Raw genomic sequence first — 57,671 nt, 5'->3', positions numbered from 1 at the left:
GCAGGTGGAGCTGCCAGTCCACGGGGACGTCACCCCGCTCGCCGGAGAGCACGGCGGCGATGGCCAGCTGGCAGTTGACGGTGCGTCCGAGGGCGGGCACGAAGCGCCGGTGCACACCGACCGACAGCCTGCCGCGCTTGGGGACGACGACGGGTGACAGCGTCCAGGCGCGCACCGGGGAGCGCTCGGCGACCCAGCGGGCCAACTCTTCGCGGACCGGCTGCCACCGCCAGGGGCTGACGTTGATGAACTGCTGGAGCGACTGGGAAGCGGTGGGGGAGTGGGTGACGGAGGCGGCCATGCGCCGGACCGACTTCTTGCCCGGGGTGCACAGCAGCCCCTTGAGGTAGACGGTCGCCCACCGTCGCTGGTCCACGCGGGGCAGATGCGCGAACAGCCTGCTGGTGAGCGGCGGCGACGCGTCCGCGCACATGGCCCCTGTGGTGTCCCAGGACCCGTTCATGGGTGGTTCTCCCCTCCCTGGCCTTCCTCCTCAACATAGCGAACGTTCTCTTTGTTTCCAAAAGAGCGATCGGAAAACCCGAACACCTGCACGGGCGGGGAAGGGTGGCGGGCGCCTGCCATGCCGGCCGGGGGCGCGCGGGGCCCGCGGGGCCTGACCAGGGAAGACCGTGGGCTGCCGGGCTACCGGGCGACCAGGGCGCCGAGCGCCCGGGTGAGGTGCCGCAGCGCGGCGCCCGGGTCGCACCCCGTCGCCGAGTCGAGGGCGGCCCTGCTGGCCGTGGTCGCCTCGATGCCGATCACCAGGCAGCTGAGCAGCGCCGTGACCGCCTCCGGCGTCAGATCGGACGTCAACCGCTCCTCGGGCCAGACCCGTTCGAGCTCGGCGCGGAGCCGCGGGACCCAGGAGGCGTACCAGGTGTGCTCGCCGGGATCGCCGTCACGGCCCTCGCGGGCGAAGCGGGCCGCGGCCCGCATGCTGGGGGTGGTCTCGACCACCTCGGCCAGCGCCAGCGTGTCACGGAGCACGTCCCCCACGGTGGTGGCGGTGCCCCGGCCGATCACCTTGGCGGTGGCGGCCTCGCCGGCCTCCTGGACGGCGTCCGCGAGCGCCGCCTTCGACGGGAAGTGGAAGGTCAGCGCCCCCATCGTGCACCCCGCCTGCCTGACGATCGACTGCAGGGCGGAACCGGCGTAGCCGCGCTCGGCGAACTCGCAGGCCGCGGCATCCAGGAGCCGCCCGCGGGTCTGCTCCGCCCTCTCCTGCCGTTTCACCCGGCCGTACCTCCTTCGCCGAACGCCCTGCGCGGCCGGCGGCCACGAGACGCAAGGGACAACGGGAAGCGAACGGCCGATGCGGCCGGCCGCCGTTCCACCGTAGATCGTGTTCTCGGCGGGAAGCCCAGGTCGCGGCCAACTCTGCGACGTTCTTGGCAGGTTGTGCGCATACTTCGGCCAACCCGGCCGATGTCCGCCGTGCACGACGGGTCCCGGCGGCGGTAATCGAATGCTTGACTGAACGTCATGACGACGAACTCCTTATGTGACATCGACGATCGGGTAGTGATGATCACCGGCGCTTCGTCGGGCATCGGCGCCGCGGCGGCCAGGCTCTTCGCCGAGCAGGGTGCGGCCGTGGTGCTGATGGCGCGGCGCAGGGCACGCCTCGACGCGCTGGTCGGGGAGATCACGGCGGCCGGCGGCCGGGCCGCGGCGGCGGTGGGCGACGTACGCAGCCCCGACGACGTCGGCCGGGCGGTGGCGAGCGCGGTGGAGCGCTTCGGACGCCTCGACGCCGCCTTCAACAACGCGGGCCACTCCACGGTGGGGCAGAGCCTGCACGAGATGCCGCAGGGCGACTTCGAGGCGGTGATGGACGTGAACGTGCGCGGGGTGTGGAACTGCCTGCGCCGGGAGATCCCCGCCATGCTGCCGGCCGGCGGCGGCGCCATCGTCAACACCGCGAGCACGGCCGGGCTGATCGCCACGGGGGTCGACGCGCCCTATGTCGCGGCCAAGCACGCGGTGATCGGACTGACGAAGGCGGCCGCGGCCGAGTACGGAGCCCGCGGCATACGGGTCAACGCGCTGGTGGTGGGCGCCACGCTGACCGAGATGATGGAGTCCGTGCTCGACGCGGCGCCGGCCGTGGAGGAGAAGTTCTACGCACGCGCCATCCAGCGCCGGATGGCGGCGCCGCGCGAGGTGGCACAGGCGGCGCTGTGGCTGCTCAGTGACGCGTCGTCGTTCGTGACGGGCGCGGCCGTGCCCGTGGACGGCGGGGTCACCGCCGTCTGAGCGTGGCCGCGCCCACCGGGGGCGCCGGTCAGGGTGCCGCGGTCACCGGGGCCGCGGCACCGGGCCCGTGCCCCAGGCCGTACCGGCGGCGGCCGCGCGGTCCACGGCGCGCAGCAGGGCCGTGTCGATCTCGTCCAGCTCGGAGACGACGTGCGGGACCCCGGCCTGCCGCATCAGCTCCGCCTGGTGGCAGTGCGGATAGCTGCTCGGCCGGCCGACGAAGGGCGCCCCGAGCCGCCTGGCCTCCTCGGCCACCCGGGCCACGTCGTCGATGACGAGCACCTGGGTCGGCCGCAGCCCGAAGAGCGCGGCGATCTCCCGGATCCCGGGGCGGATGTCGTCGGTGCACACGTATTCGGGGGCGTCGAAGAGGTCGGCGTACCGGCCCAGGTGCCGGTCGAAGTGGGGCCGGGCCAGACCGCCGTAGCAGACCGTGCGCAGGCCCGCGGCGCGCAGCCGGCGCAGCAGCTCTTCCGCGCCCTCGGTGATCTCCACCGGGTGGTCGGCGAGGTAGGCCTCGCGCTCGGCGAAGTAGGCCTGAAGCGCCTGCTGTCCGGTCATCGGCTCGGGCACCGCGTCCGCCATGGCCTGTCCCGCGACCGCCTGCGGCTGCGAGAAGACGCGGCGCTCGACCTCCGCGGAGTAGACGCCGCCGCGGCCGGTGATGAACCGGTGGATCAGTGGGCTGAAGGTGTCCGTGAGGAGCACCCCGTCGATGTTGACGGCGGCCAGCCTCAGGTGGCGCAGAGGTTCGGTCATCGGTCCTTCCCCGGTGTTCCCGCGCCGGCCCGCCCTGCCGCGTCACGTCCGGCGCCGTCGTGCCCGGCGCCGTCGTGCCCGGCACCGGGCTCCGCGCCGGCCCGCGCGCCGCCGGCGCCCGTGTCGCCCACCGCCTTCCACAGCGCGGTGGCGCGGTCCTGGCTGTACAGGATGCGCTCGAACGCCTCCTCGGTCGCGATCCCGGGCAGCAGCAGGTGCCACATGTTGACCGTGCGGCGCGGCAGGTCGGTGCGTCCGGTGGCCACCTGCGCGTACTCCTGCATGCCCGTGCAGGCGCCGACCACGAACTCGGCGAGCACGTCGGGCGCCACGTGCCCGCGGAGCTCGCCGCGGTCCCGGGCGTCCTCCAGGCACTCCTGGAAGCCGGCGGTCCACACCGCGTACGGGCCGGCGTCGCGCAGGCCGATGCCCGCCTGCTCGGCCGTCAGGCGGACGCCCGCCCGCAGCAGCGCGTCGGCCTGAAGGGCGTGCGACCAGATGAGGGTGATGTCCACCAGGCGCTGCAGTCCGAGGGAGGGCACGTGCGGCTCTATCGTCCCGCGCTGGGCGTGCATGACCGTCAGCGCGAGGTCCTGCTTGTTCTTGAAGTGGAAGTAGAGCGCGCCCGCGGTCACCCCGGCGCGCTTGAGGATCTTGTTGATCCCCGCGCCCGCGTATCCGTACTCGTCGAAGACCTCCGCCGCCGCCTGAAGGATCTGCTCGCGGGTGTGCACCGCGCGTTCCTGTCTGGGATGTGACATATGCGCTATCCCCGAAGCTCGACAAAAAAAGAGAACATCCTCTATGTTACTGACTGTGGCGCCGCCCCGCCAGGCCGGGGCACCAACCGAGCCAAGGGCGCGTTTTTCCCACAGGGGGTACCTGCCATGAACCACATGACGTCCGCGAGACCGGCCGGCGGGGGCCGGCTGGACAAGAGCCTCGTGCACAAGCACGACCCCTCGCAGGTCCTGCTCTCCCAGGTGGAGCGCACCGGAGAGGACGAGTTCCTGATCTGTGTGGACTGGCGTGAGGCCGACCTGTTGATGGACACTCAGCGTAGCCCCCACAACGGCGCGGTGCTGCTCACCGAAACGATCCGCCAGACGTTCCCGCTGATCTCGCACACCGGTTACGGCGTGCCGTTCGACGACCGTCTGGTGTGGGACCAGTACCGCTATGTGCTGGCGCCGGGGACGCTCGGGGCCGAAGGCGGGCCGGCGCCCACCCATCTGCGCGTGCGGTGCCACGACATCGTGCGGCGCCGCGAGAGGGTGTCGGGCCTCGCGATGGACATCACCGTCGAGCGGGACGGACAGTGGCTGGCGAGCGCGTACTCCCGCTTCAGCGTCCAGTCCCCGGCCGTCTACCAGCGGCTGCGCGGCACCCGGGGCGACGCGCCGCACCTGATGGAGCTCGCCCGGCGCCGGCCGCTGCCGCCGCCCATCTCCGGGGGCAGCGAGTACTTCCGGGACGCGGTGCTCTCCGCCACCGACGTCAGCACCACCTGGCAGCTGCGGGTCGACCTCAACCACCCGCTGTACTTCGACCACCCGACCGACCACGTCCCGGGCATCCTGCTGCTGGAGGCGGCGCAGCAGGCCGCGCGCCGGCTGCGCCACCCGCGCCCGGTGGTCACCGAGGCGGTGGAGGCGCTCTTCCTCCGCTACGTCGAGCTGGACCGGCCCTGCCGGGTGTCGGGCCAGCCCCTGCCCGACGACCAGCAGGGCCGCACGCGCCTGCTGGTGTCGATGCACCAGGACGACGCTCTCGTCTTCACCGCGCTGGTGTCCGTGGCCGGCACGTCGTCCCGCTGAGGACCGTCGTCCCGCCGAGGACGACCGTCCTGTTGAGGACCGTCGTTCCCCGAAAACCGCCGTCCCCCCGAGGACCGCCGTCCCCCCGAGGACGACCGTTCCGCCGAGGACCGCCGCCGGGCACCGCCCGGCCGTCCGGACCGGCCTCACCGCGCCCGCTGCGCGCCGTTCCGTATGCCGGGCAGCGTGCCGCCTCCGGTCCGCGCGACATGCGCGCCCAGCACCGAGTCGTCACCGACCAGCACCCCGTGCCCCACCGCGCGCAGCAGCGGCAGGTCCGAGCTGTGGTCGGCGTAGGCGACGGCCCGGGCCGGGGGCACACCGTGCCGCCGCAGCGCGTCGGCGGCCAGCCGGCCCTTCTCGACGCCGATGACGGGGTGCTCCAGGTGCCCCGTGTAGGAGCCGTCGACGACCTCCGGCTCGCTGCACAGGACCTCGTCGGCACCGAGCAGTTCGGCGAGGGGTTCCAGGCAGGGCCGGAACGACCCCGACACCAGCACGATCACCGCACCGGCACGCTGGTGGTGCCGCAGCGCGGCCACCGCGGGCCGGTGCAGCAGCGCCCCGCCGGCGAGTTCGGCGTGGAACCACGCGCGGCCGTGCTCGTGCGTCTCGTCGACCGGGCGGCCCGCGAAGAGCCGGTAGTACTCGCGGTTGGTCTGCTGCCGGGAGACCCCCGCGGCGGACCGCCGGCGCAGCGTCCCGGCCGCCTGCCCGTAGGCGCTCGGCGGCAGCCCCCGGGCCCGGAAGTCCCAGGCCAGGAAGCGGAACATGCTCTTGACGGTGATCAGCGTCTCGTCGACGTCGAACAGCGCCATGCCGGCCGGGCCGAAGGACGGCTCGGCCTCGTCGGCGGGGGCGGCCCCGGGTGCGTCCGACGGCAGGGGGAACGGGCTGGGGGCGGTGGGGCCGGCGACAGCGCGGGACATGGCTGCCTCTCCTTCTCTTCAGGGGGATCTGTGCGGGGGGTTACGGGGTGCGGGACGGCACCACGCGGTGCGGACGGGACCACGCGGGGGCGTCCGCCTGGACGGCCGCGGGCCGTGGGGCCGGCACGGGGGCGGGCACCGGGGCTGGCACCGGGGCGGCGCTGGGCCCGGTGGCCTTGGCGCGGTCGGTGAGGAAGGCGCGGACGCCCTTGCCGCCGGCCTTGCGGCCGAGGTACCGGCCCGCCACGAGCTGCTGGAGCAGCGGCACGGGCGCCGGGGCACGCCCGGGCAGCTCCCGGTGGAGCCGCCGCTGCACCTCCAGGGCCACGTCCGAGCCCACCACGTCCAGCAGCCGTACCGGCCCCAGCGGCAGCCCGCCCACCGACCTGACCACCTGGTCGAGTGACGCCGTGGTGGCCTCGCCCTCGTCCAGCAGCCGCAGGGCCTGGTTCAGGTACGGGAAGAGCAGGGAGTTGACGATGAATCCGCAGCGGTCGCCGCACTCCACCACCTGCTTGCCGAGCCGCTCCACCACGGCACGGGCCCGTGCCAGCGTGTGCCGGCTGGTGCCCGGGGCGGGGACCAGCTCCACCAGTGGCATGACCGGCGCCGGGTTGAAGAAGTGCAGGCCCAGCACCTGCGCCGGGCGGCCGGCGGTCTCGGTGCAGGCGGCCACGGGCAGGCTGGACGTGGACGTGGCGAGCAGCGTCTGCGGCGCGCAGACCCGGCCGAACTCGGCGAAGATCTCCCGCTTGACCGCCAGGTCCTCCACGACCGCCTCGACCACGATGTCGGCGGTGGCGAGGACGGCCCGGTCGGTGGTGGCCCGCCAGCGGCCCAGGCTCTCCCGCACCTCGTCGTCGCCGGCGCCGCCGCGCTCCAGCGCGAAGGCCACGGTCTCGGAGGCGGACCTCGCCTTGTCCTCGGTCCTGGCCAGCAGCGAGGTGCCGAATCCGGCGCGCAGGAAGCTCTCGGCGATCCCGGTGGCCATGGTCCCGGAGCCGACCACCACCACGGTGCGGCCGGGCGGCACCGTCGGGGCGACCGCGTGCCGGGCGCGGCCGGCCGGATAGGCGTGGAAGCCGCGGCCCGTCTTGCGGCCCAGCGCGCCCTCGGCGACCAGCCGGTCCAGCACCGGCGCCGGCGCGCGGCCGGCGGTCTCGCGATCGGCGGTCTCGCGGTCGGCGGTCTCGCGGTCGGCGGTCTCGCGGTCGGCGGTCTCGCGGTCGGCGAGCCCGCCGAGGATGTCACGGGCGGTGTCCAGGCCGATGGCGTCGAGCATGGCCAGCGGTCCCTCGCGCCAGCCGCAGCCGAGGCGTACGGCCGTGTCGACGGTCTCCGCGCTCGCGTACCCCTCGCACACCAGCCACGCCGCCTGGTTCAGCAGCCCCAGCAGCAGGCCGGGGGCGAGCGAACCGGCGCGGTCCCGCACCCGGTGCACCCCGACGCCGGCCAGGGTGAGCACCCGCTCGGTCAGCTCGGCCGCGCGGTCGGTGACACCGGCCGGGCGGGCCAGTTCGACGGCGTCCAGCGCGTCGGCGCGCAGAAAGCGCAGGGCCAGCAGTTCGCCGCCCACCATGGGCGCGAGGTCGGCCGCGGGGATGGTGAGCGCGGTGGTGACCACCGGGGTGCCGGGCCGCAGGTGGCCGTGGAGCGCCGTCAGCACGGACCGCTTCAGCGCCGGCCGCTCCGGCACGGCCTCGATCACGAGATCGGCGCGGCCTGCGGGCACCAGCGTGGTGTGCACCTCGTGCGGCCGGTCGCCGGGGGCCCGCCGCAGGGCGCGGGCGGCGGCCGCCGGATCGGTGTCGATGCCGATCACGTGCGCTCCGGCGCCGGCCAGCCGGGCGGCCAGCGCGCCGCCGGTGGCCCCGAGGCCGACGACGGCGACGGTGGGCGTGCCCGCCGCGGCCGCCTCGGCGGTGGGCGCGGCGGAGGGATCGTGCTCGGACATGGGAGTCTCCGTAACGTGTGGCTGGGCAGCCGGTCAGTAGCGACTGCCGGTGGCGGTCGGCGCGGCGTCGAGGTCCCGCAGGTCCTGCTCGGTCAGCCGCAGGCCGGCCGCCGCCAGGTTGTCCTTCAGGTACCGCAGTTGCTTGGTGCCGGGGATCGGGACGATGTGGTCGCCCTGGGCGAGGGTCCAGGCGAGCGCCACCTGGGCGGCGGTGGCGCCGTGCCGCGCCGCGACCTCCTCGACCGCCCTGACGATGCGCAGGTTGGCGGCGAACGCCTCGCCCTGGAAGCGCGGGTTGGAGGCGCGGAAGTCACCCGCCTCGAAGTCGTCGGGCCGCGCGTAGCGGCCGGTGAGGAAGCCCCGGCCGAGCGGGGCGAACGGCACGAAGGCGGCGTCGTGCTCCGCACACCAGCCGACCAGCCCCGTCCCCGGGTCCAGCGGCTCACGGGTCCACAGGGAGAACTCGGACTGGACGGCCGCCACCGGGTGGATCCGGTGCGCCTGCGCGGCCTCCTCGCGGGTGACCTCGGAGAGTCCGAGATGGCGCACCTTGCCCTCCCGGACGAGATCGGCGAGGGCGCCCCAGGACTCGGCCAGTGGCACGGCGGGGTCGACGCGGTGCAGGTAGTAGAGGTCGATGGTCTCGACGCCGAGGCGGCGCAGCGACGCCTCCGCCGAGCGCCGGATGTACCCGGGCGAGCCGTTGCGGCTCAGGGTCCGGGTGGCCAGGTCGTCCACCACGATGCCGACCTTGGTCGCCAGCACCGCGTCGGACCTGCGCCCCGCCAGTGCCCGCCCGACCAGGGTCTCGTTGTGGCCGGCCCCGTAGGCGTCCGCAGTGTCCAGCAGGAGCGGGGCGGCGTCGTCCAGCGCCCGCCGGATCACCCCGACGGACCCCTCGTCGTCACGCTGCGACTCGGCATACCCCCAACTCATCCCCATACAGCCGAGACCGACCGGGAAGACCGAGGGAGCGACCTGACTCAGACGGCGGGTGTGCACACGAACTCCAATCGTCGGGGGAACACATCACCGGCGGGGAGCCGGCGACTGTGGCGGATCGTAGGGGCACGGCGGCGAAGAGCGAGGCTGCGCCCGAAGCGGACGGGGCGCAGCCCCGAAGGGGGCGCGGGGCTGTGCCGGTATGCGGCTCCGCCGCGTGGGCGCGCCCAGCCACGACGGGACGCGGGCGTCGCCACCGGCACAAGGCGGCGGCCCGCCCCGCCGGGGCCACCGGCCAGGCGGCCGGAGAACGGCCGAACCGGACCGGGGCCGGCCGCGGCTACGCCGCAGTGAGCACGAGCGCCGCATTGTGCCCGCCGAACCCCAGCGACGTACTGGCGGCCACACTCATCCGGCGCCGCCGCGCGGACCCGGTCACCACGTCGATGCCGACGTCGATCCCGGGATCCACCGTCTCCACGTTGGCGGTGGGAGGCACGGCACCGTAGTGCAGCGACAGCGCGGTGTACGCCGCCTCCACCGCTCCCGCCGCGGCCAGCGTGTGACCGGTGACGCCCTTGGTGGAGGTCACCGCGGGACGATCGCCGAGCACCGAGTACAGCGCACGCGCCTCGGTGAGGTCGTTCATCGGGGTGGACGTGCCGTGCGCGTTGACGTGCTCCACCTCGCTGGGGAGCACACCGGCGTCGGCCAGGGCGTCCCGCAGCGCGCGGGCCAGGCCCTCGCCCTGCGGATGCGGCGCGGTGGCGTGGTGCGCGTCCGACGTCGCCGAGAACCCGGCGACGTCCGCGTACCGCCTGGCGCCCCGGGCGGTGGCGTCCGCGCACCGCTCCAGGACGAGGATGCCGGCGCCCTCACCCGCGACGAAGCCGTCCCGGTCCGGCGCGAACGGCCGGGAGGCCGCCGCCGGATCGTGGGTACGGCCCGACAGCGCGCCCATGCGGGCCAGGCCGTTGAGCGTGCCCGGGCTGATCGCCGACTCGGTGCCGCCGGCCAGCACCACGTCGCACTGGCCGGACAGCAGCCACTCGCGTGCGGTGCCGATCGCCGAGGCCCCGGACGCGCAGGCGGTCGCGGTGACCAGGCTCGGCCCGTGGATCCGCAGGTCCATGGCCACGTACCCGGCGACCATGTTGACCATGCCCATGGGGATCATCAGGGCGGACACGTCCTCGGGTGCGCCCTGGAAATAGGTGCGGAGCTGCTTCTCCAGCGTGGCGGCGCCACCGAGCGAGTTGCCGATGACGACGCCGACCCGGGTGCAGTCCCAGGAGCTGGTGTCGAGTCCCGAGTCGGCGACCGCCTGACGGGCGCTCACCACGGCGAGCTGGGTGAAGCGGTCCAGCTTCCACGCGGTGCGCCGCCCGAGGGCGGCCACCGGGTCGAAGCCGGGCACCCGGCACGAGATGTCGACCTTCTCGCCGACCAGTTCGGGGTCGGTGGCGGCGGCGGACACCCCGGACAGCACGCGCTGCCAGTTCTCGTCCACCCCGATGCCGGCGGGGGTCACGAGACCGATGCCGGTGATGGCGACCCCCTGGCCCCTGGCCACCCCGCTCATGCCTGGTCGACCTTGCCGCGGATGACGGCCACGGCCTCATCGAGGGTGAAGGACGACTTCAGCTCGCCCTCGACGAGCACGATGCCCATCTCCTTGCGGAGTATCAGGCTCAGCTCGACGAGGATGAGGGAGTCGATCTCCAGCTCGTCGAAGGTGGCGCCGGACAGCAGCTCCAGCTCGTCGAGGCCGAACTTGTCGGCGATCAGGCCGGTGATCTGGTGCTTCAGGGACTCCTGGGCGAGGGGAGTGCTCATTTTTCCTGCTCCTTGGTTCTCTGCGTTGTTGGTGTCGGTGGTTGGTGGTCGATGGTTGATGGTTGGTGGTGCGTGGGGCCGCCCGGCCCCGGTCAGGCCCCGGGCACCGTGGGTTCCGGTGCCAGGTCCGGCCAGACGAGCGCGGCCGAGCCCCAGGTGAGACCGCCGCCGAAGGCGGTGAGGACCACGCGCTGTCCCGGGGTCAGCTCGCCGTCGGCGACGGCGTCCCGGAGCGCGAGGGGGATGGAGGCGGCCACGGTGTTGCCGACCCGGTCCAGGTTCACCGCAAACTGCTTCGCGTCCAGGCCGAGCTGCTCGGCCACGGCGTGCAGGATGCGGACGTTGGCCTGGTGGGCGACCACCTTGTCCACGGTGCCGGCCGGCCAGCCGGTCCTGCCGAGCAGCCGCTCGGTGGACGTGCTCATGTTGAGCACCGCCTGGGTGAACACGGGCCGGCCCTCCATCGCGAACCACTGGTCGCCCTCGGCCGCCGGGTGCTCCGCGGCGCGCTGCCGCGAGCCCCCGGCGCGTACGGTGATCAGATCGGCGCCGTCGCCGTCGCTGCCCAGGTCGAAGCCGAGCAGCGCACCCGGCTCCTCGGCCCGGCCGGCCCGCAGGACCACCGCGCCGGCGCCGTCGCCGAAGATGACCCCGGTGGTGCGGTCGGCCGGGTCGAGAATGGTGGAGAAGGTGTCCGCGCCGATCACCAGGGCGCGGCGCGTCGCACCCGCGGTGATCATGGATGCCGCGGTGGCCAGTGCGTAGACGAACCCGGTGCACACCGCGGCCACGTCGAAGGCCGCCACGGTGCCCAGGCCGAGCCGGTGCGCCACGGTCGGCGCGGTGGCCGGGCAGGGCCGGTCCGGGGTGCTGGTCGCCAGCACCACGAGGTCCACCTCGCCCGCCGTGTCGCCCTCCGTCCTCCGGGCGGACGCCAGGGCGCGCGCCCCGGCCGCCACGGCGAGGTCGGAGGTGGCCTCGCCCGGCCCGACCGCATACCGCGTGCGGATCCCGGTCCTGGTGCGTATCCACTGGTCGGAGGTGTCGAACCGGGCGGCCAGGTCGTCGTTGGTGACCGCGGTCCCGGGCAGTGCGCCGCCCAGGCCGCACACCACGGCTGCGGTGGTCATGAGACCAGCTCCTCGGGGGTGCGGGCGGCGGGCGCGGGGCCGGCCGGGGCGGTGTGCGCGGGCAGTGTGCGGTCGGGTCCCGCGGGCGTGAACGCGTGCCGGGCGGCGCCCAGCGCGGTCCGCACCGCGGTGGGTTCGGGTGCCGTCAGGGCGGCCACGTGCCCGTCGGGGCGCACCAGGACGGCCCTGGGCGCGGTGCCCAGCAGCGGGCCGAAGCCCGGCCACCCCGAGATGTCCCGGACGGTGACGCCCTCGGGAACCCCCGCCGTCACGGCGTCCCGCCGCGCGGCCCAGGCGGCGTCCTGCCGCTCACCCGCCCACAGCAGCAGCGTGAGCCGGGCCGGATCGACGGCGGGCCAGCGGTCCGCACCCGGCTGCGCCGTCCGGTACGCGGTGAACACCGGGAGCCGGTCGCCCTCCCGCACCCGACGGGTGAGGCCGGGCAGGGTGTCGCGCAGCGACTCGGCGGGCCGGTAGGCCACGTCGTGCTGGGCCATCAGCGGGGCCCCGAAGCGTTGCAGCAGGCCGCTCGCGTGGGCGAGCCGCACCGCGTTGTCGCGCAGTGCGATCTCGTGGCGGCGCCGGAACAGGCCCCAGCTGGTCTGCTTGGCGGTGGTCAGCACGATGCGCTCGGCGGCGATGTGCCGCTCGGTGTCGTAGGTGTCGAGGATCGCGGGATCGAAGACGCCCCTGATGACCCCGGCCAGCTTCCAGGACAGGTTGACCGCGTCCTGGATGCCGGTGTTCATGCCCTGGGCGCCCGCCGCGCTGAACACATGGGCGGCGTCACCGGCGAGGAACACCCGCCCGGAGCGCATCGTCGCGGCGACCCGGCGCCGGGCGCGGAAGATGGTGGACCAGTCGAGCGCGCCGACCAGGCCGGGCCGGGGCGAGCGCTCGTCCAGGAACCGCTGGAACAGCTCCGGCGGCGGGCCCTGCTCGTCCTGCCAGTCCGGGACGCTGATCGCGAGCCGGAACCGGCCCTGCCCGAAGGGCGCGATGCCGAGGGCGCCGGTGTGGGAGTAGCAGTACAGCAGCGCGTGCGGGTCCATCTCGCCCTCGACGGGGCCGTCCCCGATGGCGAAGAGGACGTCGTTGCCGCTGCCGACGAAGTCGATGCCGGCGAGCCGGCGCACCGCGCTGTGGGCGCCGTCCGCGCCGACCACCCAGTCGGCCTCCAGCTGCTCGGTGCGCCCGTCCTCCCGCTCGATGGTGGCGACGGGCCGCGGCCCGGAGGTGTCGAGCCCGGTGAGGGCGCCGAACTCGGCCTCGCCGCCCAGGGCGGCCAGCCGGCCGCGGATCACCTCTTCGGTGCTGTCCTGCGGGATGACCACGCCGAACGGGTACGGCGTGTTGGTCAGCCGGCTGATGTCCACGTCGCCGATGTGGCGCCTGCGGGAGTAGTAGCGGACCGAGTCCAGGCGGTTGCCGGACTCCACCAGGGGCGCCGCGGCGCCGATGCGGCCCAGCAGTTCCAGGCTCCGCGGCCAGACCACGCTGGCCCGGGAGTGCAGCGCGGGTCCTGCGGCCCGGTTGTCGATCAGCCGCACCGGCACGCCCTGGCTGAGCAGTTCGGTGGCGAGCACCAGACCCACCGGTCCCGCGCCCACGACGAGGACGGGGCGTCGTCCGCCGGGGTCCTTGCCCTCAGAGATGGTCATTGGTCTGCTCTTCCTCGTCTTTTCCTCGTCATGGATGTGTCGTGGCCGGTGCCGTCGGTTCAGGGGCGGTGCCGGTGCCGTCGGTTCAGGGGCGGTGGACGACGACGGCGGTCCAGGTGAACCCGGCGCCCGCGCTCAGCACGGCGGCGTACTCGCCGCGCGCCAGGCCCAGCGGGCCCCTCTCGTCGCCCAGCGCGGCCAGGTTGGCGAACAGGTCCCCGGCACCCAGGTGACCGGTGCTCTCGCCCAGGTCGTGCAGGGGCGCATGGGTCAGGCCGTCGGTGGCGGGGCCGTACACGTCGCGCGCCGTGGCCCGGCCGAGCCGGGGCAGCAGCACCGCGCGCAGCGCCCCGGGCTCCCGGTCGAGTCCCGCCTGGCGGAGCACACAGGCCAGCAGCTCGTGGGTCTCCGCGCGCAGCCGGTCCAGGAAGCGCGGCTTGCCGTACGCGGCCAGGAAGGCCTTCTTGGTACGCCGGACGTCGACGGCCGGGGTGCGGGTGTGCGGCGCCGGGTGGAAGCCGTCCGTGTCGCGGTGCGCGGACTCCAGGCCGGGCGCGGCCCGGGTGGCCAGCGCCCGCAGGGTCAGGGCGCCTTCGGGAACGTCCGCCGCGCTTCCCGCGCGGCCGACGACCGCCGCGGTGCCCGCGTCGCCGTACCAGACGCCGTAGTCCCCGCCCCACCGGTCGAAGCCGGGCGCGGCGAAGCGGTCCGCCGTGGTGAGAAGCACGGGCGCGGCGTCCCGCGCGGCGGGCCCCGCGGCGCGGAGCCGGTGGACCGCGGCCTCCAGCGCCGCCGCCCCGCCGTTGCACATCTGCTGGACGCCGACCGGAACGGCCTGCTCGGCACCGGTCTCGGCGGCCACGTAGTGCGCCGGTGACCAGAAGTCATGGCCCTGGTAGTAGGTCCAGGCGTGCAGGACGGCGGACAGGTCCGCGGCGGGCACCCGGGAGCGGGTCAGCACGTGGCGGGCGGCGCGCACGGCCATCTCCGGTGCGGAGGCCGTCAGGGACACGGGCAGTTGCCCGTAGCCCATCGCGTCGGCCTCCTCCGCGGTGACGCGGCCCGCGGCCAGGGCGTCGGCGGTCTTCTCGGTGGTGGCCGGCAGCCACTGTCCCGGCACCAGCCACAGCGGGCCGGGTGCCACGTGGCCCGGTGTCACGTGGTCGGGGGTCACTGGGCCGGGTGTCACGTGGCCGGGTGCCATGTGGTCGGGGGTCACGCGCACTCCTCCCCCTCGGGGAGGCGGTAGGCGGCCGCCCAGGTCGTGGTGTGCATCTGCCCCGACGCGATGGTGTCGCCCTCCTGCTCGAACTCGATGTGGAAGGTCCGCAGGTCGGGCAGCATCAGGCTGAGGTTGTCCTGCGCCGCGTAGGGCTCGGTCTTGCGGATGTGCACCGTGGTGGGCCGGTCCAGCTCGGCGTAGCGCATGAAGGAGAACTCGAACCCGGCCACGGTGGTCCGGTTGACGGAGGCGCCCCACAGGTCGGACACGCCCAGCATGCAGAGCTGACGGGCGGCCTCCATGAGCACCATGCCGGGCAGGTGGTCCTGGCCGTGGTCGAACATGCTCCGGTTGTCCAGCGGGATCCGTATGGTGGCGCGCGCGGCGTCGGACTCCACCCTCGCGCCGGACAGCACCACGTTCGCCGGCGAGTTGCGGCCCACCAGGTGCGGCGCGATGTGCGCCTCCTCGCGGGGCAGGTCCTTGAACGGCACCAGCGGGCGGCCCCGGCCCTGGACGCGGACGGTGTCGTACACGTCGGCCGGGATGTAGCCGACGTCCATGCTGACGAAGCCCAGGCAGCGCTTGGCGAGCTTCATGTCGACCCCGAAGGTCAGCCGCCGCACATCACCCGGCGCACCGCGCCGGTTGCTGGTGCGCACCGCGATCCGCAGCTCACCGGGCGTGTCCTGGTGGGGGACGGTGAGCAGCCCCGGCAGCGCCATCGACCAGGACCGCAGCAGGAACTTGCTGCTGCGCGAGACCCCGGCGAACTCGTGCCCGCCGTACGTCTCGGCCTGCCGGCAGCACTCCAGCAGCAGCATCGGGTCGGGGGCGCCGAGCCGCGAGGTGTGCTCGGTGTAGTAGGCGTGCGACGGCGGCAGCTGAGCGGCGGCCAGATATTCGCTGTCGCCCACTTTCCTGGCATCCGTCAGAAACACCTCGGACAACGCCCAGCGGTGCAGCAGCGAGCGGTCCACGGTCTTCATGAATTCAAGGCTCGACGCGCCTGGCAGGCAATTGTTCCCAGTGGTTTCTGCAGTCATTCTCGGGTCCTCCTGATGCGGCGTGAGTCCAGGTGATCCGATTCCGTTCGGATCCCCTTTCCCTCACGTGCTTCCAGTGTCTCGGGGGGTCGCCAATCGCTGGCCAAAAGCAGACTCAAGGCGCCCTCATGGCGGGGGCGGCGGGCTACCCGCCCCGGGCACCCGCGGGCGGCGGGCTATCCGCCCCGGGCCATGAGGCCGTCGGCGGCCCAGGACAGGGGGCTGTGGTACTCCGCGTCGGCGGGGTCCCACGCGCACGGGGCACGGCCGCCGGCAGCCGCTGCCCGGGCCCCGTCGTCGTCGGAACCCGTCCCGTCCCGCCGCAGGGTGAGGAGCAGGACGGCCGTCAGCGCGGCGAGCTCCTCGGCGGTCGGCTCGCCCCGCACCACCCGGAACGCGCTCACAGCGGGGTGATCCCGTGCTTGCGCCGCGGCAGGGCGCGGTGCTTCGTCCGCAGCATGGCCAGCGACCTGGCGAGCACCGCACGCGTCTCGGCGGGATCGATCACGTCGTCCACCAGGCCGCGCTCGGCCGCGTAGTACGGGTGCATCAGCTCGGCCCGGTACTCCTCGACCACCTGGGCGCGGACCGCGTCGGGGTCGTCGGCGGCCGCGATCCGCCGCCGGAAGATGACGTTGGCGGCGCCCTCGGCGCCCATCACGGCCACCTCGTTGGTCGGCCAGGCGAAGGACAGGTCCGCACCGACCGAACGGGAGTCCATGACGATGTAGGCGCCGCCGTACGCCTTGCGCAGGATCAGCTGGACGCGCGGCACGGTGGCGTTGCAGTACGCGTACAGCAGCTTGGCGCCGTGCCGGATGATGCCGTCGTGCTCCTGGTCCACACCGGGCAGGAAGCCCGGCACGTCGAGCATGGTCACCAGGGGGATGTTGAACGCGTCGCACAGCGACACGAAGCGGGCGGCCTTCTCGCTCGCGTGGATGTCCAGCACCCCGGCGCAGGACAGCGGCTGGTTGGCGACGATGCCGGTGACGTGCCCGTCGATCCGGGTCAGCGCGCACACCACGTTGGCCGCCCAGGCGGGCTGGATCTCGAAGTACTCGCCGTCGTCCACCACCTCCTCGATCACCGCGCGCACGTCGTAGCCCTGCGCGGGGTCGGCGGGCACCAGCTCGGCGAGCCGGTCGTTGCGGCGGTCCGGCGGGTCGCCGGTGGGCACCGCGGGCGGCGGCTGGCGGTTGTTGGAGGGCAGGAAGGACAGCAGGTAGCGGACGTCCTCCAGGCAGCTCTCCTCGTCGTCGTAGGCGAACGCGCAGACGCCGGAGACGGACGCGTGCACGTCGGCGCCGCCCAGCTCGTCCATGCTCACCTTCTCGCCGGTGACCGCCTGGACGACGTCGGGGCCCGTGATGAACATCTGCGCCACCCCGCGCACCATGAACGTGAAGTCGGTGAGCGCCGGTGAGTAGGCGGCTCCGCCCGCGCACGGCCCGAGCACCACACTGATCTGCGGGATCACCCCCGAGGAGCGGACGTTGCGGGTGAAGATGCCGCCGTATCCGGCCAGGGCCGTCACGCCCTCCTGGATACGGGCGCCCGCGCCGTCGCAGAGGCTGATCAGCGGGGCGCCGGAGGCCTCCGCGAGGTCCATCAGCTTGTGGATCTTCGTGGCGTGCGACTCGCCGAGTGCGCCGCCGAAGATCCGGAAGTCATGCGCGTAGACGAACACCTGCCGGCCGTCCACGGTGCCCCAGCCGGTGACCACGCCGTCCGTGTAGGGGCGGCGGTCCTCCAGGCCGAAGCCGGTGGCGCGGTGCCGGCGCAGCGGCTCGATCTCGGTGAACGAACCCGGGTCGAGCAGCAGGTCGACGCGCTCGCGCGCGGTCAGCTTGCCGCGGTCGTGCTGCGCCTGCGTGGCGCGCTCACCCGGCCCCGCCGCCACCCGGGCGCGCAGGGCGTGCAGCTCCTGGACCCTGGCGGCCAGGGTGTCCTGACGTGCCGGAGCGGACGTGCCGTGGGGCACGGGGTCCGCGGATTCGGCGGGGGGTGTGGGGGCTGTGGGATCTGCGGGGCCTGTGGGATCTGCGGGGCCTGCACCGGCAGGCGTTCCGGCAGGGACTCCGGCAGGCGTTCCGGTAGGGGTTCCGGCAGGCGTTCCGCCGGGTTTTCCAGCGGGTTTTCCAGCGGGCATTCCGGCAGGTTTCTCGACCACGGTGGTCATGCCTGGTCCTCCTCTCGGGCGACAGGTGTTCTGCGCCGTGCGAGAAAAGGGTTCGACATGTCCGGCAATGCCCCGCTCAAGCCGCGGAAAAGGGTGCCCGCCTTTTCCGGGGCTTGAGCGGACAGGACCGAGGATGTGGCCAACCGAGACGGAAGGAAGATCATGGCCACCCAGACCGATGGCTCCGCGACGGCAGCGCGCTACGCCGCCCTGTTCCCGGGCCAGGGAGTGCAGCGCCCGGCCATGGGCGCACCGTGGCGTGCCACGGAGTCCTGGCACCTCGTCGAGCAGATCTCGCAGGCGTCCGGCCACGATGTCGCCGACTTGCTGCTCACGGCCGACGAACAGGCCCTGGCCCGCACCGACCGCGCACAGATATCGGTGTTCGCCGCCTCCCTGCTGGCCTGGTCGGAGTTCCGTGCCGGCGAGCCGGAGACGGAGGTGGTGGCGGTGGCCGGGCACAGCCTCGGTGAGTACACCGCGCTGGTCGCCGCCGGGATCCTGACGGTGGCCGACGGGGCGTGGCTGGTGGGCGAGCGGGGCCGGGCCATGGCCGAGGCCGCGGCGCACCGTCCCGGAGCGATGGCCGCGGTGACGGGTGGCACCGCGGACGAGGTGGCGCGACTCGTCGCGGACGTCCAGGCGGACGGCGAGGATCTGTGGACCGCCAACCTCAACAGCCCCCAGCAGACGGTGGTGGCCGGCAGCCGCACCGCCGTCGCGGCGGCGGCCGCGCGTGCGGAGAAGTGGGGGCTCAGGTGCACGGTGCTGCCGGTGACCGCGGCGTGCCACACGCCCTACATGGAGCCGGCGGGCTCGGTGCTGCGCGATGCCCTCGCGCTCACGCGTTTCACGGCCGGCACGCTGCCGGTGGTCGCCAATGTGGACGCTCGCCGGCACGGGGGCGGGGGTGCGTGGCGCGACCTGAGCACCTGGCAGCTCACCAGTCCCGTTCGCTGGGCCGAGTCCCTGCTCACCCTGCACGGGGAGCTGGGCGCCACCGCGTTCCTGGACGTCGGCCCCGGCCGCGTCCTGGCGGGCCTGTCCCGCCGCACCCTCCCCACGTCCCCGACCCGCACCCTGACGGCCCCCGCACCGGCCAGGACCTAGTGCCGCACCGGGCAACACCCGCCCCGTTCACGCCCAGGCTGTGCCCGCCCCGGCGGCACCGTGCTGTCACAGTGCCCGGCGCATACAGACCCGCGGCCACCGGTTAAGGCCATGGGCCGCTTCACGCTCGCGGATCTCCCGCAGACCGGGAGTAAGCCTGGTGTCGTCCATGAGCTGAAAGCCACAGCGTGCGTAGTAGGGGGCGTTCCACGGGACCTGGGTGAACGTGGTGAGGGTGAGGGCAGGGGCGCCCTCGCTCGTGGCGTGGGCCGCCAGATGGTCCAGCAGCAACCGGCCGATACCGTGACGTGCGCTGTCCGGGTGCACCGAGACCTGCTCGACGTGGAGGTTGCCGTCGACGCGGTCGGCGATCAGGTAGGCGACCGGGGCATCGGAATCGTCGGCCACGACCCAGGCCAGCCCGGCGTTGTGGTAGCGGGCGAGCTCACCGAGCGGTATCGGCTCGTCCTCGGCGATCTCCGGCATGCCGATGTCCCGGAAGCACTGCCCGGCGGCCCTCTCGATGTCCTGGAGGACGGGCAGTTCGTCGAGGTGCACGGCTCGGACAGGCATGCACGCATTCTCCACAGTGCGCCGGATGGCGCCACCGATTAAAGGTCACGTCGCGGCGGCCTCCGCGGCACGGGTGGCTGCTGGGAGGGGTCCGTGCGACGACGCGACGTGCATCTTCAGGCCCGTCGGACGCTCGCGCAGTTCCCTGCGCGACAGCCCGCGCCGGTCCCCGCGCCCCTCCAGGGCGGGGCCGCGCCCCCCATTGGGGCGCGCCCCTGCCGCGGACCGGGCGGCAGCCCCTGGACGCGGGGGCGGACGACGAATTCGTTGACGTCCGCCTTCGCGGGCTGTGCGGCCGCGTTCGCTGGGGGCCGAGGTCCGGCGCGGTGATCTGGACGACCTCGACGGCCTGCGCGAGGCCGCCGGCTCCGCCGACGGCGTCATCCACCTCGCGTTCAAGCACGAGGCGTTGCTCAAGGGCGACTTCCCCGGTGCGGTCGCCGCCGACCTGCGCGCCGTCGAGGCGATCGGGGCGGCGCTGGTGGGCTCCGGCAAGCCCTTCGTGGCCACGGGCGGAACGCTGATGCTGGCGCTCGCGGGCGGCACGGGACGTCCGGGTACGGAGCAGGACGTGCTGGAGTCGGGGCCCCCGCGTCGATGCGGAGAACACGGTGGTCGGGCTGGCCGAGCGCGGCGTGCGCTCCTCGTTCGTCCGCCTCGCGCCGCTGGTGCACAGCTCGCTCGACCACCACGGCTTCGGCCCGACGCTGATCGCGACGGCCCGCGCGAAGGGCTTCGCGGGATACGTGGGTGACGGCACCAATGTCTGGCCGGCCGTCCACACCCTGGACGCGGCGCGGCTGTACCGGCTGGCGCTGGAGAAGGCCCCCGCCGGCGCACGGCTGCACGCGACCGCCGACGAGGGCGTCCCGTTCCGGGAGATCGCCGAGGCCATCGGCCGGAACCTGGACGTTCCGGTCAAGCCCGTCGCCCCCGGGGACGCGGACGAGCACTTCGCCTTCCTCGGCCGGCTCGTCCAGCTCGACAACCCCACCTCCAGCGCCCGCACCCGGGACCTGCTCGACTGGCACCCGGCCCACCCGGGCCTGATCGCCGACCTGGACGAGGGCCACTACTTCGCCACGCCGACGGCGTAACCGAACCGCCCGCCCGCCCGGCCGGCCGCCCGTAAGGCGCCGGGGGCCGGCGTCTGCGGGGCGCAGGCCGCTCCGGCGCCCCGTCAGTCCTTGATTTCGCAGATGGTGGCGCCGGAGGTGAGGGAGGCGCCGATTTCGGCGGTGAGGTTTTTGATGGTGCCGGAGCGGTGGGCGTTGAGGGGTTGTTCCATTTTCATGGCTTCGAGGACGACGATGAGGTCGCCTTCTTTGACTTCCTGGCCCTCTTCGACGGCGATTTTGACGATGGTGCCTTGCATGGGGGAGGTGAGGGTGTCGCCGGAGGTGGCGGGTCCGGATTTGCGGACTGCTCGTCGTTTGGGGCGGGCTCCGGCGGCGAGGCCGGTGCGGGCGAGGGACATGCCGAGGCTGGCGGGCAGGGATACTTCCAGGCGTTTTCCGCCGACTTCGACGACGACTGTTTCGCGTCCGGTGTCGTCTTCTGTTTCGGGGGTTTCGGTGGGGGTGGTGAAGGGGGTGATGGTGTTGTTGAAGCTGGCTTCGATCCAGCGGGTGTGGATGGTGAAGGGGTCTTTGGAGCCGGTGAGTTCGGGGGCGAAGGCGGGGTCGCGGACGACGGCGCGGTGGAAGGGGAGGGCGGTGGCCATGCCGTCGATGTGGAATTCGTCGAGGGCGCGGGCGGCGCGTTGGAGGGCTTGTTCGCGGGTGGCGCCGGTGATGATGAGTTTGGCGAGGAGGGAGTCCCAGGCGGGGCCGATCACGCTGCCGGTTTCCACGCCTGCGTCGAGGCGGACGCCGGGGCCGGTGGGTGGGGTGAAGGTGGTGACGGTGCCGGGGGCGGGGAGGAAGTTTCGGCCGGGGTCTTCGCCGTTGATGCGGAATTCGAGGGCGTGTCCGCGTGTGGGTGGGTCGTCGTAGCCGAGGACTTCGCCGTCGGCGATGCGGAACATTTCGCGGACGAGGTCGATGCCGGTGACTTCTTCGGTGACGGGGTGTTCGACCTGGAGGCGGGTGTTGACTTCGAGGAAGGAGATGGTGCCGTCGTTGCCGACGAGGAATTCGACGGTGCCGGCGCCGACGTAGCCGGCTTCTTTGAGGATGGCTTTGGAGGCGGTGTAGAGTTGTCGGTTCTGTTCGTCGGTGAGGAAGGGTGCGGGGGCTTCTTCGACGAGTTTTTGGTGGCGGCGTTGGAGGGAGCAGTCGCGGGTGGAGACGACGACGACGTTGCCGTGCTGGTCGGCGAGGCACTGGGTTTCGACGTGTCGGGGTTGGTCGAGGTAGCGCTCGACGAAGCATTCGCCGCGGCCGAAGGCGGCTACTGCTTCGCGGACGGCTGATTCGTAGAGGTGGGGGACTTCGTCGAGGGTGCGGGCGACTTTGAGGCCGCGGCCGCCGCCGCCGAAGGCGGCTTTGATGGCGATGGGCAGGCCGTGTTCTTCGGCGAAGGCGAGGACTTCGTCGGCGCCGGTGACGGGGTCGGGGGTGCCGGCGACGAGGGGGGCGCCGGCGCGTTGGGCGATGTGGCGGGCGGCGACTTTGTCGCCGAGGTCGCGGATGGCGGTGGGGGGTGGGCCGATCCAGATGAGGCCGGCGTCGAGGACGGCCTGGGCGAAGTCGGCGTTCTCGGAGAGGAAGCCGTAGCCGGGGTGGATGGCGTCGGCGTGGGAGTCTTTGGCGGCGCTGAGGACTTTGGTGATGTCCAGGTAGCTGGTGGCGGGGGTGTCGCCGCCCAGGGCGAAGGCTTCGTCGGCGGCGCGGACGTGGAGTGCGTCGCGGTCCGGATCGGCGTAGACGGCCACACTCGCGATACCCGCGTCCCGACACGCCCGGGCCACACGGACCGCGATCTCACCACGGTTGGCGATCAACACCTTACGCACGATGCTTCCCCTTCTCTTCCCGGAAGTCCTGTCCCTTGTCGCCCTGCTCATGCGCGCCGCGCCCCGCGCCCTGCGCGCCGCGCCCCGCGCCCTGCGCGCCGCGCCCCGCGCCCTGCGCGCCGCGCCCCGCGCCCTGCGCGCCGCGCCCCGCGCCCTGCGCCCCGCGCCGCCGCACGGCGGTCCGGCTCTCGCTCGTCCCGCGCCCGGCGGCCGCCCGGCTGACGGCTCTCCCGCGCCGTACGACGGCCCGGTTCACGGCTCTCCCGCGCCGCACGGCGCCCCCGCCAGTGAACCGTGCCGCGCCGTGCGGTGCCCCGCCCGTGGTCGTCCCGGGGCCCTCACGACCAGCCGCTCCGCCGCCAGGCGCCCGGACCGCGCACGGTGAGCGGCCGGCGCAGGGCGGCCAGCCGGCCGCCGCGCGCCCCGGAGGTTCCGGTGGTGCCGGTACCCTCCGGGCCGGGGCCGAACCCCGATCCCGTGGTCCGTGCCGCGGTGAGCGCCCGGATCACGACGAGGGCCGCGGCCAGCTCCTCCGGAGTCGGGCGCCCCCGCGTCACCCGCAGCTCGGCAGACGACTCCCCCGCGGACCCCGCGGACCCCGCGGCGCCGTCCGCCGCGCCTGCCGGCCCGCTCACAGTGGGATGTTCCCGTGCTTGCGCGGCAGCCGCGTCTTGCGCTTGTCCCGCAGGGCCCACAGCGCCCTCGCCACCTGGGCGCGGGTCTCGTGCGGCATGATCACCACGTCGACGTAGCCGCGCTCGGCGGCCACATACGGGTTGCAGAGCGTCCGTTCGTACTCCTCGCGGAGCCGGGCGCGTTCAGCGACCGGGTCCGCCGCCCGCTGGAGCGTGCGCCGGTGCAGCACGCTCACCGCGCCCTCGCCTCCCATGACGGCGATCTCGGCGGTGGGCCAGGCCAGGTTGACGTCCGTGCCCAGGTGCTTGGAGCCCATCACGCCGTAGCCGCCGCCGTACGCCTTGCGGGTGACCACCGTGACCATGGGGACCGTGGCCTCCGCGTACGCGTAGATCAGCTTCGCGCCGCGCCGGATGATGCCGCTCTGCTCCTGCTCGACGCTGGGCAGGAAGCCGGGGACGTCCACGAACGACAGGACGGGGATGTGGAAGGCGTCGCACATCCGGATGAAGCGCGCCGCCTTCTCGCTGGCGTCGATGTCGAGCGCGCCGGCCATGTGCATCGGCTGGTTGGCGACGACGCCGACACTGCGGCCCTCGACCCGGCCCAGGCCGCAGATCATGTTGCGGGCGAACAGCGGCTGGACCTCCAGCAGCTCGCCGTCGTCCAGGACGCCGTGCACGACGCGCAGCATGTCGTACGGCCGGTTCTGGTCGTCCGGGATCAGGGTGTCCAGCGCGAGGTCCGCCTCCGTGGGCGCGTCCTGCCGGCCGGGGCCGCCGTAGACCGGGGGGTCCTCCATGTTGTTGGCGGGCAGGTAGCCGAGCAGCAGCCGGACGTATTCGAAGGCGTCCTTCTCGTCCTGGGCGAGGTAGTGCGCGTTGCCCGAGACGGCGTTGTTGCTGTGCGCGCCGCCCAGCTCCGTCCGGTCCACGTGCTGGCCGGTGACGGCGCGCAGCACCTCGGGTCCCGTGACGAACATGTGCGAGATGCCCTCCACCATCACCACGAAGTCGGTGATGGCGGGCGCGTACACGGCACCGCCCGCGCAGGGCCCCGTCATCAGGGAGATCTGCGGGATGACCCCGGACGCCTCGACGTGCCGTCGCACCAGCTCGGCGTAGTAGGCGAGGGAGACGACGCCCTCCTGGATGCGGGCGCCGCCGGAGTCGTTGATGCCGATGATCGGGCAGCCCGCCCGCAGGGCGAAGTCCATCACCTTGATGATCTTCTCGCCGTAGACCTCGCCCAGGCTGCCGCCGAAGACGGTGAAGTCCTGGGCGAACAGCGCCACCTGGCGTCCCTCGACGGTCCCGTAGCCGGTGATCACGCCGTCGCCGTACGGCCGCTGCTCCGCCATGCCGAAGTTGTGGCAGCGGTGCCGGGCCAGGGCGTCCAGCTCGGTGAAGGAGCCCGGGTCGAGCAGCGCCTCGATGCGCTCACGGGCCGTCAGCTTGCCCTTGGCGTGCTGGCGCAGCACCGCCTGCTCGTCGAACGGGCGCTCCAGCTCGGCCCTGCGCCGGGCCAGCTCCGCGAGGCGCCCCGCCGTGGTGGCCGGGGCGGGCGCGCTCCCGTGCGTCGTGGCACCCTCCTGCCGTCCGGGCTCTTCGTCGCGTGTCCCGGCGGCACCCTCGTGCGTCATGGCAGCGTCACCACCTGGGCGGCGTGGGCCAGCCCCGCGCCGAAGCCGACCAGCAGCGCGGGGGCGCCGCTGGAGAGCGTGCCCTGGGCCAGCAACTGGTCCATTGCCAGCGGGATGGACGCGGCCGAGGTGTTGCCCGCGGTGACGACGTCCCTGGCCACCACGGTGTGCGGGGCGAGGCCCAGCGACTTCGCGGCGGTGTCGATGATGCGGACGTTGGCCTGGTGCGGGATGAAGGCCGCCAGGTCCGCCGTCTCAAGGCCCGCCCGGTCCAGCGCGTCCCGCGCGATCTCCGGCACGACCCGGGTCGCCCAGCGGAACACCTCGGGACCCGCCATGCGCATGTAGGGCCAGGGCCCGTCGCCGTCCCGGGTGTCGAGCCAGGAGCGGTCGTGGGCGATCACATGGTGCCGCGCGCCGTCCGAGCCCCACACCACGGGGCCGATGCCCGGCGTGTCGGACGGGCCGACCACCACCGCCCCGGCGCCGTCCCCGAACAGGAACGCGGTGCCGCGGTCGGTTGGATCGATGATGTCGCTCATCCGCTCCGAGCCGACGACCACCACGTTGCGGGCGTCGCCCGAGCGGACCAGGGAGTCGGCCAGGCCCAGCGCGTAGCAGAAGCCGGAGCAGGCGGCGCTGACGTCCAGGCTGCCGGCGGAGCGCGCGCCCAGCAGATGGGCGACGCGCGGCGCGGCGGCCGGCGCCTGCTCCAGGAACGACATGGTGGCGAGCAGCACCATGCCGACGTCGCCCGGGTCGGTGCCGGCCTGCGCCATCGCCTTGCGGGCCGCCTCCGCCGCCATGCTGATCACGGTCTCGTCGGGACCCGCGAAGCGGCGGGTGACGATGCCGGACCGGCGGCGGATCCACTCGTCGCTGGAGTCGATGCGGGCGCAGATCTCGTCGTTGCCCACCACCCGGGTGGGCCGGTACACGCCGACGCCGAGGATGCGGGACCCGGGGCGCCGCTCGGGCAGCCGGAGCCTGGCCATCACGCCTCCCCCACGGTGCCGGCCGGCGCGGGCGCGGCCACCGGGGCCAGCTCGCCGTCCTCGTAGCGCTTCTTGCACGCCCTGCGCTGCACCTTGCCGCTGGAGGTCTTCGGCAGCGTCCCGCGGCGCACGATCAGGATGTCGTCCGGTGTGATCCGGTGCTCCTCGCGGACGGCGTCGTGGATGCGGCCGCGCACGGCGTCCGCGTCGAAGGACTTCAGGACCCGGCCGTCCGCCTCGACGACCAGCACCAGGCGTTCCCGGGTGCCGTCGTCGGAAGAGAACGCCGCCGCGCAGTTCGGGTGCAGGCCGGGCACGGCGCGCTCGGCCGACAGCTCGATGTCCTGCGGGTAGTGGTTGCGGCCCTTGCGGATGATGACGTCCTTGATCCGGCCGGTGATGTACAGCTCGCCGTCGTGCAGGAAGCCGAGGTCGCCGGTGCGCAGGTGGGGCTCGCCCAAGCCGCCGGCGGTACCGGACCCGGCGGGCGTGCCGGAACCGCCGGGCGCACCGGGGCCGTCCGCCGCGCCGGACCCGTCGTCGTCCGCGAGGCGCGCGCGGAACGTCTCCTCGCTCTCCTCCGGCCGCCCCCAGTAGCCGCCCGCCACACACGGCCCGGAGATCCAGATCTCGCCGACCCGGTCCTCCTCAAGCACCCGCCGGGTGGCGGGGTCCACGATCAGCACCCGGGTGCGGGAGACCGTGGCACCGCTGCTGACCAGCGGCACGGCGCCGTCCGCCGACTCGTCGAGCGGCTTGGCGATGCCGTCCAGCAGCGCCTCGGCTGCCAGCCACAGCACCGCGGGCTCCCGGTCCTGCCGGGTGCCGGTGGCCTTGAGGGTGTTCTCGGCGAGGCCGTAGCCGGGGCACATCGCGCGCGGGTCGAAGCCGTACGGCGCGAACGCGGCCGTGAACGACCGGATCGCCGCCCAGCGCACCGGTTCGGCGCCGTTGGCCGCCACCCGCCAGCGGGACAGGTCGCCCACGTCCCCGGTCCTGCCCTCCGCGGCGGCGCGGGCGCACAGCTCATAGGCGAAGCTCGGCGCCGCGGCGTGCGTGCCGCCGAACCGGGCGATGGCCTCCAGCCAGCGGGCCGGCCTGCGGATGAACGCCTCGGGGGCCATCAGGTACGAGGGGATGCCCGCCCACAGCGGCAGGACCACGCCGAAGAGCATGCCCATGTCGTGGAAGAGCGGCAGCCAGTTCACCACCGTGCCGTTCGGCTCGCACGGCCACAGCTCGTCGGTCTCGACGACGTTGGCGAGGAAGTTGGCATGGCTGACCATGACCCCCTTGGGGCTCCCGGTCGAGCCGGACGTGTACTGGAGCAGGGCGATGTCCTCGGGCCCCGGGCCCGCGGGGAGCCCGCCCGGGCCGCCCGACAGTCCGGGGTCGTCGGTGGCCAGCAGGGTGAGCCCGCGGAGCGCGGGCAGGCCGCCGAAGCGCTCCCGGAGGTCCCGGGCGACGTCGGTCGTGGTGAGGACGGTCGTGATGCCCGCGTCGTCGGCGATCCGGCGCAGCCGCAGCACGTCGTCACGGCGACGGGGCACCTGCACCGGGGCGCCGGCCACCCGTCCGTACATGCACCCGAGGAGGGTCCGCACGAACTCCAGCCCCGACGGGTACAGCAGCACGGCGCTCCGGCCGGCGAGCCCCGCCGCGGCGAACGCCCCGGCCCGCAGGCAGGCGGCGTCGTGGAGTTCCCGGTAGGTCAGCGACTCCTGGGGCTCCTCGCCGCCCCGCAGGAACACATAGGCCGTCTCGTCGGGCTGCTTCGCGCTGCGCAGGCGCAAGGCGTCGGGAAGAGTGCGTACGTCCACGTGCGGATCGACTCCGGTAGTGGTCACGTTTCAGGTCTCCTTGTCGGCCCTGGCGCCTGCCGTGCCTGGATACGACGTCGCCGTGGGGGAGGTGGGCAGTGCGAACTGCGGAAGGAAAGCTGCCAGCAGCAACTCGCGGTGGCTCGGTATCAGGCTCACATCCGCTTCCGGCGCGAGCCGGGAGCCGGAATCGGCCGGCCATGGGAGGGGAGCGCCGTCGTTCCGGCCCTCGTCGTGGTGGTCGTGCCGGCCCTCCTGCCGGTCACCGGGTTCGGCATCCGATCCGCCTCCGCGCGTTGGGCCGGTCCCCGCCCGATGGTCCATAACCTGTTCCTCCGCGAGGTGTGTGGTGCCGCACAAACGCGGCACCGGACGCCGTATCGGCGGCCTGCATTCACCTTCCGGGTATGCGGTCATGTCGCAGTAACCGCATGCTCTGGCCTGCCGGTAAAGAATGACGGGCAGCTGGACATGGCGGAATCGGAAAAACGCAGAAGGGCAGGAAAGAGCCTCTGCGCTCGGGAAGGGGCTCGCCCCGGGCACAGAGGCAGTCGGCACGTTCAGGCGGCGTGCTCCTCGTCGGGAACGGGACGGTCGATGGCCAGTCGCCAATCGCCGTCCGCATTGCGGATCAGAACATCGGTGCAGGTGCCGTGCATGTGCACCGACTGGCCGTCGGGGCCCGGGATGTCGAGGGAGTAGTCCACGATCAGCAGGGAGGTGTCGCCGTTGGTGTACGACTGGACCACCCGCGAGTCGATCTTCGGCCCGGTGGCCAGGAATTCCTTGAAGAACGCGGTACGCTCCTGGCCCGACAAGGGCGCTCCGGAGATGTTCGAGATCGCGTCATCGGTGTACATGGCGTCGTACAGGGCGCCATCTCCCGAGTTGAAGATGCGGACGAACAGCTCGTTCTGCTTGTCCGGGTCATCGGGGATTTCGAAGTCGATGAGGCTGCTCATGTAATTGTGCTCCCACTCTCCGTGTGTGCGTGCTGGGTGGATGAAACCCGACTTTGGGAAGCCTTGCAGAATTCGACCTTCACGTGGTCACGGTAGGGTAACTTCGCTTAATCGGGCGTCCGGTGACTTGCCGATTACCCGGCAATGGGCAGGGGATTGTGTATCCGTTGCGGGGGCTTCGGCCGCGGGCCTCCCCCCGGTGGGAGCGGCCCCGCGTTCACACGTTGTCGCCGTCTTATTCATTACTGGTTGGTATTGCTTACCACAAGGTAAGTGGTTACCTGGAGGTCAGTACTTACCTTTGGGTCCGCGGCGGTTTAAGGTCGACCTTAGTCAGTGACGGGAAGGGTGTGCCGCAGCAATGCCTATCTGGTGCACGGTTCAACCGACGAGCCCTGATGGGGGGATGGGGGCGCCTCCCGGGTTTTGCTGGAATTTAACATTCCGCACTACTCGGTCCACCCGGCCCCCGACTGCGGAAGCCTTCATGTAGAGGACGGCCGTCATCGACTGAAAATTACCCGCGGTGGCCGAAAGTGGCCAGTTGAACGCGCCTGTCCGAGTCCTTGACCACGTGTCTCCGGCCCCTGTGCGGCCGAGGAGACTCGGTGCGGCGCCTTTCCCTTTCGATGACGGTACGGGTGGAGAGTGCGGCCGACGTAGCCCGCATGGATCAGCGACTAAAACAGGGTTTCTACCAGCCAACACGTCTTTTGCGAGCGACAAGGGGGAGCCGTGCAGTTTCGCGTCCTGGGACCTCTGGAGGCTTTGGACGATGGTCGTCCTCTCGGCTTGGGCGGCACAAAGCAGAGGGCGACCCTCGGATATCTACTTCTCCAGGTCAACCGGGTGGTTTCGACGAGCCAACTGCTTGATGCTCTGTGGTGGGTGGACGACGCGCCGACGTCCGCGCGGAAGATCCTGCAGAACGCCGTGTGGGGCCTGCGCAGGGCACTCAACTCGTCCTGCGGGAACGGCGTCCCGGGCCCGCTGGTCACCCAGCCGCCCGGGTACAAACTGATGGTCGACCCCGAGGACGTCGACCTCTACCGCTTCCAGGCCAAGGCGGAAAGAGGCCGGGAGGCACTGGCCGAGGGGAGACCCGAGGAGGCCGCCGCTCTGTTGCGGGAGGCGCTGGGCCTGTGGCGGGGGCCCGTCCTCGCGGACCTGGTGGAGGCCGGCATCGCCTGGCCCGAGTTGTCCACCGTCCAGAACGCCCGGCTGAACGCCATGGAGGACTACTTCGACGCGGAGCTGGCCCTCGGCCGACACCACGCGGTGCTGGGCGAACTGGAGGCGATGGTGGAGGACACCGCGCTGCGTGAGCGCTCCAGCAGACAGCTGATGATCGCCCTCTACCGCAGCGGCAGGCAGGCGGACGCGCTGAACGTATACAGCCGGATCCGTGCGATGCTCGTGGAGGAGCTGGGGCTGGAGCCGGGCCGTGAGCTGCAGAACCTCCAGCAAGCGATCCTCAACCACGACCCCCGGCTGAACGCCCCCGTGCAGCACGGGCACCGGCCGGCGCCCGTGCCGGGCGCCCCGGCGAACACCCCGCGGCCGATCGGACCGGTGGCGGCCGCCCACGTGACCAACGGACCCGTGGCCGCACCGGTGGCGATCGCCCCGGTGGCCGCCGAACCCGTGACCGCGTCCGCGGTGAGCGAGGTGGTGAGGGCAGGCGGGCGCGGTGCGCCCGCCCAGCTGCCCACCGCGGGGTCCGGCGCCCAGCAGGCCCTCGGCGTGCTGGCCCACCAGCTGGACGGCAGCACCGGCGGGGCACCCACGCGGCTGCCCGTCGTCCAGGCCCCCCTCGTTCAGGCCGTGGTACCCACGCCCGACCGGGTGGCCGTGGCGGTCGGCCAGGCGGTCCAGGCGCCGGACAGCAGACGGCCCGCGACGGTCCAGCGCGCGCCGAAGCCGCCGGCGAGCGGACGCCGTCGCGTCAGCGTGCTCCTGATGCGCACCCAGTTCGACACCAGCATCGTGGACGGGGACGGCGAGGCCGTCGACGAGTTACTCGAAAGCGCCTCCCGCTGGGTGCACGCGAACATCGAGTACTTCGGCGGCACGGTCACCGCGGCGATCGGATCCATCCTGATGGCCGTCTTCGACCCCGGCGACGAGAGCGGCGACGACGCCGAACGCGCGGTGCTCGCCGCCTTGGCGATCCGCGACGGGTTCAGGGCCGACGTCCTGCCGGGGGTACCGTCGGGCCTGGGCGTGGCCCTGTCCTTCCGGGCCGCCGTGACCTCCGGCAAGGCCGTGCTCCGCTACCGGCCCGACGACTCCGCACAGCCGCTGTCCATCACCGGCGAGCTACTGAACACCTGCGACTCCCTGCTGTCCTGCGCGGGTCCCGGCGAGATACGCACCTGCGACAGCACCCGCAGCGCGACCCAGGCCATGATCGCCTACCGCGTCCCGAGCGACGCCGACGGAGCGGGTCACTGGACGGTGCAGGGCATCAGGCGGGACTTCGTGGGCAACCTCAGGATGCCCACGGTGGAGCGGGAGTTCGAGCTGTCGCTGCTCACCGAGCTGCTGGAGCGGGCCCGCTACCGGGCGACCCCCCACCTCGTCACCGTCCTCGGCGACCCGGGCATCGGCAAGACCCGCTTCCTCGCCGAGTTCGGGCGCACCGTCACGGGGCGCTCCCATGTCGCCCGGCTCAGCCTGGGCCGCTCGCCGCGCTCCTCCGCCGACGGCGTCTTCGCGATACAGCGCCAGCTGGTGGCCGCGCTGTGCGACATCGAGCCGACGGACCCGTCGTCGGTCGCGCGCGAGAAGCTCGCCGACCGTCTGGCCGGCCTGGTGGACGACGAGGAGCGGGTGGCGAGGCTCCTCGCGTGCCTCGGCCAGTTCGTGGACGCCGAGCCCGGTTCGGTGCCGCCGGCCGACATCGAGGACGAGCTGAACGCCTGGCGCCGGTTCCTGGAACACACCACGTTGGACCGGCCGCTCGTGCTGCTTGTCGACGACCTGCACCGTGCCGACGACGGGGCGCTGAACTTCGTCGCGGGTCTTGCGGACTTCTCCGGCGTCCCGCTGCTGGTGGTGGCCACCGCCCGCTCCGAGCTGCTCCGGCTGCGCCCGGGGTGGGGCGGCGGCAAGCGGCACGTCACCACGCTCACGCTGGATCCGCTGTCGGACGCGGCCGTCGACCAACTGCTCGACTCTCTGCTGCCCGAAGATCCCAGGACGGAGGCGAAGGACCCGGCGAAGTGGTTCCGCCGGGCCCTGAGGGTCCGCCTCGGGGAGCGCCAGGATGACCGGAGGCAGTTCATCCGCTCCCTGCTGTCCATTCAGCCGCCGCGGCACTTCAGGGCGGGCCGGTCCTGCCAGGTGGCCGGCTGAGTCGGTCCCTCAGGGCCCACCGGCTGCGGGGTGGCGCCCCGGAAGGGGCGCTGCCCGGCGAGGGCTCCTGGCCGGCCGCGGGCCGGCGGGGTGTCGTCCGGTTCCCCGCGCCCCTTCCAGGCGCGGGGTCAGGCCTCCACGCCCTTGGCCCGGACGCGCTCCTGGCGCGGCGGCAGATGCTCGCGGCCCCACGCGCCGAGCGGCTCCAGGGCCTCGTTGAGCGCGAGGCCCCTGGGGGTCAGCGAGTACTCCACCCGCAGCGGCGCACCGTCGAATGTGGTGCGCAGGACGATGCCGTCCGCCTCCAGCTCACGCAACTGCTGGATCAGCACTTTCTCACTGACTCCCGGCACCAGCCGCTTCAGCGCACCGAACCGGTGTGACTGCTGGCGGAGGGCCCAGAGGATGAGGACCTTCCACTTGCCGCTGATGACTTCCATCGCGGCGTCCAGACCGCAGTAAACCGGCCGTGCTCGCACGCTCATTTTCCCACCCCTGCCTTCATACCAGGCGGCCCCGTCAAGTGCAGGTGAACCGGCGGCGTCAGAGTATCGCAGCACATTGCCGGGCCGAGCGCGAGATAGGTGTAACGAGCCGTTAAGTGGCTGAAAACCGGCGGCAATCGGCCGTGGGCTGCCGTACTGTCAGACGCTGAACAACGCCTGCTCGTTCCCTTCCCGGAGCACCGTGCAGAGCGTGCGCAGAGCGGCGGCCAGCCGGTCGATCTCCGCGTCGGCGAGGTACACGGACGGTTCGAAACGGAGCGTATTCACGGCGCTTGCGGTGGGAAACGTGCGAATGCGGTGTGCCCGGAAGAGATAGCCGGAGATGACGTAGCCGAGGATGTCGGCGCCGGCCGCCTCCCGGATTCCGGCCGCCTCCGAGCCTGACTGGTCGTGGAACTCCAGGCCCAGCATGAGCCCCTTGCCCCGCACGTCCCTGACCACGTCGGGGAACTCGTCGCGCACCGCCGTGAACAGGGCCATCAGCCGGTCGCCCCATTTCCCGGCCAGCCGGTACACCTCGCCGTCCCCGCCCTCGATGATCTCCAGAGTGCGCAGGGCCAGCGCGCTCGAGAACCCGTCCTTGGCGAAGGTGGAGCTGTGGACCAGCTCGAACTCCTTCCGGTACCTGCTGCCGTTCACCAGCGTCACGGCGGCCTTCGCGATCCCGCCGCCCAGGCCCTTTGCGAGGGTGTAGTAATCGGCCTTGAGCCCGATGAGGGAGCTGGCGAAGAAGGCTCCCGTGCGGCCCATGCCGCTCTGGATCTCGTCCACGATGACGGGGCAGTCCACCGCGTCGCAGGCACGCCGGATCGCCTGCGCCATCTCCTCGCCGACCACCTTGATCCCGCCCTCGCCCTGGATGACTTCCAGCACGAATGCGGCGAACACCGGGAAGGGCCGCTCGACCACCCGCACCTCCCCGGACTCGACGGTCAGGTCGAAGGCGGTCGCCCGCTCCTCCTCCGTCAGCTTCGCCACCGCCTGCGGCTGGTCGAACGGCAGGAACCGGGCCTGTGCGGCCATCGAGGAGAACGGCAGCCGGAACGAGGCGTTGTGCGTCAGCTGGACCGAGCCGACCAGCTTGCCGTGGAAGCCGCCCTCCAGCGTGAGGAACAGCGGGGGCCGCTCGGCCTGCCGGGCGTTGTGCCGCTGCACCGCGGCCGCCAGGTCCTCGAAGCTCTCCGGAGCCGGCGCGCCGGCGCCCGGACCGACCGCGCGGAACGCCCCGGCCGCTACCGTGGCGCTGCCGGCGGCCACCGCGGCACGGGCCTGTTCGACGTGGTCGGCGATCTCCGCCTGGAGTGCCTGCACCTTCAGCACCCGGTCGTATTCGGCGTGCTTCAGGGCCACCTCGACGGATTCGGCGCCGCTGTTCGAGAACACCGCGTAGTAGGGCTCTCCCGCGCCGAATTCGCGCTGGACGATTCGGTTGAGCGCCTCTGCGACGCGGCTTGCCGGCGTCTGCCGTGCGGCCTGCGCGAGTACGGGCGCACCGCCGTCCAGGAAGGCGCGGGCGGCCGAGACGATGTCCGGGTGGTTGTGGCCGAGTATCAGGGCACCATATCCGCCCGCGTAGTCGAGTACCGGTACCTCCTGACCGTTCTCGTCCCGGAACCAGAGCGTATTGCGCTCGCCGCGCACATACTCGACGTCGATTCCGAGGAATGACAGGAATTGGAGCATCTGCGGCTCCGCGAGTTCCACTCCGGACGACGGCGCGTTCATATCGGCCCCATTTCTTTGCGGCTGGCGGCGTGACAGAGCTGGAGGCGGGCCCGTGGACCTGACTTGCGGATGGGCCCGACATATCGATCCGACTTTACGGGAGGCGCGCCTTTCTGGTGCCAATGTGCGGTCACGCCGCGGTAAACGCGGGAACACGGCGCAGGTTAGTACGGGATGACCTGCGAATGGAGGCGGCCGGGCGCCGCGCCGATATGTTGGCGGGGACTCGGTTCAGTATGTCGGTGGGAGACCGGCCCGCCCCTGCCGATGGACGAGACCCGGCTCGACCGGGTGGCGCCGTGCCCCGGGGCCGTGTGCGGGCTGTCCGGGAACTCGCGAACGACGGGAGGACGACATGTCCGACGAGGAACTCGCCACGTCCATCGAGGCGCCCGCCGCCCTGCGCGCGGCCATGGCACGGTTCACGACCGGTGTCGTCACGCTCACGGTGGGCGGGGAGCACATGCACGGCATGACCGCCAACGCCTTCAGCTCGGTGTCGCTGGAGCCGCCGCAGGTGCTGTGCTGTGTGGCGCACAGTGCGGTCATGCACAAGGCGATCACGTCCGAACGGCGGTTCGCCGTGTCCATCATGGGGGCCGACCAGGAGGACCTGGCCCGGTACTTCGCCGACAAGTCGCGCCCGCTCGGCGCCACCCAGTTCGAGTCGGTCGACTGGCGGCCGGGACCGCACACCGGGGCGCCGCTGCTGGCGGGGGCGCTGGCATGGCTGGAGTGCGAGCTGGCCGACTCGCACGACTCCGGCGACCATTCGATATTCATCGGCTCGGTGCTGCGCTCGACCCGCGGCCCCGGTCGGCAGGGCCTGCTCTTCTTCGACGGCGACTTCCACGCGGGCGCCACCGGCATCCGCTGACACGTCGCATCCGCTGACTCGTCGTCACTCGTCGGTGAGTTCCCCCATCCGGCGCGCCGGATGCCCGGGCCACCGCCGCCCTGACGCGGTGGAGCCGGTTCCCCGCGGGGAGCCGGCTCCATGTGCGTGTCGAGAGGTGTCAGGCGGCGGTGCGGTGCACCCCGTTCAGCGCCGTCTTCAGTGCCTGCCCCGCGGCGCGCAGCCCGGACTCGATGGCACCCTCCACGAAGCCCACCCATCCGCTGGCGATGTCGCCGGTCGCGAACGACACCCGGCCGTTCGGCTGCTGGATGGCCGGCAGCTGCGTGGTGAGCTGTCCGGGGCGCCGCAGCGCCCAGCCGCCGAGCGCGTAGGGGTCCTTGCCCCAGTCGTGCGCGAGGACATCGACGACGGTCGCCCCGGGCAGGAACATCCGGACGGCGTCCTGCACCGCCGCCTTGTCGGAGCCGTCCACGACGGGCAGGCCGTTGAAGGCCACCAGGAGCTGATCACTGGAGACGGCGGCCTGCGAGAGCAGCGTGGTGAAGGGGCTGCCCTCCTTGCCGCGCGCCGCCACCCGGTCCGTGAGGCCGCTGACCCGTATCCACAGCTTGTTGCTGTACGGCACGCCGACGCCCTGCGTGGTGGCCTGGTTGTGCACCGAGGGCAGGCCGGGCGAGAAGCTGATGGTCTTCCAGACGTTCACCGGCACCGCGATCACGGCCGCACGCGCGCTGTACACCTGGCCGGACTTGACGGTGACCTTCACCGCGGTGCCGTCGTCGACCACCTTCGTCACCGGCGAGTTCAGCTTCAGCGTGGCCTGCGCGTCGTTCAGCATGGCCTGGAGCAGGGCGACCATGCCGCCGGATATGCGCAGCGACATGGCGGCGTCGTAGCCGGCGAGGTCGTATCCGGCCAGGGCCCACCACTGCGCCAGGGCCGTGTACCCGCCGGTGGCGCTGGATCCGCCGGAGTAGCCGGCGGTGGTGCCGCTGAGCCAGGCCTCGTCGTCGGTCGACAGGCGCAACTCGGTCAGCCGGTCCCGCAGCGACTTGCCGTCCACCGCCTTGACGAGGTCGAGCGCGCTGAGCGGGTCCGTCGGGTTCGGGAACAGGTCCCTGACGCCCTCGAAGAGCTGGTTCATCAGGGTGCCGAAGCGGGAGTCGACCTCGTCGGGCGGGAACGCCGCGAAGGCGGTGCCCGACGGCATGATCAGGCGGGACGGCGGGGTGCCGGTGAGGGTGCCGATGCCGTACCTCTTGAGCTCGGCGTTGACGAGGGGCTGGGTCGGCCCGACCCACTGGCCGCCCAGCTCGATCGACTGCCCCTGGAAGGTGCTGGTCCAGGTGCGGCCCCCGATCCGGTCGCGGGCCTCCAGGATCAGCGGGTTCAGGCCCTTTGCCCGCAGCTCGCGGGCCGCCGTGACACCGGCGTAGCCGGCGCCGACGACGATCACGTCGTAGCCGCCGTCCGCCGAGGCGGTCCCGTTCGACGAGGCGAAGGCGGGGGCCGTCGATGCCGCGGCCGACAGGGCGGTGAGCCCGCTCGCCTTGAGTACCGTCCGCCGGGACAACCCCCGCAGTCGCGGCGGGAACGGTACGTTCTTGACTATGTTCACAGTGTTTCCTTAGGTGTGCCGTCCCCCGGCCAGGGCGCCGGGGGACCGGTCGGACTAGAGCAGTGGGGTGTCGGGGTCGAGGCCGAGCAGGACGCGGCCGTGCACCTCGAGGCTGGAGGAGAGCAGGATCATTCCGTGCAGGGCGAGGCCCTGGATGTCGCGGTGGAACCGCTGGATGGGGACCCTGCGCTGGATGGCGGTGGCACCGCTGGCGTTGTAGAGGACGTCCACCGCCTCCTTGGCCAACTGCACCGCATAGGCGCTGTGGCCGCGGACCGCCGCCTTCTCCTCCAGGGTGGGCTGCTCGCCGGCGTCCGCCCGCCGCTGGAGGATCCCGTACGTGCGGTGCATCAGGGCCTCGGCGGCGGTGATCTTCGCCTCCGCCGTGGCGACCTGGATCTGGGTGAGCGGGTGCTGCTTCTGGTCGGTCCAGGAGGTGTAGGTGATGCCACGGCCCGGCAGCCGCTCCAGGAACGCGTCCAGGGCGCCGCGCGCGGCACCGATGAGCGTGGCCACGCCCTGGGAGATGATGTAGCTGTACAGGCCGTACTCACGGCCCGTGGGCTGCCAGTCGGCCGGCAGGTCGGCGAGGGCGGCCTCGAACGCCGCCGGGTCGGTCGGCACCACGCGGTGGGCCGGGACGAACACGTCGGTGGCGGTGGAGGTGGAGCTGCCGGTCGCGGCGACGGACGAGGTGTGCCAGTCGTCCTCGATGGTGAACTCGCCCATCGGCACCATCGCGATGGCCTCTTCCGCGGTGCCGTCCGGGTGCTGGACGATGGACGTGGCGACGTTCCACTGGGCGCCGCGGCAGCCCGAGTTGAACTTCCAGGAGCCGTTCAGGACGAAGCCGCCCTCGGCGGGGGTGAGCACGCCCGAGGGGGTGAAGCCTCCCGAGATGCGCACGTCCGGGGTGGCGAAGACCTCCTTCTGGATCTCCTCAGGGAAGAGCGTGATCATCCACGCGCTGGAGACCCAGACGCTGGCGATCCAGCTGGTGGAGACGTCACCGCGGGCGATCTCGGCGAGCACGGCGGCCTGGTCGGCGACCGAGAACTCCAGACCGCCGAAGGCCTTCGGGGTGGCCATGCGGAACACGCCCGCCTTTTCCAGGAGTTCCAGGTTCTCGTCCGGGAGCCAGCGCCGATTCTCCGCCTCAAGACCGTTTTCCTTGAGCTTCGGGACTATCCCACGAACGGCATCCAGCATGGATGCCACGTCAACTGCCTGCGCGGCCATTGCCGTCTCCTTGTCCATCAATGTGCCATGGGTGCGGGAGAAGCCCTTTCGCCGTCCCGCCGGTACCCGTCAGGGGCAACAGGGGAAGCTTTGCAGAGCGGCTCCCCGGTGCAGTCATGACGCGGTAACCGGTCGCTCTCGGGAGCCCGGCGACATCGGTGACCGGCGCCGCGCGGCAGACACGGAACGCACTCCTCCACCCCCGCGGAAGGATTTGTCGCGGGCACGGAAAAGCCGTGTGCCCGGGCGCACACCCGGGCACACGGCGAGAATCCGGCCGGTGGAGCAGTCTTTCCCTACTGGCCCTGCGGGCGGTTGATGCGCTGGCCGAGACCGCCGTCCACGCTCAATTCGGAACCGGTCGTGAAGGTCGCCTCGAAGGCGAGGAACAGCACGGCCTGGGCGATTTCGTCGGCCGAGCCGTGGCGGCGCATCGGGGTGATGGTGTCGCCCACCTTCTCGAATGCCTGGAGCATCTCGGGGGTGGCGCCCGTGATACCGGCGGTCGGGGTGTGGATGAAGCCGGGGCTGACGGCGTTGACCCGGATGTTCCTGGGCAGCAGCTCGGCCGCGATGACCTTGGTGAACGCCCGCACCGCGGCCTTGGCGCCGGCGTACGGGCCCATGCCGGGGTTGCCGGAGTCATTGGCGATGGACGTCGTGAAGATGATCGCGCCGCCGTCCTTGACCAGCGGAGCGAGACGCTGGGCGGTGAAGAAGGCGCCCTTGGCGTTGACGTTGAAGGTGTTGTCGAACAGCTCCTCGGTCACATGGCCGAAGGGGCCCGGCTGGGCGAAGCCGGCGTTGACGAAGAGAAGGTCGATCTGGCCGAACTTCTCCTCGACGGTGCCGCCGAGCGCCTCGATGTCGCTCAGCACCGCCGTGTCGGAACGCACGGCGTGGCCCTTTTCGCCGAGTTCCGTCTGAGCGGCCTCCAGGTTCTTCTCGTTCCGGCCGGTGACGATTACCTCGCCGCCGGCCTCGACCAGCGCCTTGGCTGTGGCGAGGCCCATTCCAATCGTGCCGCCGGTGATAACCGCTTTCTTGCCCGCGTAATTTCCCATGAATCCCTCTCAAAGTGTATGGCGCGGAAAGCGATGAGCCAATGCCAGCCTTCGCGTCGCCAACCTAGCCTCACCCACGGAAGCGTGTGGTCACAAGTACGAACTCCTAAGTCAGTGGTTACCTCCAGGTAAGCAGTCAAGGGGGAAGACCGGTACGTGAGCGACGGATTACGGGCCATCTCTAGGCTGGTGTTTCCCGTACCCCCACTGCTGAGTTCGGCCTTGCCTACCGACGGGAGACACCGTGACCAATCAATCCTGCCCGTATGCCATCGATCCCACGGGCCGAGACATTCATGCCGAGGCGGCCCTTCTGCGTCAAAGAGGGCCGGCGACCCGGGTGGAACTGCCCGGTGGTGTTCCCGCCTGGTCCGTCACCGACCAGGCGCTCATCAAGCGGCTGCTGACCGATTCCCGGGTCTCGCGCGACGCGTACCGGCACTGGCCCGCCTGGGAGAACGGCGAGGGCGAGCTGGCCCGGTCCTGGCCCCTGTCCATCTGGGTCCAGGACCGCAACATGATCACCGCCTACGGCGCGGAGCACACGCGGCTGCGCAAGCTGGTCGCCAAGGCGTTCACCGCACGCCGCACCCAGGCGCTGCGACCCCGCATCGAGGCGATCACCGCCGAGCTGCTCGACCGTGTCGCGGCCCGGCCGGGCGACCAGCCGCTCGACCTGCGGGAGGAGTTCGCCTACCCGCTGCCCACCCAGGTCATCTCCGAGCTGCTGGGCATACCCGACGAGGTCCGCGTCAAGCTCTTGACCATGATGGCCGCCATCTTCCAGACGGCGTCGTCCGAGGAGGAGGCCCGCGCCAACGAGGTCGCGCTCTACACACTCGCGGCGGAGTTCATCGCCTACAAGCGCGCCAACCCGGCCGACGACCTGGCCAGCGCCCTGATCGCGGCCCGGGACGGCGACGACGGGGCGGGCACGGCGCTCACGGAGCAGGAGCTGATCGACACCCTCTTCCTCATGTACACCGCAGGACACGAGACGACCGTGAACCTGCTGGACCACGCCACCTGCGCCATGCTCACCCACCCCGACCAGCTCGACCTGGTGCGCACCGGCCGGGCGTCCTGGGAGGACGTCGTCGAGGAGACCCTGCGGGCGCACTCGCCGCTGGGCAGCCTGCCGCTGCGGTACGCCGTCGAGGACATCGAGCTGGACGGCGCCGTGATCGCCAAGGGCGACGCCATCCTCATCAACTTCGCAGGCGCGGGCCGCGACCCCGAGGTGCACGGTGACACCGCGGCCGAGTTCGACATCACCCGGCCCACCCGCGGCGACCACCTGTCCTTCGGGCACGGCGTGCACTACTGCCTCGGGGCGCCGCTGGCCCGCCTGGAGGCGCTGGTCGCGCTGCCGGCCCTCTTCGAGCGGTTCCCTGACCTGACGCTGGCGGAGTCCGCGGAGAAACTCCAGCCGCTGGAGTCGTTCGTCTCCAACGGCCATGCCGCCCTGCCCGTGTACACCCGCGTGAAGGCCACGGTCTGACCCGGCGGAGGGCCGCCCACGCAGACGCCCCCGTGATCCCGTGATCCGGGGGCGTCCGCGTGGGCGGGCCGCGCACCTCATGGGGCGAGCGACGTCCACACCGTCTTGGTCTCCAGGTAGGCGTCCAGGTTGACGCGCCCCATCTCGCGTCCGATACCCGACGCCTTGACACCGCCGAACGGCGCGCCCGGGTCACCCGAGGCCCAGGAGTTCAGGTACACCATGCCCGCCCGCAGCCGCGCGGCGAGGGTGTGCGCCTGGCTCAGGCTCCTGGTCCACACGCCGGCGGCGAGCCCGTACGGGGTGTCGTTGGCCAGCTCCACCGCCTCGTCCACGTCGTCGAACGGCGCGGCGACCAGCACCGGGCCGAAGATCTCCTCCCGGACGATCCGCATCGCCGGGTCGATGCCGGTGAACAGCGCGGGCCGCACGTAGTACCCGCCCTCGGGGGACTCGGGCGGCACCTCGCCGGCGCGCAGCGTGGCGCCCGCCTCCAGGCCCTGCAGGATGTGGCCGCGGACCCGCGCGTACTGCTCGGCCGAGACCAGCGGCCCGAACCGGGTGGCGCGGTCCAGCGCCGGCCCGACCGGGGTCTTCGCCGCCGCCTCCGCCAGCCGGCCGACAACCTCTTCGTACCGGCTGCGGTGCACGTAGAGCCGGGACGCGGCGATGCAGGTCTGGCCGCTGTTGAAGTAGATCCCGTTGAACGTGCCCTCCACCGCGGCATCGACGTCGGCGTCCGCGAGCACGATGCTCGGGTTCTTGCCACCCATCTCCAGCGTCACCCGCTTCAGCTGCGCCCCGGCGCGGGTGGCGATCTCCCGGCCCACCGCGGTGGAGCCGGTGAAGGCGATCTTGGCGACGCCCGGGTGGGCGACGAGGGCGCTTCCGGTGGCGCCGTCCCCGGTGATGATGTTGACGGCGCCCGGCGGGAAGCCGGCCTCCTCGATCAGCTCGGCCAGCCGCAGCGCCGACAGAGGGGTCTGCTCGGCGGGCTTGAGCACGACGGTGCAGCCCGCGGCGAGCGCGGGCGCCAGCTTCCAGGCGGCCATCATCAGCGGGTAGTTCCACGGGACGATCTGAGCGCAGACGCCCACGGGCTCCCTGCGCGTGTAGCAGAGCATGTCGGGCATGTGGACGGGGATCGTCTCGCCCTCGATCTTCGTGGGCCAGCCGCTGTAGTAGCGGAAGTGCTCGATCGCGGCGGGCAGGTCCATGACCTCGTTCACGGAGACCGGCTTGCCGCCGTCGAGCGCCTCGATCTCGGCCAGTTCGGGGGCGTGCTCCTCGATCAGCTCGGCGAGCCTGACCAGCAGCCGGCTGCGCACGAGCGCCGGCAGCGCGCCCCACGCGCCGTTCAGGGCGCCGCGCGCCGCGGTCACCGCGGCGTCCACGTCGGCGGGCCCGGCGTACGGGACGTCCGCGATGTGCCGACCGGTCGACGGATCGTGGGTGGCGAAGGTGGCGCCGTCGGCGGCGGGCACGAAGGACCCGCCGACGTACATGCGGTGTGCCCGGCCGGCGAAGTCCGCGGCGGCCGGCGAGAGGCCGGGAACGGATGACTGCATGGCTTCCCTTCATCTGTGCGGGAGGGTGGAAACGGCGGGTTCGGGGACGGCACGGGGTGCCGGGACCGGGTGGCGAGCGGAGACCTCACAGCACTGTGGCCATGACCCGGGTACTCCGGGCCATGGCCACGTCGCTCACGGAGAGCTCAGCCGCCCGCGCCGAAAGGGTTGTCGATGGCGAACCGCCACTTGCCGTCCGCGCCGAGCCGCAGAACGTCGAGGCCCGTGCCCTGCAGGTGCTCGTCGCCCTCCGGGGTGGAAATGTCGATCGTCCAGTCCACCACCAGCAGTGCGGTATTTCCCGTGACATGCTTCTCGCGGAGCGTCGCGGTCATCTTCGGCCGCTGCGCGATGAACTCCTCGAGCGAGGCCTCGCGCGCCTTTCCGGTGAGCGGGTTGCCCGGCTCCCAGACCGATACGGCGTCTTCGGTGTACATGCTCCTGAGCGTTTCGATGTCGCCGGCGTTGAACGCCTCGACGTAGCGGTTGCCGTGCTCTTCGGCGTCCTTTGCGAGTTGTTCCAGGGTCCTGGACATGTCGAGGATGCTCTCGCTTTCTATGGTCTCGAAGCCGGTGGGTGAGCGCTGCTCGAACCTATCCGGGACCCATCACCGCCTTCTCATCGCCGGGCAACGTGCTGCTCACCTTTCCCGCGGGAAAGGCGGGATTACCAGTGTGTTACTGGGCACTGGGGCGGCCTTCGGCAGACTTTCGATCACTTGCCGAACTGATCTGCATTCATAACCTCGCTGGGGGTCGGGAATGAACGAAATCGCTGTCGTCGGGATGTCCTGCCGACTTCCGATGGCGTCCGGCCCGGATGCATTCTGGGAGCTGCTGCGCGACGGTGCGAGCGCGCTCACCGACGGCCCCGACGGCCGGCGCGGCGGTTTTCTCGACGGTGTCGGCGATTTCGACGCGGCCTTTTTCGGGGTGTCGCCCCGCGAGGCGGCCGCGATGGACCCGCAGCAGCGGCTCGTCCTCGAACTCGCCTGGGAGGCGCTGGAGGACGCCGGCATCCTGCCCGCCGCCCTGCGCGGCAGCCGCACCGCCGTGTTCGTCGGTGCGCTCCGCGACGACTACGCCAACCTGCTGTACCAGCACGGCACCGAGGCGATCACCCAGCACACCATGACCGGGCTGAACCGGGGGATCATCGCCAACCGCGTCTCCTACTTCCTGGATCTGCACGGTCCCAGCCTCACCGTCGACACCGCGCAGTCCTCCTCGCTGGTCGCCGTCCACCTGGCCTGCGAGAGCCTGCGCGGCGGGGAGGCCGACACCGCGCTCGTGGCCGGCGTCAACCTGAACGTCCTCCCGGAGAACACGGTCACCGAGGAGCGGTTCGGGGCGCTGTCCCCGGACGGCGAGAGCTACGCCTTCGACGCCCGCGCCAGGGGCTTCGTGCCCGGCGAGGGCGGCGGCGTGGTCGTCCTCAAGCCGCTGGAGCGCGCCCTCGCCGACGGCGACCGCATCCACGGCGTGATCGTCGGCAGCGCCGTCAACAACGACGGCGCCACCCCCGGCCTCACCGTGCCCAGCGGCACCGCACAGGAGCAGGTCGTCCGCCTCGCGTACGAGCGTGCCGGGGTGGACCCGCACGCCGTGCAGTACGTGGAGGCGCACGGCACCGGCACACCCGTCGGCGACCCCGTCGAGGCGGCGGCGCTCGGCGCGGTGCTCGGCACCGGGCGTCCCGGCGACGACCCGCTGCTGATCGGCTCGGCCAAGCCCACCATCGGGCACCTGGAGGGCGCCGCCGGCATGGCGGGCCTGCTCAAGGTGCTCCTCGGCCTGCGGCACCGCCAGCTGCCGCCCAGCCGCAACTTCGCCACGCCCAACCCGGCGATCCCGCTCACCGACCTGGGCCTCGCCGTGCAGCGCGAGCTGACACCCTGGCCACACCCCGACCGCCCGCTCCTCGCGGGCGTCAGCTCCTTCGGCATGGGGGGCACCAACTGCCACCTCGTGGTGGCCGAAGGACCCGAAGCCGTCCCCGCCCGCCCGCCCCGCACACCCAGGACATCCCCCGTCGTCCTGCCGTGGCCGGTCTCCGGGCGTGGCGGGGACGCACTGCGCGCCCAGGCGGGCCGGCTGCACGACCTCGCGGCCCGCGACGGCGCGCCGGCGCCCCTCGACATCGGATGGTCACTCGCCGCCACCCGCACCGCGTTCGCCGACCGCGCGGTGGTGCTCGCCGAGAACCGCGACGGGCTGCTGAAGGGCCTCGCCGCCCTCGCCGCCGGCCGGCCCTCGCCGCACGTGGTGACCGGCACCGCCCGGCCCGGCCGGCTCGGCGCCGTCTTCACCGGGCAGGGCAGCCAGCGCACCGGCATGGGCGGCGAGCTGTACGCGGCGTTCCCGCGGTACGCCGAGGCGTTCGACGAGGTGTGCGCCGCGCTCGACCCGCTGCTGCCGCGCCCGCTGCGCGAGGTGATCGACTCCGGCGACGGCCTCGACGAGACCGGCTTCACCCAGCCCGCCCTGTTCGCCGTCGAAGTGGCCCTGTACCGGCTGGCCGAGTCGTGGGGCGTCCGGCCCGACTTCGTCGCCGGGCACTCCATCGGCGAGATCGCCGCGGCCCATGTGGCCGGGGTGCTGTCGGTGGACGGTGCCGCGCGTCTCGTCGCCGCCCGCGGCCGGCTGATGCAGGAGCTGCCGGCCGGCGGCGCGATGGCCGCGGTGGAGGCCACCGAGGAGGAGGTCGCCGAACTGCTGGCCGGGCACGAGCGCGAGGCGGGCGTCGCCGCGGTCAACGGCCCCACCGCCGTGGTGGTCTCCGGTACCGCGTCCGCGGTCGGCGCCCTCGCCGCCGAGCTGGCCGCCCGCGGGCGCAGGACCAAGCGGCTGCAGGTCTCGCACGCCTTCCACTCCCCGCTGATGGAGCCGGTGCTCGACCGGTTCCACGCGGAGATCCGGGACCTGGAGTTCCGTCCGCCGCGGATCCCCCTCGTCTCCACCGTCACCGGCGCCGTCGCGGCGGACGCCGAGATCCGCTCGCCCGGCTACTGGGTGGAGCAGGTACGCAGCCCGGTGCGGTTCATGGCCGCCGCCAGAACCCTGGAGGAGGAGGGCGTCACCACCTTCCTCGAACTCGGGCCCGACGGAGTGTGCGCGGCGATGGTGGACGCGTCGGTGCGCGACGCCGGCGCGGCCGTGGCGGTGCCGGCCCTGAGGGCGGGCCGCCCGGAGCCGCGGAGCCTTCTCGCCGCGCTCGCCACGGTCCACGTGCACGGCGGCGCGGTGGACTTCACGGCCGCGTACGAGGGCAGCGGCGCGGCGCGGTGCGACCTGCCCACGTATGCGTTCCAGCGCCGGCGGTACTGGTTCGACGGCGCCGGGCGGCGGGCGCTGCCCGCGGCGTCCGGTGCGCCTGACGGGGCCTCGTCCTCCGTGTCTCCTGCCGACGCCCCGGCCACCGGGGTCCCCGAGGGGGCGCCCGCCGGGGCGACCGGCCCCGGCACGTCCGCGGACGGCGCGACCGCCCTGCCCGCGGCCGAGCGCCGCCGCGTCCTGACCGACACCGTCCGCGCCCACATCGCGGCCGTCCTGGGCCACGAGGACACCGGGTCCATCGGCCTGCACGACACCTTCAAGGACCTGGGCTTCGACTCGCTGATGTCGGTCGAGCTGCGCGACGCACTGGCCGCCGAGACCGGACTGCGGCTGCCCAGCGGCCTGCTGTTCGAGCGCCCCACCCCCGGCGACCTGATCGACCACCTGCTGTCCCGGCTGCACGGCACCGGAGCCATCGACGGGGCAGCCGGGGCAGCCGCCGCGGACGCCGCGCGGGCGGACGGTGCGGGGGCCGCCGGGACCGGCGACGGCGAGCCGGTCGCGATCATCGGCATGGCCTGCCGCTACCCGGGCGGTGTGACCTCGCCGGAGGACCTGTGGCGGCTGGTCGCCGACGGCGTGGACGCGATCTCCGGCTTCCCCGCCGACCGCGGCTGGGACCCGGGCCTGCACGACCCGGACCCCGACCGGCCCGGGCACAGCTCCGTGGACCGCGGTGGATTCCTGCACGACGCGGGCGAGTTCGACGCGGCGTTCTTCGGCATCTCGCCGCGCGAGGCGCTCGGCATGGACCCCCAGCAGCGGCTGCTGCTGGAGACGGCGTGGGAGGCGGTCGAGCGCGCGGGCCTCGACCCGCGGTCGCTGCACGGCAGCCGCACCGGCGTCTTCGTCGGCGGCACCGCGCTCGACTACGGCCCCCGGATGCACGAGGCGGGCCACGGCGTGGAGGGGCACGTCCTGACCGGCAGCACCGCCAGCGTGATGTCCGGCCGCATCGCCTACCAGCTGGGCCTGGTCGGCCCGGCCGTCACCGTGGACACGGCGTGCTCGTCGTCGCTGGTGGCGCTGCACATGGCGGTCCGCTCGCTGCGCTCGGGCGAGTCGTCGCTGGCGCTCGCGGGCGGCGCCGCGGTGATGTCGGGGCCCGGCATGTTCGTGGAGTTCTCCCGGCAGCGGGGGCTGGCCGCCGACGGCCGCAGCAAGTCCTTCGCGGCCGCCGCGGACGGCACCTCCTGGGCGGAGGGCGTCGGGCTGCTGCTGGTCGAGCGGCTCTCCGACGCCCGCAGGAACGGCCACCGGGTGCTCGGCGTGATCCGCGGCACCGCCGTCAACCAGGACGGCGCCTCCAACGGCCTCACCGCCCCCAACGGCCGTTCCCAGGAACGCGTGATCCGCCAGGCCCTCGCCGACGCCCGGCTCACCGCCCTGGACGTCGACGCGGTCGAGGCGCACGGCACCGGCACCACCCTCGGCGACCCCATCGAGGCCGAGGCCGTCCTCGCCACCTACGGACACGGCCGGGACGGCGCCGCGCCGGTCTACCTCGGATCGCTGAAGTCGAACATCGGGCACACCCAGGCCGCCGCGGGCGTCGGCGGGCTGATCAAGATGGTGGAGGCGATGCGGCACGGCACCCTGCCCCGCACCCTGCACGTGGCCGAGCCCACCCCGCACGTCGACTGGTCCGCGGGCGCCGCGGAACTCCTCACCGAGGCCCGCCCGTGGCCCGGGACCGGCCGCCCCCGCCGGGCCGCCGTGTCGTCGTTCGGCATCAGCGGCACCAACGCGCACGTCATCGTCGAGCAGGGCGACCCGGAGCCGGCCCCGGCCGCCTGTGAGGTGACCGCTCCCGTGCCGTGGGTGGTCTCCGCCCGGGACGCCGTGGCGCTGCGCGCCCAGGCCGGGCGGCTCCGCGACCACCTGCGCGGCCCCGCCGGGCAGGACCCCGCGGGCGTCGGCCTCGCGCTGGCCGCCACCCGCACCGCGTTCGAGGAACGGGCCGTGGTCACCGGCACCGGCACGGCCGACCTGCTGGCCGGGCTCGACGCGCTCGCGGCCGGCCGGCACCACCCGGGCCTGGTGCGCGGCAGCGCCGCCAGGCCCGGCCGCACGGCGGCGCTGTTCACCGGGCAGGGGGCGCAGCGCCTCGGCATGGGCCGGGAGCTGTACGGGACGTTCCCGGTCTTCGCGGCGGCGCTGGACGCGATCTGCGCCGAGCTCGACCCGTACCTGGACAGGCCGCTGCGGGACGTGATGTTCGGCGAGGGCGGGAGCGCCGGTGCCGAGGGCGAGGGCGAGGGCGGAAGCGCCGGCGCCGGCGACGGTGCCGAGGGCGAGGGCGGGCTGCTGGACCTGACCGGCTACGCCCAGCCCGCCCTGTTCGCCGTCGAGGTCGCCCTGTACCGGCTGCTCGAACACCACGGCATGACCCCGGACTTCGTCGCGGGCCACTCGATCGGCGAGCTGGCCGCCGCCCATGTCGCCGGCCTCTGGTCGGCGGCGGACGCGGCACGGCTGGTCGCCGCGCGCGGCCGGCTGATGCAGGCCGCGCGGGCCGGTGGGGCCATGGTCGCGATCCAGGCGGGCGAGGCGGAGATCGCCGCCGCCCTCGCGGACCGCGGCGACCTCGGCGAGCAGGTCGCCATCGCCGCCGTCAACGCCCCCGACTCCGTGGTCGTCTCCGGTGACGCCGACGCGGTGACCGCGCTCGCCGACGAGTGGGCGGCCCGCGGCCGCAGGCAGCGGCGACTCACCGTCAGCCACGCCTTCCACTCCCCGCACATGGACGACGTGCTGGAGGAGTTCCGGGCGACCGCCGCCGAAGTGACCTACCACGCACCCCGCATCCCCCTGGTGTCCACGCTCACCGGCCGGCTCGCCGACCCCGGCGAGCTGCGCTCGCCGGACTACTGGACGCGGCAGATCCGCGGCACCGTGCGCTTCGCCGACGCCGCCCGCACCCTCAGGGAGCAGGGGGTGACGGTGTTCGTCGAGTGCGGCCCCGACGCGGTGCTGTCGGCACTCGCCGACCGGCCCCCCGCGGAGGCGGCGGCCGACGGCGTCTTGCCCGCGGACGCCTCCTTCGAGGAGGCGGCCCGCGCGGACGGGGCTCCCACCGGCCGGCCCCGCACGGCCGGCTCCGGCGCCGGCGGTTCCGGCGCCGACCGGCCCGCCGCCGACCGGCCCGCCCTCGCCGTGCCGCTGCTGCGCCGGGGCAGGCCCGAGGCGGAGACCCTGGTCCAGGCCCTCGGCACCGCCTACACGGCCGGCGCTCCGCTCGACGTGGCCTCCTTCTTCCCGGGCGCCACCGCCGTCGAGCTGCCCACCTACGCCTTCCAGCGCACGCACTTCTGGCTGGCCCCGGGGAGCGCCGGCGACCCGCGCAGCCTGGGCCTGGCCGCGTCCGGGCACCCGCTGCTCGGCGCGGTGGTCGACGTGGCCGGGCGCGACGAGTCCGTGCTCACCGGCCGCCTCTCGCCCGCCGACCAGCCCTGGCTGGCCGACCACGTCGTCGGCGGCACCGTCCTCGTCCCGGCGACCGCCTTCCTGGAGCTGGCCGTCGCGGCCGGCGACCGGGTGCGGGCACCGCACGTGGCCGAACTGACCCTGGAGGCGCCCCTCGTCCTCGCCGCCGACCGGGCGGCACAGGTGCAGGTCACCGTCGGCGCGCCGGACGCGTCCGGCACTCGCCCGTTCACCGTGCACGCCCGCCCCGACACCGGCGACGACCGCACGGAGGAGTGGACCAGGCACGCCTCGGGCACGCTCGGGGCCACCCCGCCGGAGGCCACGGAGCCGAGTGCCGCGGAGGCGGGCGCGCTGCGTGCGTGGCCGCCCGCCGGGGCCCGGCCCGAGCCGCTCACCGACGTCTACGAACGGCTCGCCGCCGCCGGATACGACTACGGCCCGGCCTTCCGGGGCCTGCACGCACTGTGGCGCGGCGCCGACGGCGACCTGTACGCGGAGGTGCGGCTGCCCGAGGCACAGCACGACGCCGCCGCCCGCTTCGCCGTGCACCCGGCCCTGTTCGACGCCGTGCTGCACCCGCTCGTCCTGCACGCCGCGCGGGACACGGCACCGGGCGAGATCCGGCTGCCGTTCCTGTGGGCGGGACTGACCGTGCACGCCGTGGGCGCGACCGCGCTGCGGGTGCGGATCTCCGCGGACCCGGCGGCCGGCACCGCCGCGCTCACCCTCGCCGACACCGCGGGCGAGCCCGTGGCGGCCGTCTCCTCGCTGGTGCTGCGCCCGGTCGCCCGCGACCGGATCGCCCGGACCCCGGGTGCGCGTGACCCCCTGTACGTGCTGCGCTGGCCCACCGTCCCCGCCCCTGCCGCGGATGCCGTCTCCGCCGCGCGCGACGGCTGGACCGAGGTGTCGGGGGAGACCCCGGACCTCTCCGCGGCGCACGGCGCGGGCACGGTCGTCGTACGCGTCGCAGGCGGGAAGACGCACGGCGGGCCGGCCGGCGGACGGACGGCGGCCGCGCCTGCCGCCGACGAGGTGGAGCGGGTGCTGCGGCTGGTGCAGGAGTGGCTGGCCGACGAGCGTTTCGCCGACGCCCGGCTCGCCGTGGTCACCACGCGCGCCGTCGCCGTGCTGCCCGGGGAGGACGTGCCCGGCCTGTCCGCCGCGCCCGTGTGGGGTCTGATCCGCTCGGCCCAGTCCGAGCAGCCGGGCCGGCTGGTGCTGGTGGACATGGATGAGGCGGCCGAGGCGGCCGAGGCGGCCTATGCGGCCGATGCGGCCGGTCCGGAGTCCCCGGTCGGTTCGGCTGACCCGGTCGCTCCGGCCGGCCCGGCTGGTACGGCCGCCCCGGCCGGGGACGCCGTCCTCGCGGCGGCGCTCGCCCTCGGCGAGCCGCAGGTCGCCGTGCGCGGTGGCGCGCTCCACGTGCCCCGCCTGACGAGCGCGCCGGCGGACGGCGCCGTGTCCGGCCCGCCCGCCCCTGCGTCCGCTGTGCCCGCTGTGTCAGCCGCGTTCGCCGGGTCCGCGGGCACTCCCGCGACGCGCGCCTCCGTGCCCGGCGTGGACGCCACCGTGCGCGGCGTGGACGCCACCGTGCGCGCAGGCGATGCGGCGGCGCACGCCACCGCCCCCGCTGCGGACGGCGCCGTGCCCACCTCGCACGTCGTCCCCGCGCCCCCCACGGGCACCGCGGCCCCCGCCGCCATCCCCACCCCGGACACCCCCACGTCCACTCCCGGCACCTCCGGCGCCCCCGCCCTCGCCCCCGACGGCACCGTCCTGATCACCGGCGGTACCGGAGGACTCGGCGCCCTGCTGGCCCGGCACCTGGTGGCCGCGCACGGGGTGCGCCACCTGCTGCTGGGCAGTCGCCGTGGGCCGGACGCCCCGGGCGCCCGTGAACTGGTGGCGGAGCTGCGCGAGCTGGGCGCCGAGGTGACCGTGGCCGCCGTCGACGCCGCCGACCGGGCCGCCCTCGCGGAGCTGCTGGCGCGGGTGCCCGCCGGACACCCGCTGACCGCCGTCGTGCACACCGCGGGCGTCCTCGACGACGCGACCGTCCCGTCCCTCACACCCGAGCGGCTGCGGGCCGTGCTGCGGCCCAAGACGGACGCCGCCTGGCACCTCCACGAGCTGACGCGGGACCACCCGCTCGCCGCGTTCGTGCTGTTCTCCTCCGTCTCCGGCCTCGTCGGCACCCCGGGACAGGCCAACTACGCCGCCGCGAACACCGGTCTGGACGCCCTCGCGGCACACCGCCGCGCCCAGGGGCTGCCCGCCGTCTCCCTCGCGTGGGGCCTGTGGGACGGCAGCCACGGCATGGGCGGGACGCTCGGCGAGGCGGACCTCGCGCGCTGGGCCCGCGCCGGCTTCGCGCCGCTCACTCCCGAGCAGGGCCTCGCCCTCTTCGACCGCGCGCTGGCGGGCGGCGACGACGCCCTGCTCGTCCCGGCGCGCCTGAGCCCGGCCGGGCCGCGCACGGACACCGCTCCGATGCCCGCGGTGCTGCGCGGCCTGGCCGGCCCCACCGCCCCGTCCCCCGCGCGCCGCACGGTCGCCGCCCGGGGTGCCGCCGCGGGCGGCGACTCCGCGTGGGCCGCCCGGATCGCCGGCCTGCCCGCCGACGAGCAGCGGGCCGAGGTGCTCGACCTGGTCCGCGCCGTGACCGCCGAGGTGCTCGGCCACCCGGACATGACGTCCGTCGGCGCGGAGCGGGCGTTCAAGGACATCGGCCTGGACTCCCTCGGCGGCGTCGAACTCCGCAACCGGCTGACCGCCCGCACGGGCCGGCGGCTCACCGCCACCGCCGTCTTCGACCACCCGTCGCCGGCCGCCCTCACCGGCCACCTGCTGGAGCGGATCTCCGGGGAACAGGCCGCGTCGGCGGCCGTGCGGGCGGTCGCCGGTCCGTCGGACGAGCCGATCGCGATCGTCGGGATGGCGTGCCGTTTTCCGGGTGGGGTGTCCTCGCCGGATGATCTGTGGCGGTTGGTGGCGGACGGTGTGGACGCGGTGGGGGAGTTCCCGGCGAACCGGGGTTGGGACCTGGAGGCGCTGTACGACCCGGACCCGGAGCACCTGGGTACGTCGTACGCGCGGCATGGCGGGTTCCTGTACGACGCGGACGAGTTCGACCCCGGCTTCTTCGGGATGTCCCCGCGCGAGGCCGTCGCGACCGACCCGCAGCAGCGGCTGCTGCTCCAGACCGCCTGGGAGACGTTCGAGAGCGCGGGTATCGACCCGACCGGCCTGCGCGGCTCCCGTACCGGCGTCTTCACGGGCGCCATGTACGACGACTACGCGTCCCGGCTGCCGAAGGCACCCGGCGAGTTCGAGGGGTTCCTGCTCGCAGGCAACCTCTCCAGCGTCGCGTCGGGGCGTGTCTCGTACACGTTCGGTCTGGAGGGTCCCGCGGTGACGGTGGACACGGCGTGCTCGTCGTCGCTGGTCGCCCTGCACCTGGCGGCGCAGGCGCTGCGCGGCGGCGAGTGCGACCTCGCGCTGGCGGGCGGTGTCACCGTCATGTCGGGGCCGAACACCTTCGTGGAGTTCTCGCGGCAGCGTGGTCTCGCGCCGGATGGCCGGTGCAAGTCGTTCTCGGCTGCCGCGGACGGTACGGGGTGGTCGGAGGGTGTGGGGCTGCTGCTGGTGGAGCGGTTGTCGGATGCGCGTCGCAGGGGTCATCGGGTGCTGGCGGTGGTGCGTGGGTCGGCGGTGAACCAGGACGGTGCGTCGAACGGTCTGACGGCTCCGAACGGTCCCTCGCAGGAGCGGGTGATCCGCCAGGCGCTCGCGAACGCGGGGCTCCAGCCGGGGGACGTGGACGCGGTGGAGGGCCACGGCACCGGCACCACCCTGGGTGACCCGATCGAGGCACATGCCCTGCTGGCCACCTACGGGCAGGGGCGGTCGGAGGATCGTCCGTTGTGGCTGGGGTCGTTGAAGTCGAACATCGGTCATGCGCAGGCGGCTGCGGGTGTGGGCGGGATCATCAAGATGGTGGAGGCGATGCGGCACGGTGTGCTGCCGCGGACGCTGCATGCCGATGAGCCGTCGGAGCACATCGACTGGGATGCGGGTGCGGTGCGGTTGCTGACCGAGGCGCGGGAGTGGCCGGGGTCGGGGGCGGGGCGGCCGCGCCGGGCCGGGGTGTCGTCGTTCGGGATCAGTGGCACCAACGCGCATGTGATCGTCGAGCAGGGCGACCCCGAGCCCGCCCCCACCGCCACACCCACCCCCGACGAGACCTCGGAGGACGTGGCCACCGCGGAGACGGCGGACACGGCGGACACCGCGGACACCGCGGACACCGCGGAGACGGCGGAGACGGCGGAGACGGCGGAAACCGCGGCTGCCGCGACGCCCGCACGCCCCGCCGGGTACGCCGTTGCCGTACCGTGGTTCCTCTCCGGCCGGGACGAGACCGGCCTGCGGGCGCAGGCGCGGCGGCTGGCCGAGTTCCTGGCCGCACGGCCGGAGGCCGATCCCCTGGACGTCGGCCTCTCGCTGGCCACCACCCGTGCCGCCCTGGAGCAGCGCGCCGCGGTGCTCGGCGCGACCCGTGACGAGCTGCTGGCCGCTCTCGCGGTGCTGGCCGACGGCGGCAGCGCCCCGGCCGTGCTGCGCGCCGCGGGGCCGCGGGGCGAGGGCGCCGGGCAGGGCCGGGGACGCACCGCGTTCCTGCTGACCGGGCAGGGCAGCCAGCGCCTCGGCATGGGCCGGGACCTGTACACGGCCTCGCCGGTGTTCGCCGCCGCCCTGGACGCCGTGTGCGCCCACCTCGACCCCGTCCTGCCGCGCCCCCTGAAGAGCGTCCTGTTCGCCCCCGAGGACACCCCGGACTCCGCGCTGCTCGACCAGACGGCGTTCACGCAGGCCGCGCTCTTCGCCGTCGAGGTGGCCCTCTACCGGCTCCTCGAACACCACGGTGTGACCCCCGACTACCTGCTCGGCCACTCCATCGGCGAGGTCACCGCGGCACACCTCGCCGGGGTGTGGGAGCTGCCCGACGCCTGCGCGGTGGTCGCCGCGCGCGGCCGGTTGATGCAGGAGGCCCCGGAGGGCGGGGCGATGGCCGCGCTGGAGGCGTCCGAGGACGAGGTCCGCGAGACGCTCACCGGACACCACCCCTCGGTGATCGCCGTGGCGGGCGTCAACGGGCCCCGCGCCACCGTCGTCTCCGGTGACGCCGAGGCCGTCGACGCCGTCGCCGCGCTGTGGCGCTCGCGCGGCAGGAAGACCAGGCGCCTGCCGGTCAGCCACGCCTTCCACTCGCCGCACATGGACGGCGTCCTCGCTAAGTTCCGGGCCGCCCTGGAGGGCCTCACGTTCCACGAGCCGCGCATCCCCGTCGTCTCCAACGTCACCGGCGACCGCGCCACCACGGCCGACCTGCGGTCACCCGCCTACTGGGCCCGGCACATCCGCGAGGCCGTCCGCTTCCACGACGGGGTGCGGTTCCTTGAGGCGGCGGGCGTCACCGAGTACGTGGAACTCGGGCCCGACGGTGTCCTCACCGCCCTGGCCCAGCAGTGCCTCACGGGCGACGGTGCCACCCTCACCCCCGTGCTGCGGTCCGGGCGGCCCGAGCCGCTCACCGTCGGCACCGCCCTCGCCCGCATCCACCTGAACGGCGGCCGGCTCGACTGGGCCGCCCTGTTCCCCGGCGCGCGCCGCACCGACCTGCCCACGTACGCCTTCCGCCGCGACCGCTACTGGCTGAACGCACCCGTGGAGGCCGCCGACGCCGCCGGACTGGGCCTGACCGCCGCCGGGCATCCGCTGCTCGGCGCCGCCGTCGCCGTGGCGGACCGGGACACCTGGCTGCTGACCGGCCGTCTGTCGCTCGCCACGCACCCGTGGCTGGCGGACCACGCCCTGCACGGGGTGACCGTGTTCCCCGGCACGGGCCTGCTGGAGCTGGCGGTACGCGCGGGGGAGGAGGCCGGCTGCCCGGACGTGGCGGAGCTGACCCTCGCGGCACCGCTGGTGGTGCCCGCGCGGGGCGGCATACAGGTGCAGGTCGTCGTGGACGCGCCCGACGAGCACGGCCACCGCAGGATGGAGATCCACGCACGCCCGGACGGCACGGCGGACGGCGACGGCGCGTGGACCACCTGCGCCACCGGCCGCCTCGCGCCCGCCGCCACCGCCGCACCGGACGCCGGCGCCCTCGTGACGTGGCCGCCCGCGGGCGCCGTGGAGGTCGACCTGAGCGGTGCCTACGAGCGGCTCAGCGCGGCGGGCTACGCGTACGGGCCGGCGTTCCAGGGGCTGCGCCGCCTGTGGCGGACGGACGACGAGCTGTACGCGGAGGTGGCCCTCGGCGACGCACAGCGTGCCGACGCCGCCGGGTACGCCCTGCACCCCGCCCTGCTGGACGCCGCCCTGCACACCCTGCTGCCGGGCGTGGCCCGCGCGGACAGCCCCGCCGTGGTGCCGTTCACCTGGGAGGGCGCACGCGTGCACGCCGTCGGCGCCACCGTGCTTCGGGTGCGGCTCACGGTGTCCGGCACCGAGTCGGTCGCCCTCACCGTCGCGGACGGCACGGGCGCGCCGGTCGCCTCGGTGGACTCCCTCGCCCTGCGACCGCTGTCCGAGGACGCGGTGCGGGGCGCGGCCACCGCCGCCCGGGACGCCGAGGACGGCCTGCTGCGGCTGGACTGGTCGCCGCTGCCGGAGAGCGGTCCCGCGGCGGCGCCCGCGGCCCCCTCCTGGGCGGTCCTGGGCGACGGGGACGCGCTGCCCGACGTGGCCGCGTTGCCGGAGGACGTGCCGGACACGGTGCTCGTCCGGCTGCCGTCCGCGGAGGGCGGAGCCGGGCCCGAGGACGTACCGGGCCGGGTACGTGCGACGGCCGCCGGTGTACTGGCGCTGGTGCAGGGGTGGTTGGCGGAGGAGCGGTTCGCCGGTGCGCGGTTGGTGGTGGTGACGCGTGGCGCGGTGGGCGTGGGTGTCGAGGGTATGGGTGCGGGGGGTGTCTCCGATCTGGCTCATGCGGGTGTGTGGGGTTTGGTCCGGTCGGCGCAGACGGAGAATCCGGGTCGTTTTGTGCTGGTGGATGTGGAGGAGGGGGTGTCGGGTGATCTGTTGAGTCGTGCGGTGGCTTGTGGTGAGTCGCAGGTGGCGGTGCGTGGTGGGCGGTTGTGGGTGCCTCGGTTGGCGCCGGTGCCGGTGCCGGTTTCTGTGGGTGGTGAGGTGCCGTCGTGGGGTGAGGGGACGGTGCTGGTGACGGGTGCGACGGGTGCGCTGGGTGGGGTTCTGGTGCGGCATCTCGTTGCGCGGTATGGGGTGCGCCGGTTGTTGTTGGTGAGTCGTCGGGGTGCGGAGGCGTCGGGGGCGGCGGTACTGCGGGATGAGTTGGCGGGGTTGGGTGTGGAGGTCTCGTTCGCGGCGTGTGATGTGGCGGATCGGGATGCTCTGGCTGGGGTGTTGGCGGGTGTTCCGGAGGAGTTTCCGTTGCGTGTGGTGGTGCATGCGGCGGGGGTGGTGGATGACGTGGTGGTGTCTGCGTTGTCGGGGGAGCGGTTGGAGCGGGTGCTTCGGCCGAAGGTGGATGCGGCGTGGAATCTGCATGCGTTGACGTGTGGGGGTGAGCTGTCGGCGTTTGTGTTGTATTCGTCGTTGGCGGGGTTGTTGGGTACGGCGGGTCAGGCGAACTATGCGGCGGGTAATGCGTTCCTGGACGGGTTGGCTGCGTACCGGCGTGGGCTGGGGTTGCCTGCGGTGTCGGTGGCGTGGGGCCTGTGGGAACAGGCCAGCGATCTCTCCGGGCATCTGGGGGAGACGGATCTGCGGCGGTTGTCGCGGCTGGGTCTGCGTCCGTTGGCGTCCGACGACGCGATGCGCCTGTTCGACGCGGCGCAGACCGCCGACGAGCCCGTCCTCGCCGCCACCGGCCTGGACACCGCCGCCCTGCGCGCGCAGGACGAACCGCCCACCCTGCTCAGGGCCCTGGTGCCCGCGCCCGTGCGGCGCCGCACCGCGCAGGCCGTCGCCGCCCCCGCCGAGGTGCCGCTCGCACAGCGCCTGGCCGGGCTGTCCCCCGCGCAGCGGGACCGCGCCCTCGCGGAACTGGTGCGGACCCAGGTGGCCGCCGTGCTCGGCTACGGCGATCCGGGCGACATCGAGGACGACCGGCCCTTCCAGGACATGGGCTTCGACTCGCTGACCGTCGTCGAACTGCGCAACCAGCTCGGCGCGGCCACCGGCCTGCGGCTGCCCACCACCCTGGCCTTCGACCACCCCACACCGGCCGCCCTGGCCGCCCGTATCGGCGCCGAACTGGCCCTCGACGACACCGCCGCGGACTCCGGCGCCGCCTCCGTCCTGAAGGAACTCGACCAGTTGGAGGCGGCCCTGCGGGCCGCCGCGGCGGCCACCGGCGGACAGGGGTCCCAGGAGCAGATCACGGCACGGCTGCGGGAACTCCTGGACATCGTCCAGAGCGCTGACGACCGCGACGCAGACAGTAAGCCGGACGGGGACGAGGACCTGGAGTCCGCCACCGACGAGGAGCTGTTCTCCCTCGTCGACGAACTCGACTGAACCCACCCGTCCACGGACCCACTCGTCCACCGACCCACTCGTCCATCGACCCCACTCGCCCAACCGAGCCCGACCTGTCATCGACCCGACCTGCCAACCCCTTCCCGGAGAGCTGAGAGCACGTGGCTGACGAGGACAAGCTTCGCGACTATCTCAAGCGGGCCATCGCCGACGCGCGCGATGCGCGCAGGCGCCTGCACGAGGCCGAGGAGAAGCAGCACGAGCCGATCGCGATCGTCGGCATGGCCTGCCGTTACCCCGGCGGTGTGACCTCGCCGGAGGACCTGTGGCGGCTCGTCGCGGACGGTGTCGACGCGGTCGGCGACTTCCCCGGCAACCGGGGCTGGGACCTGGACGCGCTCTACGACCCGGACCCGGACCGCACCGGCACCTCCTACTCCCGGCGCGGCGGGTTCCTGTACGACGCGGACGAGTTCGACCCCGGCTTCTTCGGGATGTCCCCGCGCGAGGCGCTGGCCGCCGACCCGCAG

General features: G+C 73.4%; 39 protein-coding genes (2 of these 39 cut by a window edge). 9 read left to right on the top strand and 30 right to left on the bottom strand.

The features are described from left to right. Both ACSMXW_RS12810 and ACSMXW_RS12805 read right to left on the bottom strand, forming a co-directional pair. Window positions 1-463, bottom strand: the beginning of a protein-coding gene (locus ACSMXW_RS12810; RefSeq protein WP_485806245.1) for an IS701 family transposase. It extends 764 nt beyond the left edge of the window; only the first 463 of its 1,227 coding nucleotides appear in the window; the start codon lies at window positions 461-463; its stop codon lies beyond the left edge, outside the window. A 182-nt stretch (window positions 464-645) separates the two neighbouring features. After that, on the bottom strand, window positions 646-1,236 hold the full coding sequence (locus tag ACSMXW_RS12805; protein WP_485806244.1) for a TetR family transcriptional regulator: 591 nt from the start codon (window positions 1,234-1,236) through the stop codon (window positions 646-648). Window positions 1,237-1,485: 249 nt separating this feature from the next. Between ACSMXW_RS12805 and ACSMXW_RS12800 the strand changes: the two genes are divergently transcribed. Continuing rightward, window positions 1,486-2,259, top strand: coding sequence for an SDR family NAD(P)-dependent oxidoreductase (locus ACSMXW_RS12800; protein WP_485806242.1), 774 nt, complete (start codon window positions 1,486-1,488; stop codon window positions 2,257-2,259). A 42-nt stretch (window positions 2,260-2,301) separates the two neighbouring features. Here ACSMXW_RS12800 and ACSMXW_RS12795 read toward each other — a convergent pair whose 3' ends face one another. Together ACSMXW_RS12795 and ACSMXW_RS12790 are read right to left on the bottom strand one after the other, a co-directional pair. Further along, window positions 2,302-3,018 (bottom strand): HAD family hydrolase, encoded by a 717-nt coding sequence (locus ACSMXW_RS12795; RefSeq protein WP_485806241.1) that lies wholly within the window; start codon window positions 3,016-3,018, stop codon window positions 2,302-2,304. Next, window positions 3,015-3,779 (bottom strand): ScbR family autoregulator-binding transcription factor, encoded by a 765-nt coding sequence (locus ACSMXW_RS12790; protein ID WP_485806239.1) that lies wholly within the window; start codon window positions 3,777-3,779, stop codon window positions 3,015-3,017. The genes ACSMXW_RS12795 and ACSMXW_RS12790 overlap by 4 nt, the downstream gene beginning before the upstream one ends. A gap of 135 nt (window positions 3,780-3,914) precedes the next feature. Here ACSMXW_RS12790 and ACSMXW_RS12785 point away from each other — a divergent pair, with 135 nt between their 5' ends. Next, entirely contained in the window at window positions 3,915-4,835 is a 921-nt protein-coding gene (locus ACSMXW_RS12785; RefSeq protein ID WP_485806238.1) for a ScbA/BarX family gamma-butyrolactone biosynthesis protein, read from the top strand. Between the two features lie 146 nt (window positions 4,836-4,981). Here the strand turns inward: ACSMXW_RS12785 and ACSMXW_RS12780 are convergent, their stop codons facing one another. The 11 genes from ACSMXW_RS12780 to ACSMXW_RS12730 form a co-directional block, all read right to left on the bottom strand. Next, on the bottom strand, window positions 4,982-5,764 hold the full coding sequence (locus ACSMXW_RS12780) for an HAD family hydrolase (protein ID WP_485806236.1): 783 nt from the start codon (window positions 5,762-5,764) through the stop codon (window positions 4,982-4,984). Between the two features lie 40 nt (window positions 5,765-5,804). Next, window positions 5,805-7,718, bottom strand: coding sequence for a 3-hydroxyacyl-CoA dehydrogenase family protein (locus ACSMXW_RS12775; RefSeq protein ID WP_485806235.1), 1,914 nt, complete (start codon window positions 7,716-7,718; stop codon window positions 5,805-5,807). Between the two features lie 33 nt (window positions 7,719-7,751). Continuing rightward, a complete protein-coding gene (locus ACSMXW_RS12770) occupies window positions 7,752-8,720 on the bottom strand; it encodes an aldo/keto reductase (protein ID WP_485806233.1) in 969 nt (322 codons plus the stop codon). 280 nt (window positions 8,721-9,000) lie between these two features. Further along, window positions 9,001-10,242, bottom strand: coding sequence for a beta-ketoacyl-[acyl-carrier-protein] synthase family protein (locus ACSMXW_RS12765; RefSeq protein WP_485806231.1), 1,242 nt, complete (start codon window positions 10,240-10,242; stop codon window positions 9,001-9,003). Then, complete coding sequence (locus tag ACSMXW_RS12760; RefSeq protein ID WP_485806230.1) at window positions 10,239-10,496, bottom strand: acyl carrier protein; 258 nt, start codon at window positions 10,494-10,496, stop codon at window positions 10,239-10,241. Before ACSMXW_RS12760 ends, ACSMXW_RS12765 begins: the two co-directional genes overlap by 4 nt. Before the next feature lie 92 nt (window positions 10,497-10,588). Then, a complete protein-coding gene (locus ACSMXW_RS12755; protein ID WP_485806228.1) occupies window positions 10,589-11,626 on the bottom strand; it encodes a beta-ketoacyl-ACP synthase III in 1,038 nt (345 codons plus the stop codon). After that, window positions 11,623-13,287: an FAD-dependent monooxygenase gene (locus tag ACSMXW_RS12750; protein ID WP_485806226.1), complete on the bottom strand. Its 1,665-nt coding sequence runs from the start codon at window positions 13,285-13,287 to the stop codon at window positions 11,623-11,625. Before ACSMXW_RS12750 ends, ACSMXW_RS12755 begins: the two co-directional genes overlap by 4 nt. An 85-nt stretch (window positions 13,288-13,372) precedes the next feature. Then, the gene (locus ACSMXW_RS12745) at window positions 13,373-14,506 is read right to left on the bottom strand and encodes a ketoacyl-ACP synthase III family protein (RefSeq protein ID WP_485806225.1); all 1,134 of its coding nucleotides are present in this window, start codon (window positions 14,504-14,506) and stop codon (window positions 13,373-13,375) included. Next, on the bottom strand, window positions 14,503-15,498 hold the full coding sequence (locus ACSMXW_RS12740; protein WP_485806223.1) for an AfsA-related hotdog domain-containing protein: 996 nt from the start codon (window positions 15,496-15,498) through the stop codon (window positions 14,503-14,505). Before ACSMXW_RS12740 ends, ACSMXW_RS12745 begins: the two co-directional genes overlap by 4 nt. Window positions 15,499-15,731: 233 nt before the next feature. Continuing rightward, window positions 15,732-15,959 carry an acyl-CoA carboxylase epsilon subunit gene (locus ACSMXW_RS12735; RefSeq protein ID WP_485806221.1) on the bottom strand — a complete coding sequence of 76 codons (228 nt, stop codon included), beginning with the start codon at window positions 15,957-15,959 and terminating at the stop codon, window positions 15,732-15,734. Further along, on the bottom strand, window positions 15,956-17,539 hold the full coding sequence (locus tag ACSMXW_RS12730) for an acyl-CoA carboxylase subunit beta (protein WP_485806219.1): 1,584 nt from the start codon (window positions 17,537-17,539) through the stop codon (window positions 15,956-15,958). The genes ACSMXW_RS12735 and ACSMXW_RS12730 overlap by 4 nt, the downstream gene beginning before the upstream one ends. Before the next feature lie 360 nt (window positions 17,540-17,899). On the opposite strand from ACSMXW_RS12730, the gene ACSMXW_RS12725 reads away from it, so the two are divergent. Beyond that, window positions 17,900-18,847: an ACP S-malonyltransferase gene (locus tag ACSMXW_RS12725; RefSeq protein ID WP_485806217.1), complete on the top strand. Its 948-nt coding sequence runs from the start codon at window positions 17,900-17,902 to the stop codon at window positions 18,845-18,847. Between the two features lie 66 nt (window positions 18,848-18,913). Here ACSMXW_RS12725 and ACSMXW_RS12720 read toward each other — a convergent pair whose 3' ends face one another. Then, on the bottom strand, window positions 18,914-19,420 hold the full coding sequence (locus tag ACSMXW_RS12720) for a GNAT family N-acetyltransferase (protein WP_485806215.1): 507 nt from the start codon (window positions 19,418-19,420) through the stop codon (window positions 18,914-18,916). Window positions 19,421-20,031: 611 nt separating this feature from the next. Between ACSMXW_RS12720 and ACSMXW_RS12715 the strand changes: the two genes are divergently transcribed. Then, on the top strand, window positions 20,032-20,517 hold the full coding sequence (locus tag ACSMXW_RS12715; RefSeq protein WP_485806213.1) for a Rossmann-fold NAD(P)-binding domain-containing protein: 486 nt from the start codon (window positions 20,032-20,034) through the stop codon (window positions 20,515-20,517). An 83-nt stretch (window positions 20,518-20,600) separates the two neighbouring features. Here the strand turns inward: ACSMXW_RS12715 and ACSMXW_RS12710 are convergent, their stop codons facing one another. The 7 genes from ACSMXW_RS12710 to ACSMXW_RS12680 form a co-directional block, all read right to left on the bottom strand. After that, window positions 20,601-22,376 (bottom strand): acetyl/propionyl/methylcrotonyl-CoA carboxylase subunit alpha, encoded by a 1,776-nt coding sequence (locus ACSMXW_RS12710; RefSeq protein ID WP_485807984.1) that lies wholly within the window; start codon window positions 22,374-22,376, stop codon window positions 20,601-20,603. Between the two features lie 338 nt (window positions 22,377-22,714). After that, a complete protein-coding gene (locus ACSMXW_RS12705; protein WP_485806211.1) occupies window positions 22,715-23,011 on the bottom strand; it encodes an acyl-CoA carboxylase subunit epsilon in 297 nt (98 codons plus the stop codon). After that, window positions 23,008-24,654 (bottom strand): acyl-CoA carboxylase subunit beta, encoded by a 1,647-nt coding sequence (locus tag ACSMXW_RS12700; protein ID WP_485806209.1) that lies wholly within the window; start codon window positions 24,652-24,654, stop codon window positions 23,008-23,010. The genes ACSMXW_RS12705 and ACSMXW_RS12700 overlap by 4 nt, the downstream gene beginning before the upstream one ends. Further along, complete coding sequence (locus tag ACSMXW_RS12695) at window positions 24,651-25,652, bottom strand: beta-ketoacyl-ACP synthase III (RefSeq protein WP_485806207.1); 1,002 nt, start codon at window positions 25,650-25,652, stop codon at window positions 24,651-24,653. The genes ACSMXW_RS12700 and ACSMXW_RS12695 overlap by 4 nt, the downstream gene beginning before the upstream one ends. Next, window positions 25,649-27,496 (bottom strand): fatty acyl-AMP ligase, encoded by a 1,848-nt coding sequence (locus ACSMXW_RS12690; protein WP_485806205.1) that lies wholly within the window; start codon window positions 27,494-27,496, stop codon window positions 25,649-25,651. The genes ACSMXW_RS12695 and ACSMXW_RS12690 overlap by 4 nt, the downstream gene beginning before the upstream one ends. Before the next feature lie 3 nt (window positions 27,497-27,499). Beyond that, the gene (locus ACSMXW_RS12685; RefSeq protein WP_485806204.1) at window positions 27,500-27,628 is read right to left on the bottom strand and encodes a hypothetical protein; all 129 of its coding nucleotides are present in this window, start codon (window positions 27,626-27,628) and stop codon (window positions 27,500-27,502) included. 401 nt (window positions 27,629-28,029) lie between these two features. Next, complete coding sequence (locus tag ACSMXW_RS12680; protein WP_485806202.1) at window positions 28,030-28,431, bottom strand: YybH family protein; 402 nt, start codon at window positions 28,429-28,431, stop codon at window positions 28,030-28,032. Window positions 28,432-29,280: 849 nt separating this feature from the next. On the opposite strand from ACSMXW_RS12680, the gene ACSMXW_RS12675 reads away from it, so the two are divergent. Beyond that, window positions 29,281-31,788, top strand: a complete 2,508-nt coding sequence (locus tag ACSMXW_RS12675) for an ATP-binding protein (RefSeq protein WP_485806201.1) — start codon at window positions 29,281-29,283, stop codon at window positions 31,786-31,788. A gap of 128 nt (window positions 31,789-31,916) precedes the next feature. Here ACSMXW_RS12675 and ACSMXW_RS12670 read toward each other — a convergent pair whose 3' ends face one another. Both ACSMXW_RS12670 and ACSMXW_RS12665 read right to left on the bottom strand, forming a co-directional pair. Beyond that, window positions 31,917-32,273 carry a winged helix-turn-helix transcriptional regulator gene (locus ACSMXW_RS12670; protein ID WP_485806200.1) on the bottom strand — a complete coding sequence of 119 codons (357 nt, stop codon included), beginning with the start codon at window positions 32,271-32,273 and terminating at the stop codon, window positions 31,917-31,919. Between the two features lie 159 nt (window positions 32,274-32,432). Further along, complete coding sequence (locus ACSMXW_RS12665) at window positions 32,433-34,019, bottom strand: aspartate aminotransferase family protein (protein ID WP_485806198.1); 1,587 nt, start codon at window positions 34,017-34,019, stop codon at window positions 32,433-32,435. A 355-nt stretch (window positions 34,020-34,374) separates the two neighbouring features. Between ACSMXW_RS12665 and ACSMXW_RS12660 the strand changes: the two genes are divergently transcribed. Beyond that, window positions 34,375-34,896: a flavin reductase family protein gene (locus ACSMXW_RS12660; protein WP_485806196.1), complete on the top strand. Its 522-nt coding sequence runs from the start codon at window positions 34,375-34,377 to the stop codon at window positions 34,894-34,896. A gap of 139 nt (window positions 34,897-35,035) precedes the next feature. Here ACSMXW_RS12660 and ACSMXW_RS12655 read toward each other — a convergent pair whose 3' ends face one another. The 3 genes from ACSMXW_RS12655 to ACSMXW_RS12645 all read right to left on the bottom strand — a co-directional run bounded on the left by ACSMXW_RS12655 (window position 35,036) and on the right by ACSMXW_RS12645 (window position 38,799). Further along, entirely contained in the window at window positions 35,036-36,496 is a 1,461-nt protein-coding gene (locus ACSMXW_RS12655) for a flavin monoamine oxidase family protein (protein WP_485806194.1), read from the bottom strand. Between the two features lie 54 nt (window positions 36,497-36,550). Next, entirely contained in the window at window positions 36,551-37,735 is a 1,185-nt protein-coding gene (locus ACSMXW_RS12650) for an acyl-CoA dehydrogenase family protein (protein ID WP_485806192.1), read from the bottom strand. Between the two features lie 296 nt (window positions 37,736-38,031). Next, window positions 38,032-38,799, bottom strand: coding sequence for an SDR family NAD(P)-dependent oxidoreductase (locus tag ACSMXW_RS12645; protein ID WP_485806190.1), 768 nt, complete (start codon window positions 38,797-38,799; stop codon window positions 38,032-38,034). A 340-nt stretch (window positions 38,800-39,139) separates the two neighbouring features. Between ACSMXW_RS12645 and ACSMXW_RS12640 the strand changes: the two genes are divergently transcribed. Beyond that, on the top strand, window positions 39,140-40,300 hold the full coding sequence (locus ACSMXW_RS12640) for a cytochrome P450 family protein (RefSeq protein WP_485806188.1): 1,161 nt from the start codon (window positions 39,140-39,142) through the stop codon (window positions 40,298-40,300). 77 nt (window positions 40,301-40,377) lie between these two features. Here ACSMXW_RS12640 and ACSMXW_RS12635 read toward each other — a convergent pair whose 3' ends face one another. Both ACSMXW_RS12635 and ACSMXW_RS12630 read right to left on the bottom strand, forming a co-directional pair. Beyond that, complete coding sequence (locus ACSMXW_RS12635; protein ID WP_485806186.1) at window positions 40,378-41,868, bottom strand: aldehyde dehydrogenase family protein; 1,491 nt, start codon at window positions 41,866-41,868, stop codon at window positions 40,378-40,380. 146 nt (window positions 41,869-42,014) lie between these two features. Next, window positions 42,015-42,404 carry a YybH family protein gene (locus ACSMXW_RS12630; RefSeq protein ID WP_485806184.1) on the bottom strand — a complete coding sequence of 130 codons (390 nt, stop codon included), beginning with the start codon at window positions 42,402-42,404 and terminating at the stop codon, window positions 42,015-42,017. A gap of 226 nt (window positions 42,405-42,630) precedes the next feature. On the opposite strand from ACSMXW_RS12630, the gene ACSMXW_RS12625 reads away from it, so the two are divergent. Together ACSMXW_RS12625 and ACSMXW_RS12620 are read left to right on the top strand one after the other, a co-directional pair. Continuing rightward, window positions 42,631-57,180, top strand: a complete 14,550-nt coding sequence (locus ACSMXW_RS12625; RefSeq protein ID WP_485806182.1) for a type I polyketide synthase — start codon at window positions 42,631-42,633, stop codon at window positions 57,178-57,180. Between the two features lie 122 nt (window positions 57,181-57,302). Then, window positions 57,303-57,671, top strand: the 5' end (the start) of a protein-coding gene (locus ACSMXW_RS12620) for a type I polyketide synthase (protein ID WP_485806180.1). 9,276 nt of this gene lie beyond the right edge of the window; the window shows 369 of its 9,645 coding nt (coding positions 1-369); the start codon lies at window positions 57,303-57,305; its stop codon lies beyond the right edge, outside the window.

This window comes from Streptomyces sp. DSM 116793 (assembly GCF_057320905.1).
This window is presented reverse-complemented; position numbering and strand designations above follow the sequence as displayed.

Excerpts from the sequence above, each read along its gene's own strand:
- ACSMXW_RS12635 (WP_485806186.1), bottom strand. The coding sequence starts at position 41,868 with ATGCAGTCATCCGTTCCCGGCCTCTCGCCGGCCGCCGCGGACTTCGCC.
- ACSMXW_RS12740 (WP_485806223.1), bottom strand. The coding sequence starts at position 15,498 with ATGAAGACCGTGGACCGCTCGCTGCTGCACCGCTGGGCGTTGTCCGAG.
- ACSMXW_RS12650 (WP_485806192.1), bottom strand. The coding sequence starts at position 37,735 with ATGGCCGCGCAGGCAGTTGACGTGGCATCCATGCTGGATGCCGTTCGT.
- ACSMXW_RS12760 (WP_485806230.1), bottom strand. The coding sequence starts at position 10,496 with ATGAGCACTCCCCTCGCCCAGGAGTCCCTGAAGCACCAGATCACCGGC.
- ACSMXW_RS12780 (WP_485806236.1), bottom strand. The coding sequence starts at position 5,764 with ATGTCCCGCGCTGTCGCCGGCCCCACCGCCCCCAGCCCGTTCCCCCTG.
- ACSMXW_RS12775 (WP_485806235.1), bottom strand. The coding sequence starts at position 7,718 with ATGTCCGAGCACGATCCCTCCGCCGCGCCCACCGCCGAGGCGGCCGCG.
- ACSMXW_RS12720 (WP_485806215.1), bottom strand. The coding sequence starts at position 19,420 with ATGCCTGTCCGAGCCGTGCACCTCGACGAACTGCCCGTCCTCCAGGAC.
- ACSMXW_RS12700 (WP_485806209.1), bottom strand. The coding sequence starts at position 24,654 with ATGACGCACGAGGGTGCCGCCGGGACACGCGACGAAGAGCCCGGACGG.
- ACSMXW_RS12725 (WP_485806217.1), top strand. The coding sequence starts at position 17,900 with ATGGCCACCCAGACCGATGGCTCCGCGACGGCAGCGCGCTACGCCGCC.
- ACSMXW_RS12790 (WP_485806239.1), bottom strand. The coding sequence starts at position 3,779 with ATGTCACATCCCAGACAGGAACGCGCGGTGCACACCCGCGAGCAGATC.
- ACSMXW_RS12670 (WP_485806200.1), bottom strand. The coding sequence starts at position 32,273 with ATGAGCGTGCGAGCACGGCCGGTTTACTGCGGTCTGGACGCCGCGATG.
- ACSMXW_RS12630 (WP_485806184.1), bottom strand. The coding sequence starts at position 42,404 with ATGTCCAGGACCCTGGAACAACTCGCAAAGGACGCCGAAGAGCACGGC.
- ACSMXW_RS12765 (WP_485806231.1), bottom strand. The coding sequence starts at position 10,242 with ATGAGCGGGGTGGCCAGGGGCCAGGGGGTCGCCATCACCGGCATCGGT.
- ACSMXW_RS12625 (WP_485806182.1), top strand. The coding sequence starts at position 42,631 with ATGAACGAAATCGCTGTCGTCGGGATGTCCTGCCGACTTCCGATGGCG.
- ACSMXW_RS12680 (WP_485806202.1), bottom strand. The coding sequence starts at position 28,431 with ATGAGCAGCCTCATCGACTTCGAAATCCCCGATGACCCGGACAAGCAG.
- ACSMXW_RS12750 (WP_485806226.1), bottom strand. The coding sequence starts at position 13,287 with ATGACCATCTCTGAGGGCAAGGACCCCGGCGGACGACGCCCCGTCCTC.
- ACSMXW_RS12785 (WP_485806238.1), top strand. The coding sequence starts at position 3,915 with ATGACGTCCGCGAGACCGGCCGGCGGGGGCCGGCTGGACAAGAGCCTC.
- ACSMXW_RS12660 (WP_485806196.1), top strand. The coding sequence starts at position 34,375 with ATGTCCGACGAGGAACTCGCCACGTCCATCGAGGCGCCCGCCGCCCTG.
- ACSMXW_RS12795 (WP_485806241.1), bottom strand. The coding sequence starts at position 3,018 with ATGACCGAACCTCTGCGCCACCTGAGGCTGGCCGCCGTCAACATCGAC.
- ACSMXW_RS12665 (WP_485806198.1), bottom strand. The coding sequence starts at position 34,019 with ATGAACGCGCCGTCGTCCGGAGTGGAACTCGCGGAGCCGCAGATGCTC.
- ACSMXW_RS12645 (WP_485806190.1), bottom strand. The coding sequence starts at position 38,799 with ATGGGAAATTACGCGGGCAAGAAAGCGGTTATCACCGGCGGCACGATT.
- ACSMXW_RS12755 (WP_485806228.1), bottom strand. The coding sequence starts at position 11,626 with ATGACCACCGCAGCCGTGGTGTGCGGCCTGGGCGGCGCACTGCCCGGG.
- ACSMXW_RS12800 (WP_485806242.1), top strand. The coding sequence starts at position 1,486 with ATGACGACGAACTCCTTATGTGACATCGACGATCGGGTAGTGATGATC.